Origin of the sequence: Pseudomonas ceruminis (assembly GCF_021602025.1) — a bacterium.
Taxonomy (GTDB): domain Bacteria; phylum Pseudomonadota; class Gammaproteobacteria; order Pseudomonadales; family Pseudomonadaceae; genus Aquipseudomonas; species Aquipseudomonas ceruminis.
On record NZ_BQHW01000035.1, the window covers coordinates 1 to 44,129 of the forward strand.

Sequence of the window (44,129 nt, forward strand, 5' to 3'; positions counted from 1 at the left end):
GCTCTCGGCGGGTTTGCTTGCGCTTGCCGGCGTACTCAAAGTCGGAAAAGCTCATCTGGCTCATGGGCGGCTCGGATCAGGTGTTGCGGGGATTCTCGCATAACTGAAGGCTTGTTCGGAGATTCCCAAAGCGATACCCACATCGACTTCACACTCAGAAAGCATCTGCGTTGTGCATTCTGAATGGATTTCCAGCTGCATTTCGGCATGATCACGCACGTAGGCGACTAGATCGCGGTTTACGATGTCGTTCAGCACTGGCTCTGTGATCGCGATGGTAAGCCTGGGGACTTCCTTTTCACCGGACTTGCCAAGGCCGTCTGGGCCGAAGAGCTGGCACAGGTAATGGCTGACCCTCTCGCCTGTGCGGGTCAGGGCAAGCTTGTTGTGTTTGTAGACAAACACGGGAGCACCAATGTGCTCTTCCAGTTTCTCCAAGCGTTTCCGCAGGCCTACCACTGGCACATTGAGCCCTCGGGCAGCCTGTTTGAAACTGGCACAACGTGCTGTTGCGAAAAACTCTACGGCCAGCTGATCATCAATTGGCAAATCATCCAATATGTCAGGGCTGTAAGGAACAACGCTGCTTGTATATGTTTCATTTTGTGTAACCATTAGGTCCCCCTTAATTCGGGGAATCTATCTCAATGCCACCCGGTGTTTCCTTATCTTGTCAACATTGTAATCCACGGGTCATGCATGCGTTATCGGAAGGCTTTTATTTCGAAAGCGTAATTTTCAGGCAATCCCTCTGATATTGTAGCGTGCTAGCCTAGTGCGCCGACTTGTTACTTACCATATATAGATTCGGCTAATTACGCATTTACATTTAGTTCACTATTTTTTCACCTTTGCCTCCATAGGCTTTGGGCATGGAAAATCAAACCCCACCTCTTACTACCTTACTGATTCGTTATCTGGGGATCGGCTTCATAGCAACGGGAGTCCATTATGCGGTGTTCCTATTGCTGGTTACGACAGAATTCGTTACTCCGTTACTGGCCAGTATCTGTGGCGGCATGGTTGGCGCAATCGCGAGCTTCATTGGAAATAGGGCGCTCTGTTTTGTGGCAGATGGCTCTCGTAAGTTTCAGCCTGTCAGGTTTGCACTGGTCGCGTTAACCACAAACTTCGGCAATGGCGTGGGTATGTGGTTCCTCATCAAGTCGAATCTGTCACCGCTCATCTCCCAAGTCGTAGTGACCTTAAGCCTCACTGCACTTGGATTCATTGCACATCGTTTTTGGACATTCAATCATGCAGACATTACATCGCTTTCCCGAGCGCCCTGATCCCTTGTTAACCATCGTGGTCCCTTGCTTCCAGGAAGAGGAAACCATCCCCGAGTTCCACCAGCGAATCACCCGCGTGGTGAAGCGCTTACCCGTCTCCTGCGAAATCCTCTATGTCGACGACGGCAGTAATGACCGGACGGCCGACATTCTTCGCCACTATCAGGATGGGTCATCTGTACGTTGCCTGTCCCTGAGTCGCAACTTCGGCAAAGAGGCTGCACTGAGCGCCGGGATAGACCATGCCCGTGGCAGTGCGCTGATCTTCATTGATGTCGACCTGCAGGATCCACCAGAGCTCATCGCGGCCATGGTGGACTACTGGCAACGCGGCTACGACGTGGTGAACATGCAGCGCAACCTGAGAATCGGTGATTCGTGGTTCAAGCGCATGAGTGCCCGGGCTTACTACTGGGTCATGCAGCGCCTGGTGGAGAAGGTGGACATGCCGGCCGATGTCAGCGATTTCCGATTGATTGGGCCTGCGCCGCTGGCAGCCCTGCGGGCCCTGGATGAACGCTCCAGGATTCTCAAAGGCATGATCGGCTGGGTAGGCTTTCGTACCATCGAACTCCCCTACAATCGCACTGTTCGCCATGCCGGGAGCACCAAATGGAATGCAGCTGGCCTGTTCAATCTGGCCATCGAGAGCATCGTCAGCTTCTCTCGCAAACCACTGCGCATTTTCAGCCTCATCAGTTTCGGTCTTTTCGTCTCCAGCATCTGCTACATGCTTGCGTCGCTTGTGGCAGGCAGTTTCGACATCCATCACCTGATCGTCGGAATGGCTTCATTCATGTGCGTCGGTGTCGCCATGGTGGGGGAGTACCTGGGCGTGACACTCGCGGAAGTGAAGCGCCGGCCTCTCTATTTCCTGAAGCACAGCAACAAGGCAGATCCCGTGTCACTCCACCCTTCGATGGCTTCGATCGAGGGTAAGAAATGCTGAACCTGAAGAACGAGAGGACGCTGTGGTGGGTCCTGGGTTCGATTTTGCTATTGCGTTTGGTGGGGCTGGGCATCTACCCGCTGATGGACACATCTGAGGCCCGTTACGCTGAAATGGCTCGCAAGATGGTCGAGTTGAATGACTGGATCACGCCCATGTTCGACTACGGGGTACCGTTCTGGGGCAAGCCTCCGTTGTCCTTCTGGACCCAGGCCGCGAGCATGACGGTCTTCGGCGTTAACGAGTTCGCTGCGCGCTTCCCAGCGTGGCTACTCCACCTGGCAAGCTGTTTCATCATCATCAAACTCGGCACGCAGCAGATTTCTCGTAACGCCGGCATCTGGGCTGCCATTATTTTTTCCAGCACCACACTTGGCCTGGTCTCCAGCGGTGTTGTGCTGACTGACCCTGTTTTGTCGTTCTCGATTCTGCTGGCCAGCTACGGTTTCTGGCGTTGGATGAAGTGCGCCAGCAAGGCGGATGCCTACCTGATGTTCGCAGGTCTCGGGCTGGGCTTGCTTGCCAAAGGGCCGCTGACCCTGGTGCTTATGGGGGCGCCGGCATTCGCCTGGTTCGTTATCTACAAGGAATGGGGACGGGTACTGAGGCTTCCCTGGATTAGCGGCCTTGTACTCATGTTCGGTATATCCGTGCCATGGTATGTCGCGGCCGAGATGAAAACGCCCGGCTTCATGGAGTACTTCTTCGTTGGTGAGCACTGGAGCCGCTACGTCGTCAGTAACTGGGCAGGGGACCTCTATGGTAGTGCTCATGCCAAGCCGTACGGCAGCATCTGGATCCAGCTCGGATTGTCGCTACTGCCATGGGCCTTGTTTCTACCACTGTTGATCCGCAAGCGTGGATCGATGCAGCGCTTCAAAGCCTACCTCTGGCTGTGGGCCTTGGCGACACCGGTCTTCTTCACATTTGCAGGCAACATTCTGTGGACCTACCTGCTACCCGCGCTGCCAGCGTGGGCATTGCTGCTGTCTGCACGGGTCAGCGAAGTTGGCCCGAAGACCACCTGGGCTGCCGCTGCGAGCGCATTGGTGTTGCCAATCATCGGTGCGGGCATCATCTACGCCGGGGTACTAGAGGAGCGCCCTCAGAATCAGCGGGATGTGGTTCAAGCCTGGCTCAATGTGCAGTCTGCTCATTCCGCTCCCCTGATCTATCCTGGCCGCCGCTCATACTCGTCGGAGTTTTACAGCAGCGGGAAGTCCGAGAACATCAAGGATCCTGCCAAGTGGCCGCGGGATGGCTCGTTCTATCTGTCCAGGCGCTTGCGAGACAGCAAGGATGGTCTGCCCGCTGATCTAGCTTGCACATCGATCACCGAAGCGAACGCCAGCCAGCTCCTGCTGTGCCATTGGAAACGCCCCGCACAAGGTGCCGAGGGTCTGGCCGGAGAAAGCAATGCGGAAACGCCTCGCAAGAACGAAGGCTAAATTCCAAGCACAAAAAAGCCAGGTTTTACCCTGGCTTTTTTGTCGATTTCTTTCGTCATTTGAAGTCCTATTTAACCGCCGATTAATTGTCGGCTTGTTCCTTACCATCCTTGCTTTCTTTCTTTTGCTCTTGAGCGACTTGTTGTTTGTTCTGGTCCGAAGAGTCATCGCTCCATAGGCGAGCCTGTTCGGTTCGGAAGTTCTCGTTGAACTGTTTCGTTCGCTCGAAGCCGCCTTCAGCGTAAGCGGTACCCATGAGACCCAGCAGCAGGCTGCCAATAGCGATAGATTTGACAAATTTCATTGTGAACCTCGGTTCATACTAGGCCAACCTGATTAGCGGCCTTTGTTGGTTTGTAGTTTAGGAACGCGAAGCTAACGACAAGGTGAGTCAATAATTACAATTCCGTAATTTTGGCTGCAGATAGGATGCGTTAAATCTTCAAATCTGGAAGGATCATGTCTATCTCGGCACTGTCGAGGGCGACTTCGAATTTTCTCTTAAATTACAATTTTGATATCTAGCGCGTTAATTCAGCGCGGCGTTGTTGGCCGCCCTAGGAGATAGCCATGAATGACATAGAGCCCTGGGCAGTTGCTATCGGTGACTTTCGCCGCTGCACTGAAAAACTCACTGTCCAGCTCGATGAGCTGACCTCGCAGACGCGCACCTCCAGCGCTGTTCTGGAGAGGTCGAACGAACTGGTGGAGCAGGTGGACGCTGTCGGCCGGCAGATTCAGGAGGAGGTGCGAAAGGCGGAGAAGGCTTGGTCGAACGCGGAGGAGGTTGCCTTGCGCGCCGCTGCATCAGCGTATTCAGCTGCATGCCGCGGAGTCGACACCGCCATCCAGCCACTGATCTCGGAGCTTACAGCAGCGACAAAGGCGGCGGACGCCTCTATCCAGGAGCTCAAGCGGGCACCGGTGCTGGCCAAGCGTTATGTGATGGTGGTCGCCACGGCGTTCTTCATTCTGGCGCTGATCTGTGTCTACTCGACCATGCGCCTGATCGATGCCGCCGGCAGCGTAAGTGCTCAAGAGAAAGTGAATGCTCAGTACTTCTCACACCTGTGGAAAAACGCCAATCCTGACGAACAGAAGATTATTAAGTCGGTGATTCTGCGGTCGCCCATGGACCCTGTGGTCCTTCGGCACTGATGCATTGAGGCAAACAAAAGGCCCGTCGATTGACGGGCCTAATCGTGTCTGCGCAATTTAAGCGGCGGTCATTGCCGGCTGCATTTGCTGGGCTTCCGGAAAGTGAAGGTGGAACCAGGTGAAGTTTTCTTCGGTCACCTCCACGCTCGCCGATCCCTGGTGCAGACTCATGATCGACTGCACAATGGCCAAGCCAAGACCGGTACCGCCTTCGCTCCGTGCTCGGCTCTTGTCCACACGGTAGAACCGCTCAAACAAGTGCGCGTGGTGTTCCTTGGCAATACCACGGCCGGGGTTGCCGACACTCAACGTCGTACCGCTCGCACTATGCTGCACCTTAACGTAGACCGTGCGGCCGCGAGGGCAGTAACGGATCGCGTTCGAGACCAGATTCGAGACGGCACGTTGAACCATCAGGCGATTCCCGCGCACCACGTCATCACTGCCGGAGATCTGCAGCTGAATCTCGCCTTCTTCTGCTGAAATGCTGAAGAGCTCGCACACTCGCTGAACCTCGTCGACCAAGGAGACGGATTCGAACTCCACCATTGATGCTGGATGACTGACCTGGGCCAAGAACAGCATGTCGGAAACCATGCGGCTCATGCGGTCCAGCTCTTCTGTGCACGACTCCAGAACCTCCCGGTACTCGGAAAGCGATCGTTCTCTGGTCAAGGCAACCTGGGCCTTGCCCATCAGGTTGGAAAGCGGTGCTCGAAGTTCGTGAGCAAGGTCGTCAGAAAACTGCGAGAGCTGCTGAACCCCATCATCCAGGCGAGCCAGCATGATGTTGATGCCGTCGGCGAGCATTTTGAGTTCTGCCGGCATCCCATCAGTTGGAAGGCGATGGTCGAGGCTCTCGGTTGAGATTTTCGAGGCGATCTTGAGGAACTTGGTCAGTGGTAGCAGGCCTCTGCGCACAGTCCACCAGCCAATGGCCAAGATCAGTGCGAGGATGACGGGGGACATCATCAAGGCCCAGGTCAGCAACGCATCGAGCAGCGCCTCACTGGATGACTGGTCCATGGTCATATAGACGCTGACCTCTGTTCCATCGCCCAAACGCATGATTCGAGAAGCACTCAGCAGAGGACGGTCCTGCGTATCACGCCATTCGTGCTCTTTGGGCTGGGCCGCCGGCTGAAACTTGTGCACCTCCAGATTGACCTGTTTCGAGCCAATCGAGAGCAGGGGAGTCTGATTCTGTGAGGTATCGAATATGCTCACATACAGGTTGTTGTGGCCCATGACCAAATCGACAAGCTGATGCGCATCCGCGTTGACGCCGGAGATGTCCGGGATGGTGGACAGGTTGTGAGCCATCCCCGCCATCTTTACTTCCAGGTCTGCTCTGGCATTTCTTTCCAGAGCCTTGCCTACCATCAGATAGCCAAAGGTGGCGAACAGAAGCAGCAACGCTGCGCTCATCAACCCAACTTTTAACCCCAGCTTTGCAGCCAGGCTGAATGGCCTCATGCGCGTTCCTCAAAAACGTACCCAACGCCACGAAGCGTGTGAATGAGCTTGGTTTCAAACGGGTCATCGATCTTCGAGCGCAAGCGCCGGATGGCTACATCGATGACATTGGTGTCGCAATCGAAATTCATATCCCAGACCAACGAGATGATCTGAGAGCGAGTCAGCGCTTCGCCCGTTCGGCTCATGAGCAGGTGCAGAAGCGCAAATTCCTTGGTGGTGAGATCGATGCGTGTGCCACCGCGGAAGACGCGATGGCGGACGGAGTCGAGTTCCAGATCGGCAATTTTCAGCGAGCTCTTCTCGACTAACTCATCACCACGGCGTTGCAGCGAACGGATGCGAGCAAGCAGCTCAGGGAATTCGAATGGCTTCACAAGGTAGTCATCCGCGCCGCCGTCCAAGCCCTTGAGCTTGTCATTGATGCGTCCGCGGGCGGTCAGCATGATGATGCGGACCCGGCTGGTCTTACGGATGGTTTCCAGCAGGTCCCAGCCGTCGATACCCGGGAGGTTCACGTCCAGGAGGACCAACGAATAGACATTAGTGTTGAACAAGTGCAGAGCATCTACACCGTTGTGCACGATATCTACGACATACCCGCTTTCGGATAGGCCCTGCTGAAGATATTCGGCAGTTTTAATTTCGTCTTCCACAACTAGAACGCGCATAACTTATCTCAAGGTGTGAGGAAGGAGTTGGCCTAATCCGCCAAGATTATGGTTGCAGGCTGTTCGAAAGTTTGGCTGAGGGTATGGCATGTGGTAGTCGCTACCTCTGTCCATACGCCGGGTCACCTGAGGACGCTTGAATCTTAACGCGAAGAAGCTGGCCGCGGCGAAATCCTACAAATTTGTAATGTAGCCGCAAGATTTCTGACAGTCATGCAGGCTCCACCCCTAAGCATAGCGGATTCTGGGGCCTGCGGCGGTGTATGACAGATTCGCCTGGCAGGTGGAATCGGCCAGGACAGGCAGCATTTCGGTCGTTAGCTTGCAAGGACTGGTACTGGCCTTGGATCGAGGGCGCCACGCAGGCAGACCCCATGCACGGCCGCAAACCGCAGCGCCTTTCTGCAAATTAGTTCACGTGGCGGCTCGATATTCTCTCGAATAATTATCTTACAATCTATTACATGTCCAAATTGTAATTGCCCGATCATCTTGGTGTTAGCCTCCTTTGCTAGTTTAAGGGCAGCGGAAGAGGCATCGCTGCTTTGGAAATTGTCTCATTTCAAAGCAGCTTGGCAAGAGCACCGAGCAGTTGTTCGCGCCAGTGCATTCACCTGTAAACCATACGCTCCTTTGGTAGGTGAATTTTAGCGCCCCCCTACGGGCGCTTTTTTATTAAGGGACTTCTTATGAACACTACTGTATCAGCGATCGCCGTGTTTTTGCTCTTTACATCACTAACAGCCAATGCCCAAAGCGGTATGGAGATCAATAAACGCATCGAGCGTACTGCTAGAGAGGCTACAGCGGATTATGCTCAACGCGTAAAAAAGCCCATGCCTCAACTAGAAGACTACGCCTATGGCATGGACCTGGACGTTGGTAAGTTGGTGTATGTATCACCCAGTGTGCGGTACTGCGGTAATGTAAGAAGCATGATGACCTACGAAGACTCGAAAGGCGAACTGCACATGGTTCGCTACCTGGTGAAGGGCGAGTGTGTTAATAGCCGTTAAGACTCATCAAGATGATCCCTGCGGCCACCGGATCATAGAAGCTCAATGCCGAACCGGCGCAGCAGTATGGCGAAGCCTCCGAAGCTGGCCATTGTGATGAGGATGCTGCTGATCAGTGTCGGCCAAAAGCCGAGCTTAGGTAGCAGCAATGGAAAAGCAATAAACATCGGTAGGGTCGGAAGCACGTACCAGAACGTGTACCAAGCATGGTTGGAGATCTTCTCCATGCTCTGGTTCTCTAAATAGAGCCAGACCAACGTCACGACCGTGACCAAGGGTAGGGCGGCGACCAAGCCGCCCAGCTTGTCGCTGCGTTTCGCCAGCTCTGACACGAGAATCACTATACCGGCAGTGAGTAGGTACTTCGTGATGATCCAGGCCATCGCTGAGCCTTCTGGAGGTTGTTGACGAGGGCAGGCGAAGCCATTCACCAACCCCCTTGAAGCGCTCCTGCCGTTTACGGCATCCCTCACCGCATTTTTTTTGCAACATCACCCTCAGCCAGGAGGGTGATGTGTTTGCATGGTGTTTACCGATCGGTCAGTGCGAGGGTGAGGGAACGCTCTCGTGGAAAGCTGCCCGCTCGATCTGGATGGTGCAGTGATGGATTTCGAATGCATCGCTGACAGCATCCACGACGGCCGCCAACACAGCATCCCCATCTGCAGAATCCCGAACCACTACGTGCGACGTCATCACGTTACTGCCACTGCTGACAGCCCACACGTGCAAGTCATGAACGTCCGTCACGCCATCTACTCCGAGGATGGTGGCCTCGATTGCCGTAACGTCGAGCCCCCTCGGGACACCCTCCATGAGGATCCCCAGGCTTTCGCGAAGCAACTGCCACGTCCGCGGCAGAACCCAAAGGCCGATCGCCACAGCGACAATCGTGTCGACCCAGGTCCAGCCGGTGAAGCGGATGATAAGTGCCGCGATGATTACGCCAAGCGAGCCGAGCATGTCGCTCCAAACTTCGAGGTAGGCTCCTTTGACGTTGAGGCTTTCGTTGCTCGCAGATGCCAGAAGGCGCATCGAAATTAGGTTGATGATCAGGCCGGCGATTGCGATCCACATCATCGCTCCGGTAGCGATCTCCGCCGGCATGAAGAAGCGCTGGTAGGCCTCATACAAGATGTACATCGCCACCAGGAAGAGCAGCACGGCGTTGAACGTCGAAGCCAGAATTTCCAGGCGCGCATAGCCGAAGGTTCTTTTCTGATCCGCCGGCCGCTTGGCTATCTGAAGTGCAATCAGTGAGATCGCCAAGGCGGCAGTATCTGTGAACATGTGAGATGCGTCCGACAGCAGCGCCAGGCTGCCGGTAATCCACGCACCGATCACTTCTGCAATCATGAAGCTGCCAGTCAAGCCGAGCGCCATGATTAGCTTCTTCTGATGCCCCTCGCGTACTGCAGCGCTGCCATGGTCATGATTTGAACCCACGTATTTCTCCTTGCGCAGGGTTGTGGTCTCGTTGGCCTTCCTGTCTACCTAGCCTTAGAGCGTCGCTTGGCCACAGTGACTGCAAAATCTTGCTCCTGCACTCAGCAGCGAGCCGCAGGCGGTGCAACCACTCGATAGCGGTGTTCCGCAGTTTAGACAAAAGCGTGCTGACGGATCGTTGGCCGTCCGGCACTGCCTGCAGCCCTGCAGATCTTTGATGGGGGCAGGAGTGGGAGGGCGCCCGCCGTCATACACCTGATTACCGCCGTCGCAGCCCTGCTGCCGGCCATGGCGATCATATTGCTCGGCCCCATGTCCCCCGCTGTGGTGCTTGCCTCCACCGTGGTTTCCACGGCCATGGTGCCCGCCCAGGATGTTTTTGAAAAAGCTCATGGTATTCGCCCCTCATTGATGGGTGACATATTAACGAGCAAAAGTTGAAAATAATATTCTGCTCGCGAGAAAGACTTGTAAGTTGAATTGAAAGTTCAAAATTAGCCTACGACAAAACGAAACCGTTTTGTTTGTGAAATTAAATTTATCTAGCTGAGCGGAGCATTGCTTTTGGTGGGTAGTATCCCCCTAATTTTGATCATAGCGTGATCAATGACAATCAAAACAGCAGTAATTGGATTTCTGTCAGCATTGTAATCCCGAGGTCATCGTGTCGTTATCAGGTCCCGGAAATAATGCGCTCAGCGAGATTCATTTCTCTTTTTATCCCTATGCCTCACACATACTAAGCGTCCCCAACGCCTAGGGGCCTAAGGCCTCTGACGCTCCGCACATTGCGCAATCGCTCAGCATCTGTCGACGGTTTGCCTTGTAGCTCCCGCTAACTCCATAGCTACCGCCATGGATAAGCAGCTTCCAGAGTTTGATAATGACACCTTCCAAATCCATTGTTCACACCCTGTTAAGCAAATGGATCTTTGCTATTCGCAATGCGCGGCAGAAAGGCATCAGTACTAATTTGCTAATCGGCCTGGTGACTTTTTGGTTACTGCTATTCGCGAACGCTGAGCTCTGGAACGTGCTCTGGAAGCTGGTATTCAAAACCGATGAAGTGAACTGGCAGCTAGCGGCTAGCCTCCCAGTCATAGTATTCGCATGGGTGTTTACCGTTCTGAGCTTGCTGTCATGGGGGCGGCTGGCCAAACCCATACTGTGCCTGGTACTGATCAGCGCGTCTTTTGCGAGTTACTTCATGAATGCCTACGGCATCGTGATCGATTACACAATGTTCACCAACGTTGTGGAGACCGACGTCGCTGAGGCAACCGAGCTGCTGAATTGGAAGCTCGGTCTTTGGGTCGCAATGGTTGGGGTGTTGCCCGTCTACCTGATTGCCCGGGTTCCCCTCCGGCGCAAGCCTTGGGCCAAAGCTTTGGTCAGCAGGTTCATTGCTCTGTCGCTCGCTCTGTTGACCTTATCTGGCATCGCGTTGAGTCAGTACCAGTCGTATGCCTCCTTGCTGCGCAACAATCGGGAGATCCGGCTGATTCTGGTACCTACCAACTTGTTTGCGGCTGGCCATGGGTACCTGAAGCGTCAGCTGGCCTCACCTAAAACGCTGACGGCCATTGGTACTGATGCGGTAGTTAATCGACAGGGTGCGGCTCGTAAACCCAGGCTGCTGGTACTGGCAGTAGGAGAGACCGCTCGCTCCGCCAACTTCTCCCTCAACGGCTACTCCCGTGAAACGAATCCGGAACTAGAAAAGCGAAATGTCATTAGCTTCACGAACGTGAGCTCCTGCGGTACCGCTACCGCGGTCTCGCTGCCATGCATGTTCCTGGACGTGGGTAAGGCCCAGTACAAAGATGGCTTGGCCAAGAGCCGAGAAGGGCTGCTCGACGTGCTTCAACGCGCTGGCATCAGTGTCATGTGGACTGACAACAACTCGGGGTGCAAAGGGGTCTGCGACAGGGTTCCCAACCACAAGGCTGCCTCTCACGCGGATTCCCAACTGTGCACCAGCGAGGAGTGTAAGGACGGGGTGCTGCTCACGGAGATGCAAGACTTCATCAAGCGCCAGGAAGGCGATGCTGTCCTGGTGCTCCACTACAAAGGCAGTCACGGCCCGGCCTACTACAAGCGCTACCCCTCGCAATTCAAGAAATTCGCACCGGTGTGCGAGACCAACGAGCTCGACAAATGTAAGCAGGAGGAGGTGGTCAATGCCTACGACAACTCAATCCTCTACACCGATTATGTGACTGCAAATCTCATCGATATCCTGGCGGCCAACACCAAGTTCGACACTGCGCTGATGTACGTTTCGGACCACGGCGAATCGCTGGGGGAGGGTGGGCTCTATCTACACGGGCTGCCTTACGCGATGGCTCCTGACGAGCAAACAAAGGTGCCGTTGGTACTTTGGATGTCTGACTCGCTCGCGAAGAGCGAAAAGGTCAACGTGGGTTGTTTGAAAGCTCAAACCACGTCACCGCTGAGCCACGACAACCTGTTCCACACCGTGCTCGGCATGATGAACGTCCAGACGTCTTCGTATCGCTCAGCGCTGGATTTCACTGCCCCTTGTAAGCCCTTTGTCGGAGGCTCTTATTCTGGCCTCTGAATGTTCGATGTGGACCGGATCATCGGCCAGGCGGTTCTGCACCAGCCTGCTTTGACAGCTGAGAGAAGCTGGACTAATTACATAGCTGCATTCAACAACCCAAGCGGAAAAGGAAGTTTTGCATGAGCATCAAGCCAGGCCCAAAGCGCACCAATGAAGATGGCACTCCGGACAAAAGGCAGCGAGTCACCCCTGAAAAGCAGAAGGACCATCCGGACCTGAAACCCCACAAGCACAAAAAGGGGGAGTAAGAAAAAAGCAGCTCTCGGGAGCTGCTTTTTTTTTGGGGCTGTGTGCAAACCCTCCCGACCGTCTCGCTGATCAATCGGACCGCGTCGTGAGTCTTCCGCTTGGCTTGATGGATTCTGAAGCTACCTCCGGATCGGTTATCCCTTCAGTGCGGACGACGAGACTGATATCCCAGAGCGTTGAGCTGATACTCGCTGACAGCCCGAAATTGTGATTCTGCGATTTGACGCAGGCGCTCAACCTCTTCGGCAGATGAGCCAGAAGCCTGCGCCTCGTGGTATTGCTTCATCGCATCCACTGCGTCGGTATACATGGGGTGGTCGGGGAGAAGAGCTGGTATCTTTTTCGTCATGTAGCGGCAGGTCCTCACTGGATAGTCGACGGTGGTTTACCTGCTTTGAGGAGCTGAAAATCAATGACCGCCTGATAGAGCGAATCTGCCAATAGGTGAAGACGCTGTACCTCAAGGTCTGGCAATCCAGCAGCCTCCGCTTCGTGGGCCTGTCGGATAGCTTCAAGCGCTTGCCTCATCAGTGGCTCACCAGCCTCGACCATTCCAATGAATGTGCGCTTCACAACATTTTGCTCCACTCAGCTGAAGATGAATTATAGGACACCGCGGCGTGGCAAGGCCCCGAGCAGCACAGGTGTTCGACGTCCGGCTGAACGAACCAATGAGGAGCGCGCTGGCCTGGGGAGTGGCCAGGGCGCGTGTCATAGCTACGTTGTAAACCACTTTTTTCACTGTAAACCACTGTGGTTTACAGTGAAAAAAAGTGGTTTACAGCAGGCCTCCTCAGGCCTGAGTCAGCTCCAGCAGATCGCCCAGTTCCTCCCGGGCCATCTTCACTCTATCCATTCTGCGATAAGGATGATCAACCGGCATCCGGATAAGAGATTCGAACCAAGCCGAATCGAATTTGATGACTTCCTTGTGAATGTGCTCAAGCTCACCTCCGCGAGGCTGTGACACTACAAACTCCATGCTTTCAACCAAGCCAGACGCTTCACTGTCTTTGACGATTCGATGGCGGATGAAACTCATTTTGAGATCAAAATATGCCGCCTTCGAACCAGGCACCTTCTTCGATTCCAGCCGACCAGTGCTGCTGATTTCCGCCCCCGGCACCTCAGCGGCAATAGCTTTCACCAGCTCAGCATTTCCACTGACCTTCTGGCCAAACAGGCGGGTGGCGTCCGACATGTAAGCAAAGATCCATGGCACATTGCGAAGCGTCGCGCCGGTATAGAGGTAGCCACGCTCTCCCTTGTAACGCTGCAGCATGCCTCTCAACGCGTTCTCGGAAAGGACCAGTTGGGTCTCTTTCTCCAGGATGTAAACCACGCGATCGAACTGTTCGATCAATAGCTTGAGAATCTTCCGCGGGACGCCGTCAAACCTGGTTTTTCGTTCTGTTTTCTTATGCTGGCGAGGCTTGAAGTACGGGCAATCGTTACGGGCCTCACTATCAAATGGAGCGATGCCGCGAATGCTCTTAGTAGCATGTTTCCCGAATGGGTTCTTCACGTTAGGCGGTAGCTCATACAGCCCAACCAGCTGGACAGGGTTGTCGCATGCCGGGCATACAGCAAACTGAGCTAGCTTGCCCGCACTTCCAGGCTGGTACCACGGATCTCTGCGGAAGGTCTCGGCCTCGAAACCTTCCTTGTCGATGATCTTGCTTTCTGTGTCTTCGATGCGGAGCTTATAGACATCCATCTTTGCTGAAACCGTATCAATAGAGGGTTTCTGGATGGTAACGAGCGAGGATAGGCAGCAGTAGGCCTAACTGACCCTTTTGGTGGTCACCCACTGGTTTGAGGCCAGCCCAAAGCATGCCTGATCGACCTGGGCGGGCCCTAGAAACAACTAACCCCCTGATGCGCAGTACAGGTCTGGGACCTGCCCGAGGCGTGGGGGCTATTCTTGGAGCGACAGTGACACCGGCTCCGGAGAAAATCAATTGGTTTGTAGAGCAGCCGGTCAGCTAAGGTCAAACCCAGATCCTAAAGGGGAGGCCGATAGCAGCTCAGTCAGCATCATCGGCACCTTCTTCATCTTCATCGGTATCCCCAACACTGAGCCAGTCGTGAAGGTTGTACCGCACGAAGTCTTCCGCATCGAGCATGGTAAAGTCTTGTAGCACCGTGACGTCTGCTCCACCGAAGTACAGCCCATCGTTGAGATTTCTGGCCACCCCGAGCACTTCATTCAGCTGGTCGTGCAGCTCATTTGCGCGCCTGGCGTGCTCTCGTTTGGTCAAAAACCGGAACACCACCTCGTAGGGCTCAGGGGTGGTATTACCCGCTTTGCTTCAAGCCGCAGGAGTTGCAGGTCCGTTGCAGCTTGATGGTTTTACTTAAGGAGCCAAGCCAGCTCTCCAATCCGCAGATGCTGTGCACATTTTTTTGCACATATCTCACGCCACGATACCCCAGTAGATTCAGGCTTTTCGCAGCCTTTGCATAGGTGAGTCGCGATGGATTTCTACACATCTCAATGAGGAAACCTAAGCTCCGTTTTCCACGTATTCCTCCGCTACAGAACGCTTTTCTGCGGTGTGTCCCCTGACATTCGCTTTTCAGGGCGAGCTATGGGGGCCACTCAAGACGGCTATCTTTTGCCTGGCACCAATGAAAAGGCCCTCAATATTGAGGGCCTTAAATTCAATGCGGATCCGTCACGCGGGCATTTTTTGCAGCTGTCGAACTCGATCATGGACCACAAATTTAATGATTCCTTTGACATCGTTGGTGCAGTTTTCAAAGGCAAGGCGCGATACCACCTGGCGACCCTCCTTCAGAATCAGCGCCCCGATCAACTCGTCGACGAAGGACTGAGTGACATCGTTCCCAGCGAAATCTATGACAACGCTCTCACCACTGCTGAGCGAGCGTTCGATTTCGGTACGGTAGGGGATCGCTGAAGCTCGCATTCCGTACGTTCGGATAGAACTATCCCTACTTAATCGAATTTGAGTTTGCATGTCGTAACCCCTTGTATTGCATAATCCTTTTTTGCAGCCCGAGAGTTTCAGTTGACGCTGAATCTCCCATTTACCGCTCCTTGCATGATCGACTCTAGCCCTCGAGCTATCAAAAAGCCAGAGCTAGCGGAAATTCAGATCTAGGTCGAGATCGTCGTCAACCTGTCCTGCATCGTCCTTCGGCAGCAAGTCACTGATCGAAATGGTGGGCAGCAGCTCACGGGTACAGCTAAACGCGATCGATACACCATTCCACAGCGCATCATGCAGCTCCTGAGACTGCCGACGCTTTGTGTCATGTATGCCATTGCCGCTCACGATGATCAAACCACCGCCCGCCGCGTCTGCAATTTTTGCGGTAGTTGTTAACCCGATACCTTGGTTCTCGCTACCCAGGATCTGGGCCATCGCACCCCGGTTGCAGCTCACTCGCGGTTTGAGTGCCGCCTCGATCGCGTGCAAATGCGTGCGGTCATGAAGCTCAGGGTGATTCCTCAGTGTCGCGAGAAACCCACACCCATTATCGACGATGGCCATGCGTACAAGGTTCAATTTTGGATAAAACTGACAGGTCAGCCAAACGGCGGCGTCACCACGTCCCTCTCTGCGGGCGTGAGTAAGCGAGTTTTCCAATAGCTCCTTGAGCGAATACTCCAGAGGGCCCCGGTAGGAGTCAAACTCATTCCGTCCCGTGTGCTCGTCGACTGGGGCATCCGGGTCCGATTGAGTCAACCTTCCCGTAATAGCTCTAGCGAGGCGAGAGGCTGCAGCCTCTGCTTGATGGTGTTCGCTGATTTTGGTGATTTCCACCAACGAGGTGCTTCGGTCGTTTCGACGTCCTACCCCCGATAGATCTACACCCTCTACATCAATGTCCTTGAAAAAATCCATCCTGGCCAGGTAGGAGGTCAGGTCTCTGCTCAAAAACTGCATCGAAACTCGCTTCTGGACCAACTGGTTTTCAAACAACGCTCGCAGCGTGGCCATCCCTAACGGATCGATATACGAGAGGTTGCTAGCGTCTAAAACGATGTCACCAGGGCAGTTAATGATTTCTGCGCACACAGAAAACAGGTCATGGGGCGATCTTGAGCCAAGCCCCCAAGGAAGAACGATCGCGTTTTCAATATCGATGGCCTGCATGCAATTCCCTGGCAACGGAGCTAACCCTTTCGGATAGATATAGGGCTCGATAGTAGCCCATTGCCTGCCGGGTAAGCACTCACCTATTTTTTGACGAGTAGTGCCGGCATAGAATTGGCGCGCGGCAGTAGCGGCCTGTGGATGGTGGATCGCGCTCGCCTTGGGCTCAACACGCACGAAGAAAACACGGCCAACGCCCTGCCACGGGTCAGCCATTCAAGCAAAGATGGCCAGATCAAAGCCTTGTGCGAGAGCACTGGAGCAGGTTTGTGAGTCCGCCGAGCAGTTTCATCTCCGACGTCTGCTGTGGGCAAAGGCAAAGCTGGAAGGGGAACAGCGAAGAGTGACCCGATCAGCGCTGTACCGCACCGCATGTATCAGGTCTGGGGCTTGAGCTGTTAGATCGCATAAGGCTACCTTGGCCGGCAACTGGAGAACGAACTGCTCCTCGTCTTCCAATGCGTTGGCGTGGAAGTAACTGAGGAAGTACTCGCTTTGACGGAACTGGTCAGAAGCGATCTCCTCCAGGCGTTACAGCCCACTGGGCAGGCCTTCCTGACAGGCCTGGTAGAAGGGGTCGAGCAAGTATAGGCCGTCCAGGCAGGAAAGCATGGACGGCGTTCCCCACCGGGAGCCGGCGTCGTACTCCTCCAGCGGCTTGGGCACTCCCTCGCCGGGGTACAAGGCAGCCAGCGCATTGTCGAAGGGCAACCACTGGTGCAGCAGCAGGATCAGCAACCTCCAGAAATGATCTATGCCATGACGCTACACCACAACAATAATCGACACGCTTACAGGAGCATTGATTGGCGTCACAGCTGTTCAAGGAGATGTTGTCTAGGCTGGACAATACGGCAGCGGCCGATATTTCCCACCCAGCTTGGGAGTTGATCATGATGGAGCCCATCGCCGTGGTACAGATCTGGCAATACCTTTTTGGCGGACTAAAGGCGGTATTGCACTGATCATGCTGGCCATATTTGGCCTGTTTTATGTGGCTCGTGCACTATGGCCACCTGTCACAGGCACTACAGTTATTTAATTTTGTTGCTCTGTCCGCTGACGCAACTCTTCGGGCACAACCATGGCGGGTATTCTCACCAGAAGGGTGAAAACTCGTCCAAACCGGACAACAAAGGGAACTACTTCATGCACACCGAATCGTGCCAGCATGACCATGACCATGACCACTCGCACCCGTATGAGCAACCGGATGGTAGTCAGCGCGATTTGGTATGCGGTATGACGGTGCCACCGGATAGTCGCTACTTCGAGCTATACGAGGGAAGGACATACCGCTTCTGCAGTGAAAAGTGCCTGACGAAATTCCGCGCAGCGCCTGTGCATTATCTTAGCCCTCCCCAGGACCAAGAACACGCGGGCCATCTCCACTCGGCTGCCCCGCAGCCAAGCAACGCGGCGGACGCCGAATACACTTGCCCGATGCATCCCCAAATCCGCCAGCGTGGGCCGGGCAGTTGCCCAATCTGTGGCATGGCCCTAGAGCCGGTAATACCGGAGCTTGAGGAAGACGAGAACCCGGAACTCAAGGACTTCTCCCGCCGCTTCTGGTGGACCTTGCCCCTGACGGTCATCGTGACCGTGTTGGCCATGACTGCCCACCAACTCCAATTGCTGCATGGTGCCACACAGAATTGGGTGGAGTTGATTCTGGCCACTCCCGTGACACTATGGGCTGGCTGGCCGTTTTTCGTGCGTGGGGTCGCATCGATTCGTAATCGCAGCCCGAATATGTGGACCCTGATAGGTTTGGGAACGGCTGCGGCGTACCTATACAGCGTTGCGGCCACAGTGTTCCCGCAGGTTTTCCCGACGACTTTCATGCAGGATGGCCGCATCGGTGTCTACTTCGAAGCGGCTGCAGTCATCATCTCATTAACGTTGCTCGGCCAAATGCTCGAGCTCAAGGCGCGCTCACAAACCTCCGCCGCCATCAAGTCGCTCCTGGGTCTTGCCCCCAAGACGGCCCGTCGCATCGGGGCCGATGGTCAGGAGGAAGATATTCCGCTCACCCACGTGCATACGGGCGACCACCTGCGCGTTCGCCCTGGCGAGAAGGTGCCGGTCGACGGGGTGGTCCTGGAAGGCGAAAGTGCTATCGATGAATCCATGCTGACAGGCGAGCCCGTGCCAGTGATGAAGAAAGCTGGGGATGCACTCATCGGTGCCACGCTGAATACCCACGGCAGCCTTGTGATGGCGGCGCAGAAGGTCGGCGCCGAGACAGTGCTCTCGCAAATCGTGCAGATGGTCGCGCGGGCTCAGCGCTCGAAAGCCCCGATGCAGCGGATGGCGGACACCGTGGCCGGCTATTTCGTCATGGGGGTGATTCTGGTCGCGCTGGTCACGCTCTTCGGCTGGGGGCTTTTCGGACCGGAGCCTGGCTGGGTCTTCGGCCTGATCAATGCGGTCGCGGTCCTGATCATTGCCTGCCCCTGCGCGCTCGGCCTAGCCACTCCCATGTCGATCATGGTCGCTACCGGGAAGGCTGCCAGCAGTGGCGTGCTCTTCCGAGACGCCAGTGCTATCGAGAACCTCTGCAAGATCGACACGCTGATCGTCGACAAGACCGGGACCCTCACCGAGGGCCGGCCAGTGTTTCATAGCGTGGTCGGTACCGGGCAGTTCATGCCACCCGAAGTCTTGCGCCTTGCCGCCAGCCTGGACCAAGGCAGCGAGCATCCGCTGGCACATGCGATTGTCGATCATGCGCGAGCGCATGGACACAGCTTGTCCAAGCCAGAGGCGTTTGAGTCGGGCTCTGGGATCGGTGTACGTGGCCAGGTGAACGGCAAACGGCTGCAGCTTGGCAACACGACCTTGATGGAAGAGGCTGGCCTCGACACCAGTCCGTTGCGAGACCGCGCCGAGCAGCTGCGTCTGGAAGGCATGAGTATCATGTACTTGGCCGTCGATGGCGTGCTCGCTGGCCTGCTAGCGGTGTCCGATCCGGTCAAACCCACCTCCAAGGAGGCGGTAACCCGGCTACAGGCAGAAGATGTGAAGGTCATCATGGCCACCGGCGACGGCCTGACTACGGCACGTGCGGTCGCGAAACAACTCGGCATCGAGGAAGTCCACGGAGAAGTGAAACCCGAGGACAAGGAGCAACTGGTGGCGCTCCTGCAGGGCGATAAGCGCCGGGTTGCCATGGCAGGAGATGGGATCAACGATGCCCCTGCGCTGGCCCGGGCTGATGTCGGGATCGCCATGGGAACTGGCACCGATGTTGCCATGAACAGCTCCCAGTTGACGCTGGTCAAGGGCGACCTGATGGGCATCCTGCGGGCCAGAACACTATCCGTGGCCACGGTGAAGAACATGCGTCAAAACTTGGGCTTCGCATTCTTCTACAACGCTATGGGCATACCGCTGGCGGCAGGTTTGTTCTACCCGCTTACCGGCCATCTATTGTCACCGATGATTGCGGCATTGGCCATGAGCGTAAGTTCGGCTTCCGTGGTATTCAACGCACTGCGGCTGAAGCGCGTAGTCACAGACTGAAATGGGCACACCGCAACCTATGAGAGGAAGTTCCGCCATCAGCGTTTCAACGCCTGATCCATATGACTGACTGTCTAGGGCTTTGGCCTTAGCGGGTATGTCCGCGAGTTCGGCGCCAATCTGGTCCTGATGGAGGACATCGGGCAACTGCGACGTCCGCCATCTTCTGCCAAGATCGTAAGGGACAATTGTGATGCAGCAGGGGCCGCCGCCAGAGGAGTTGGACAAGATTTCAGGGCGAAGATAAATCCTTTGACCGGGCCTTGACCTTGTCATCGTGTCAAGGTTGAAGCTGTAAATGCGGCGAGAAAAGCCGTACCAGCATGAGAGGCCCGCTATGTTCGTTTTGGAAGTTTCCGGTATGGGATGTGGCAGTTGTGTCAACAAGATCACCAAGGCCATCCAGGCTGCCGATGGCGACGCGAAGGTGATCGTTGATCGTGCTGCCGGTACAGTGAGTGTCCAAAGCAACATCGAGGCGGAACGCGTCGGTGCACTGGTCCAGGCGCTTGGTTACCCAACCAAAGTCAGTCGCTAAGTCTCGTTACCGCTCAGATGGCAAGCCGCCGTGCCATGTTTCATGGCGCGGTTTCTTCATATACAGCCTGATGTCGACTGACTCCGGGTCGGGATAGCCAGCAATACTCCCCAAGAAATGGACGGCCTTCGATCACCCAGTGCCGAGTCAAGCTGTGGACGTTGACGCTGATCAAGAAAATGCTTCGCGATTGGTGTTTATCTTGAGTAAATGTATAGGCCAGCCTGGCTCACATACCCCGGCCCCTCGTTGGAGCTCATTCACAATGATGACTGCCAAGCGGTTTAGTTCTATGGCCTTGGGGATATCCCTGCTCATCCCTCTGGGGCTGGTCATGGCAAACCCTACGGGTAACGTCTACACGGCCAATGAACGGTCCGCTTCCATTAGCCAGGTAAATCTTGCGACAGGTGATGTGAGCACGGTCGCCTTGCCGATCGCACCCCACAACCTACAGGTTTCGCCCGACGGCAGCTTGCTTCTGGTTGTTGGAGTGGCTGGACATGCGGGGCATTCGAGCGGTGAAAAGCCCGGTGGGCAGTTGCTGGTGTTCAGTACCAGCGCGCTGGACAGGCCACCGTTCAGCTTCCCGGCAGGCGATCACCCGGCTCATGTGGTCACCGACGTCACCGGGCTGCGAGCTTTTGTGACCGATTCCGCTGCCAACCAGGTGCGAGTATTTGACCTTGAGCAGCGAATCGAGTTGCCCGGTATTCCAACTGGGCGTTATCCCCATGGGCTGCGCTTGAGCCCTGATGGCCGGACACTCTATATCGCGAACATGAAGAGCGACAGCGTATCGCTTATCGATGTCGTCACACTCAAAGAAACCGCGCAGATTCCCGTGGGCAAAGGCCCTGTCCAGGTCGGCTTTGCCCCTGACGGTCGCCTGGCATTCGTCTCGCTCAGTGCGACAAATCAGCTTGGCATCATCGACACGGCCAGACGCAAGGTGATCAGCAAGGTTGATGTCGGCCGCACGCCAATCCAGATGATGGCCACCGTTGACGGTCGCCAGGTCTATGTCGCGAATCAGGGCAGTGGCCAGAATCCGGACGACCGAGTCTCCATCGTAGATCTCCAGACGCGTAGCAGCCTGGGCACCGTGACCACCGGCAAGGGTGCCCATGGTGTGGCCATCAGCAGCGACGGCGCTTATGTGTTTGTCAGCAATATTGAAGCGGGCACCGTATCTGTCATCGATACGAGCAGCCGAAAGGTCGTTGCTACCCATAAGGTTGGCGCCGGGCCAAACGGGATCAGCTTCGAGCCGCCGAGTGCCCAATAATAGCCCGTCGGTGTACAACCCGAGCACGACGCGAAAAATGAGCATTCACGCCGGCGCAGTAATTTGCTTGTCGTGCCAGGTGAGGCCTAGCGCCCAGACCAAGGCATCCGGCTTTAAAACAGTGCTAAGGAGATGATGATGAACAACGTTCGAAATTTACTGATCGGACTTTGTTTGGCCGCAGCGTCCGTGGGCGCCATGGCGCAAAACACCGATGAACACTCGACACATCACCCGGCCGATGCGCCAAGCGCGGCGGCTACCGAGAAGACGCCTTCTCAGCCAATGGACAAAGGGCAAATGGCGGCGATGGACCAGCAAATGAAGGCCATGCAAGCCATGCACGAAAAGATGGCTGCAGCCAAAACGCCGGAAGCCCGTCAGGCGTTGATGGCCGAGCATATGGCGCTGATGAAAAATGGCATGGCCATGATGAAGTCCATGGAGGGTGGCATGCCTGAAATGGGGGGCATGCATGGCGGCATGGGCGGGGATATGGCCGCCCGCCACCAGATGATGGAAAAGCGCATGGACATGATGGAGTCGATGATGCAGATGATGATGGACCGCATGCCATCTGCTGCATCGAAGTAACCCATCTCCTTTCCCAGGAGTCGCTATGAACCCTCACTTCGATGAAAACGGCTCACCACACAGTTTCTGGCGTTCACGCTATGCAATCGGCCTGGTGGTAATCGGTGGGATCGCCGTCTACTTCCTGCTCACCGAGCACCTTGCCCATGTCGTTGGAGCCCTGCCTTATCTGTTGTTGCTCGCCTGTCCGCTGATGCATGTCTTCATGCATCGAGGACATGGGGGACACCATCACCAGGGCCAGAGCAAACCGGCCCCCTCCGATAAGGCTGATATCCATAAGCCGGGAGATCCATCATGAATCATGGTGAAAGCGCGTATGGCCTCTGGTCGCTGGTTTTCATCAACTCCGCGATCTTCATCATGTTTGCCTTCAGTTTCTTCAAGCCGGCAACGGCGAGAGACTGGAGGAGCTTCGGTGCATTCTCGGCCTTCATCGTTGCCCTGTTTGTGGAAATGTATGGCTTCCCCCTGACGATCTATCTGTTGTCAGGCTGGTTGCAGGCCAGGTTCCCCAACCTCGATCTGCTTTCCCACGAATCCGGCCATCTGTGGTCGACGTTGCTCGGTGACCAGGGCAACCCACACTTCAGTGTTTTGCACATTGCCAGTTACCTATTCCTGGGTTTCGGCTTCTATTTGCTTTCTGCCGCCTGGAACGTGCTATATCACGCGCAACGCCGCCGTTCACTTGCAACGGTCGGGCCCTATGGCTGGATCAGACATCCGCAGTACGTGGCATTTGTGCTGATTCTTCTGGGCTTTCTCCTTCAGTGGCCGACGCTGCTGACGCTGGCAATGTTCCCGGTGTTGCTGGTGATGTACGGGCGTTTGGCGGTTTCCGAAGAGCGGGAAATGCACAAGCAGTTTGGCGCTGCCTACGAAGCTTATACCCGCGTTACGCCTAGGTTCGTTCCGCACCTGCGCGAAAGGTTGGGTGGGGGTCATAGAGGCTGAAGCGTAGGACGAAGGAGCTACATGCCAGGAGGGTTTCAGCGGCAGTGTTTCTAGCGGGAATAGGGTATCCAAAGTCTGTTTGCTCGGATAACACTCTGAGTTGTCGCGGGTTTTCTTGTCGACAAGCTCGGTGGAATCCTTGTTGGCGTTCGGATAACTCAGGCAGTTGGATGACTTTGCGATGCCCTGTCCGCTTTCGACCCATATAGATCGTGATGCACGAAGATCTCTGCTCAAACGTCAGCTACTACTCTGATCTGAATGCATCCCGGCTACAGAGCGCAAAGACCAACTAGCGTCCCGAGGCACAGAGCTGAAGGCGGCGCGGTCAGGAATTGCGGCAGCACTTTTTCCAAAGTTTGGCTAAATGACCCTGCCTATCAGCTCTAATAGGCAGGGTTAGAAGTCAATCCGTCACTGCTTGCGAATGCCTACGATCGTCGCTGTGCCCCCATTCATTCGGAAATCGAAGCTGACCTTGTCGCCTACCTTGAGTCCCTTGAGTTGCTGCTCGGTAGCGCTGAAGCCCATGGTCATTGCCGGCCATTTCAGGGCTGATACTGGTCCATGCGCCAAGGTAACTTTACCTGGTTCCAAAGCTTTGATGGTTCCCTCAGCCGATGCAGTCGGAGCCGCCTGGCTGCCTTGGGTCTCGTTGCCTTCCATGGGCATATTCTTCATATCCGTGCCATACATGTCTTGGGCCTGCACCGCCGCCGCAACGGCGAACACCAGGCCAGCGCTGATCAGTAGCTTCTTCATCGGGTTACTCCTGTTTGGGGGTTATCGTGTACAGCGAGTCCGCGGCGCCTGACGAGCCAGTAAGCCGCAGGGATTACAAATAGTGAGAGCAAAGGCGCGGTGAGCATGCCGCCGACCATGGGTACAGCGATCCGGCTCATGACTTCGCTGCCGGTACCGCTACTCCAGAGGATTGGCATCAAGCCTGCGACGATCACTGCTACGGTCATGGCTTTGGGGCGGATGCGCTGCACGGCCCCTTCGCGGATAGCATCCAGAAGCGCAGGTTGCCCCTGCGTACCGTTGCCGTTTCGTTCAGTCCAGGCATTGTTGAGGTAGATCAGCATGATGACTCCAAACTCTGCTGCGACCCCAGCCAAGGCGATAAAACCGACACCCGTGGCCACCGACAGGTTGTAGCCCATCATGTACAGCAGCCATACGCCGCCGGTTAGCGCAAATGGCAAGGTAGCCATGATCAGCAGCGCTTCACCGAGGCGGCCAAACGTGAGGTAGAGAAGGACGAAAATAATGGCCAGCGTCGCCGGTACTACCCATGCTAAGCGCGCATTGGCGCGCTCCAGGTATTCGAACTGCCCGGAATAGCTCAAGCTTATGCCAGGATCGAGCTTCACCTGCTGATCGACTAGCCGGCGCAGGTCGGCAACGACGGAGGACAGGTCCCGTCTCCGCACGTCGATATACACCCAGCCCGAGGGGCGCGCGTTTTCACTCTTGAGCATGGGTGGACCGTCCGCAATACGCACCCGTGCCACGGTTCCCAGTGTGATTCGCCCCCCTTGGCTGGTGTAAATCGGTAGCTGCCGCAGGGCATCAACAGAGTCACGCCACTCCCGTGGGTACCGAACACTGATGGGATATCGCGCCAGGCCTTCTACGGTTTCGCCGATGTTTTCGCCCCCAACGGCGCCGGCAACAATCGCTTGGACATCAGCAATGTTCAGGCCGTAACGCGCTGCGAATTGGCGGTCGATATCCAGATCGATGTAGCGTCCACCGGTTAATCGCTCGGCGAGGGCGGAAGTCACCCCTGGAACCGTTTTGGCCACCTTCTCGATAGCCAGAGTCACCCGGTCGATCTCATTCAAATTGCTGCCGGCAACCTTTACGCCGATCGGGCTTTTGATACCGGTTGCGAGCATGTCGATACGGTTTCGAATCGGTGGGATCCAGATATTGGTTAGCCCAGGTACCTGCACGGTACGGTCCAGCTCTTCGATCAGCTTCTCAGTGGTCATCCCTGCTCGCCACTGATCCTTCGGTTTAAGTCGGACAGTCGTCTCGAACATCTCCAGCGGGGCCGGGTCGGTCGCTGATTCAGCCCGGCCCGCTTTACCGAAGACACTGGCGACCTCCGGTACCGTTCGGATCAGCCGGTCCGTACGTTGCAAAAGCTCAGAGGCTTTCTGCGCCGAAAGACCTGGCAGGGCAGTCGGCATGTACAGCAAATCGCCTTCATCCAGTGGCGGCAAGAATTCGCCGCCGAGCTGGCTCAGGGGCCAGACACTGCTGAGCAAAATCAACAGTGCACCCGCCAACGTGAGCTTTGGCCGGCGTAGAACGATCTCCAATGCTGGGCGATAGAGCCGTATCAGGGTTCGATTGAGTGGGTTGCGCTCTTCTGCCGGTAAACGACCCCGAATCCAGTACCCCATCAGCACGGGTACCAGGGTAACCGAAAGGCCCGCTGCTGCTGCCATTGCATAAGTCTTGGTGAATGCGAGGGGCGCAAACAGCCTTCCCTCCTGAGCCTGCAAGGTGAATACCGGTATGAAGGACAGCGTAATGATCATGAGGCTGAAGAACAGCGCAGGCCCGACCTCGACTGCTGCCTCAGTCATCACTTTCCAATGATCTTCGCCACGCAACGACTTTCCAGGGTGCCACGTATGCCAAGCCTCAACCCGTTTGTGCGCGTTCTCAATCATCACCACAGCGGCGTCCACCATCGCACCGATTGCAATGGCTATGCCCCCAAGCGACATGATGTTGGCGTTGATGCCCTGGTGGCGCATGACGATCAGGGCAATGAGGACACCAACCGGAAGCGAGACGATGGCGACCAACGATGAGCGCAGATGCCAAAGAAATGCAGCGCACACCAGTGCGACCACGATGAACTCTTCAATCAGCTTCTGGCTCAGATTTTCCACAGCACGATCGATCAACTGGCTACGGTCGTAGGTAGTGACCAGCTCGACCCCGGCAGGCAGGCTTTTTTCCAGCGATTCAAGCTTGGATTTGACGTGAGCGATGGCATCTTTCGCATTCTTGCCACTGCGCAGAATTACTACGCCGCCCACCGCTTCGCCCTGTCCATCAAGCTCGCCGATGCCGCGACGTGCCTCAGGGCCCAGCTGTACAGTGGCTACATCGCCCAGTGTTACGGGTATACCCTTCGCAGCCAGGCGCAGGGGAATGGCTCGGAAATCATCGAGTGACTTCAGATAGCCGGAAGCCCTTACCATGAACTCAGCTTCGCCTTGTTCGAGCACGCCGCCACCGGTTTCCTGATTGGCCTTGGCGATGGCGTCCGAAACCTCAACTTGAGTGATTCCCAAGCTGGCCATGCGCAGCGGATCGAGCACTACCTGGTACTGCTTGACCATCCCGCCTATCGTCGCCACTTCGGCAACGTCCGGAAGAGTTTTCAACTCGAAGCGCAGGAACCAGTCCTGAAGGCTGCGCAGCTGTGCCAGGTCATGGGTACCACTGCGGTCCACCAGCGCATACTGGTAGATCCAGCCTACACCAGTGGCATCGGGTCCGAGCACTGGCTTAGCGGACGCCGGTAATCGAGACTGAACCTGGCTTAGGTATTCGAGCACCCTGGACCGCGCCCAATAGAGATCTGTGCCGTCCTCAAACAACACATATACGAAGCTGTCTCCAAATGCTGAAAAGCCCCGCACTGTCTTGGCTCCGGGTACGGAAAGCATTGTGGTGGTCAGGGGATATGTCACCTGATTTTCCACGATCTGCGGTGCCTGCCCTGGGTAGGAGGTGCGGATAATCACCTGCACATCTGACAGGTCAGGCAACGCGTCGATCGGCAAACTGCGCAGAGAGAAAACGCCCCAAGCTACGGCAAACAGTGTTGCCAGCAGGACCAGGACGCGGTTGCCAACCGACCAACGAATCAGGTTCGCGATCATGGCTGGTTCTCCTGCTGGGTTATTTGCTCGATGACCATGCCTTCATCGCGCTCGCGCACTCCAAACCGGATGCGTTCGCCAACCTTGAGTCCGGCAATCAAGCGGGGATCTGCCACAGGGAAAGTCATCGTCATACCAGGCATGCCCAGCGTCACGAACGGTCCATGAGCGATGGTCAGCTGATTACCTTCTATTTGAACGATGCGCCCATTGGCCTGATGTAGAGCCGGCTGTACAGGTTGCGCAAGTGGAGCATCGCCAGCAGTAACGGCCTCGATACCTTTCAAGCTCGCTTCGGAGTCCAGCAGAAACTGCCCGGACGCCACAACGCGCTGGCCCGCCTGAAGGCCTCGCAGCACGACCACCTGGCCAGCACTTTCCTGGCCGAGCACTACTTCCACCGGCCGGAATCGACCTCCGTCTTCTGACACCATTACGAGATCGCGTTTCCCCGTCCGAATGATCGCCTCGGCTGGCACCAGTAGGCTGTCATCCTGTTGCCCGGACGGATGGAGGGAAACCTGCGCGGTCATGCCTGGGCGCAACCGGCCGCCGGGGTTGGGCAGTTCTATACGAAGCCGCAAGGTGCGGCTTTGCAGATCCGCATCAGCCAGCAATGCGGTCAGCTTGCCGGGAACAGGTTCGCCTGGGAACGCTGCCAGATTCGCCTGCACTGCCTGTCCTTCCTGTAGGCCTTGGGCTTGCGCTTCAGGTACTGCGGCCTCAAGCCAGACGTTCGCGATACCATTGATCTTCGCCAACGTTGCACCCGGTGTCATTGTCATGCCTGGCCGCAATTCCAGAGCCTGAAGGACGCCTGCTGTTGGGGCCAAGAGCGTTACCGAATTCTGGACCCTTCCCGTACGGTCAATCCGGTTGATAAGATCGGCAGGCATACCCGCCAGCAGTAGTCGTTGCCGAGCTGCAGCGCGCAATTCATTGTCCCCAGATCGCTGAAGCGCCAGGTACTCTTCCTGCAAGCCCGCCCATTCAGGCGTCAACACATCTGCCAATGGGGCGCCCTTGGCAACCACGTCGCCTGTAGCGCGGCCATAGGTGCGTTCGACGTAGCCACCGGTACGAGCCTGCAGAACGCTAAAATCCCGCTCATCGAAGGTAAGCACGCCGCTCACCTGGAGGGTTCGAGCAAGCTGCCCTTTCGCTACGGTAGCCAGACGGACCCCCAGGTTTTGTTGGAGCCCCTGTGAAACTTGAACTGCGGGGCTCACCTCAGCAGCGGTGCTTTCCTGGTACTTCGGCACCAGTGGCATGTCCATGAAGGGCGACTTGCCCGGTGCTGGAAAGTGCTGCTGGGGGTACATCGGGTCATACCAATACAGCACCTTCTGTAGCGTTTCAGGGGAGGCAGTGGACACCTGCCCACGCTTTGCTAGCTGATAGCCAACGCCACCGCCGATAGCCAACGCGGCCAATACCACAAGGCTGATAGTTGAATTTCTCATGCGCGCACCTCTCCATACGCGAAGTGCAGCCGTGCAGCTGTCGCGGCCAACTGTCCTTGCAGATCGATGTCTTGCAGTCGTGTTTCAACCCGCTGACGTCGAGCGGTGAGAACCTCACTTAAGGGTGATTTACCGGCTCGATAGTCAGCAAGGGCGAGGCGGACTCGATCCTCCGCTAGCGGTAACAATGTTTCACGGCTGCGCTGCACTGCTCGCTGCAATCGCTGGTAATCCGCAAGATCTGTCTCCAGCTGCGCTTTATGCTCACGCAATGCCGCTTCCTGTTCGTCCTCCAGTTGCCGGACTTGTGCGCGACGTGCCGCGATCATCGGGTCCTGCCGTGAGCCAGCGAACAAGGGCAGTTGGAAACTTACCTGCAGGCTCACCATATTGCTGAATTCAGGCCCGCGCCGCTGGTAATCCACCTGCCACCCCCAGTCCGACTTCTTTTCTGCCAAGGCTTGGTGCACTTGAGCTTGTGCTTCCCGCGTAAGGGCGTTGTAGGTCGCCAATTCTGGATGTGCATGTATAGCGTGTAGATAGTCCGGCGCGCTCACTGGCCAGCGCGGAAATGCTTGAGCTTGCGGATCAGCATCCTCTCCAATCCATCGCTTGAGTGCAGCCCGTGCCTGAGCGGCCTGTGTGAGCAGAACATCTTTTTGCTCATCGAGTTGCGCAGCTTCCTGGTCAGGAGCAAGTGCGTCGGCCGTCGCGCCGGTACCGCCGGCCAGGCGTGCGCGGATTGCTGCGGCCAACAGACGGTTTTCTTTGTAGAAGTCCTCAAACTGCTGCAGTTTCCGTTGAACGGTGTACGCCGCGACCCAAGCTTGGGCTGTGGCAGCACGCACTTTTAAGCGCTCGAACACCGCCTCTGCATCGGCTCGCTCAACGCTCGCTCGTGCCGTCTCAACTCGTGCCTCCCGCTTGTCCCGGTTTGGTACTTCCTGGGAGAGGCCGACAACCTGCATCGTCATGAAATCGCGGTTCATGCTCCAACGATCACTGCCGTCAACAGGAAGGTTCTGCACTCCTAGGTTGAGACGTGGATCAGGCAGCTCGCCTGCTGGGATCACAGCGTGTCGAGCGGCCGTCATTTGCTCTTGCCTGGCCTGGAGGATGGGGGCATTGCGTTCGGCAAGTTGAAGCGCTTCCTCCAGAGACAACGGTGTAGCCTGAGCCGGTAACGTCGACAACAGGCTGATCAGAGCGGCCAGACATGCCATCCCTAATCGGTAACGTGGGGGAGTCATGGAAATGATTCCTCAAAAAATCAGCGCGCAAGCGCATGCCATCATCCGGCTGCAAAACAGGACGATGGGGTGAATTTAAGAGGTAATCAGGCGCGGGGTGGCCGCCAAGGGTCAGGAGGCGCCCTGTTTACGAGGCTCACCGCATAGGTATCTACTGGCCTAGGCGCAGAATAGGTGAGCGTGGGGTTAATTATTTCGACCTGAACTGTGCTCGCGGTTCTACACTCCTGGCCCACTTTGCAGGCTTTGGAGTGGTCGGCAGCTGATCCTGGATCAGTATCCTGGCAACAATCGTGATCCATCCCCGCCATCATCTCCATCCCCATGGTTTGCATGGGGCATGGTTCAATGGCTGAGTCGACTCCCGCCATGCCGTTGAGAGGAAGCGATGCGATTAGAAGCAGGATGGTGAACAGTCGTAGGAGCCGGTTCATGATGGCCGAGTATAGGTTACACGCATGAAATGAGCATTAAGCCGTTTGAGGCTTGGAAGTGGATTGTTTGGCGTGCGGCAGAGCGATGTGAAAACTCGTCACGCCGTCAGCGGAGGTACACCAAATTCGCCCACCATGAGCCTCGATGATCGAACGCGTTATGGCCAGACCCAAGCCGGCGTTGCTTGGGCTTCCTTCCCGCCTTGCAGGGTCAGCGCGATAGAACCGGTCGAAGATTTTGTTGATATGTTCCGGATCAATCGTGGCCCCATTGTTCTGGACGGACAGGTTCACTTGATCAGCCGCCTCGACAATCCGGACGGCGATATCGTGGCCTTCGGGGGTATAGCGCAAAGCGTTGGATAGAATGTTGGAAACCGCCCGGTCAATCATTAGCCGGTCACCACGGATCGTACCTTCGCCTTGAAGGGCAAGCCGAATGCTTCGGTCTTCGGCTGCAAGCTGGTAGTACTCAATCAGTCTGGACACTAGCCCGACCAGATCGATATCAACCTGCTCGGGGATGATCAAGCCGTTATCAGCTTTTGCCAGGAACAGCATGTCATCGATCATGCGCGACATGCGCTTGAGGTCTTCAAGATTGGAGTAGAGGTTGTCTTCGTAGGCATCGAGGTCGCGTTTTTTGGTCAGAACGACTTCGGTATGCGTCAGAAGATTACTTACCGGAGTCCGCAGCTCATGTGCGATGTCGGCTGAGAAGTTTGATAGCCGGACGAACGCGTCTTCCAGGCGTGCAAGCATTCCGTTGAAGGAGAGGATCAGCTCCTGCAATTCAAGCGGCACGGGCTCCAATGGAATTCGCTCGCGAAGGGACCGGGCAGACATGGATGTCGCCACCTTGGTGATCTGCCCAACCGGCCGAAGACCGCTCTTGGCCACGATCCACCCCAATCCTGCACTAACCAGAGCGCTGATGACCAAGCCAATGCCGAACCACCATTGCAGCGTCTTGAAAAAGTGGGCATGGCTGGTGACATCCAGCATCAACATGACTGTTACCGGCGCCTGCGCCTGCGCTATAGCCAGTTGAGAGGTAATCCCCCGGAAGTTCCGCGAGTCGATTTGCCAGTCCCAAACGGCGCCAGAAGAGGCCTGCTTAAAGCGCTCAGGGATGCGGGATGCCTTGGAGTCCGAGAACAGGACAGTACCGTCAGCATCAAGAATCTCCGCAGAAAGGTCCTGATGAGCCCCCAACAAAGCACGCAGTTGAGGCTCCTGATCCTCAAGTTCATCACGTGCTGCTGAAAGTGAAAGGATGTGCCGGGTGGATTCGAGTTTCTCGGCCAGGGCTTGCTCATCCAGCATCTGGAAATGGTGCTGACTGAGCATGTAGAAGCTCACGCCGGCAACGACCAATACGGCGATGACCGCGAACATGAACATGAGGGTAAGGCGTTTAACGAGCGACGATTGGGCGCGCATTACTCGGGAACATCCATCAGATAGCCCATGCCACGAACTGTATGTATGAGCTTGGGGGCGAAATCGTCATCAATCTTGGCCCGCAACCTACGAACAGCAACCTCGATCACGTTAGTGTCGCTGTCGAAGTTCATATCCCACACCTGCGATGCGATCAGGGACTTCGGCAGTACCTCGCCGCGTCGGCGCATGAGTAGTTCCAGTAAGGAGAACTCCTTGGCTGTGAGGTCGATCCGCTTGCCATTTCGGGTGGCCCGGCGCTTAAGCAGGTCTACCTCCAGGTCAGCCATCTTCATAGTGGTCTGAGCATAGCCACTGCTGCCTCTTCGCAGCAAAGTGCGCACACGCGCTAGCAGTTCCGAGAATGCAAAGGGTTTGACCAGGTAATCGTCAGCCCCGAGTTCTAACCCTTTCACGCGATCGTCCACGCCATCACGGGCCGTCAAAAACAAGACTGGGACCTCTTTCCCTGCCGCACGTACCATCCGCAGCACCTCCCAGCCGTCTAGCCCCGGCATCATTACATCAAGAATCAGCAGGTCATACGCCTCGCTCAAAGCGTATTGCAGCGCGTCGGTCCCTGTGACCACACGATCGACGGTAAAGCCTGCCTCCGTCAGCCCTTGCTGCAGGTAGGCCCCGATTTTTGGCTCATCTTCGGCTACGAGTAATTTCATCTGCTGCGCCCCCTTGGATGCCCTTCAGTGTGCAGCAAAAAAGGCACCCAACCAGAAGCTGACGGAAAAGTAATGTCGGGCTCAGCTTGCTGACAGTGCCGGGTAGCTAGCTTGAGCACTGTGAACGGCGCCAATCAGGCGAAACTGACCCTTAGAGGAAACGCAAATGAACATGATCAAAGCGATTGTGATGGTAGTCACCTTCGGCATGGCGAGCCTCGCCCTGGCTGAAGGCGGCGCGGATGGCACCTTCGCCAGGATGGAAGCTGCACGTGCATCTTCCATGCAGGCTTACCAGGTTGCTCAGGAGAAAAAAGCAGAGGCTCCTGTTACCGCCCAAAGCCAAAAGCACCCCGGCCACGAGAGCTGCTGAGCTTAGCTTACAGAAATGTAATCACCCCGGAATCTGAACTATGTCAGCTTTCGGGGTATTGCCTCCCGCAATCCTTGTGCTTTGGCGAAAGTCTACGAGGCTTGGGGGAGCTCAATTGAAACCAGATGGCTGCGGATCCCGCAGTCTGGATATCAGCGATCTACCTGATTGGACGCAACGGCATGCAAAGCAAAACCACGAGACGTTCATTCGTCAAAGGCCTGGCTGCTACCGGACTACTGGGTGGGCTGGGCATGTGGCGCGCGCCGGTCTGGGCCGTAACCAGCCCTGGCCAGCCTAACGTACTGACCGGCACCGATTTTGACCTGTACATCGGGGAGCTCCCGGTGAACATTACCGGGGCAGCTCGAACGGCGATGGCCATCAACGGTTCGCTGCCAGGACCAATACTCCGTTGGCGCGAAGGCGACACGGTCACGCTACGGGTTCGCAACCGCTTGAAGCAGGACACGTCCATCCACTGGCACGGCATCATCCTGCCGGCGAATATGGACGGCGTGCCGGGTCTAAGCTTCCATGGCATCGCTCCCGACGGCATGTACGAGTACAAGTTCAAGGTCCACCAGAACGGCACCTACTGGTACCACAGCCATTCGGGCTTCCAGGAGCAGGTCGGTGTTTACGGTGCGCTGGTGATTGATGCCAAGGATCCAGAGCCTTTCACCTACGATCGTGACTATGTCGTCATGCTGAGTGATTGGACCGACGAAGACCCGGCGCGGGTTATGTCCAAGCTCAAAAAACAGTCGGACTATTACAACTTCCACAAGCGCACCGTTGGCGACTTCGTCGACGACGTGAGCGAGAAAGGTTGGTCTGCTGCTGTGGCCGATCGAAAGATGTGGGCCGAGATGAAGATGAGCCCAACCGATCTCGCTGACGTGAGCGGGCACACCTACACCTACCTCATGAACGGCCAGGCGCCAAATGGGAACTGGACGGGAATCTTCAAGCCAGGGGAGAAAATCCGGCTTCGCTTTATCAATGGCTCGGCGATGACCTATTTCGACGTGCGGATCCCCGGCTTGAAAATGACGGTTGTCGCAGCCGACGGTCAGTACGTTAAGCCAGTGTCGATCGATGAATTCCGGATTGCCGTTGCTGAAACCTACGATGTCATTGTCGAGCCTGAAAACGAGCAGGCTTACACCATCTTTGCTCAATCCATGGATCGCACCGGCTATTCAAGGGGTACCTTGGCTGTCCGTGAGGGCCTGCAGGCACCGGTGCCGGCTGTAGATCCAAGGCCTCTCATCTCCATGAGTGATATGGGGATGGACCACGGCAGCATGGGTGGCATGGATCACGGCAGCATGGCCGGTATGGACCACAGCAAGATGGCTGGCATGGACCACGGCAGCATGGCCGGTATGGACCATAGCAAGATGGCTGGCATGGACCACGGCAGCATGGCCGGTATGGACCATAGCAAGATGGCTGGCATGGACCACGGCAGCATGGCCGGTATGGACCATAGCAAGATGGCTGGCATGGACCACGGCAACATGACCGGTATGGACCAAAGCAATATGGCCGCCAGCGGTGCCATGCAGAACCATCCCGCCTCCGAAACAAACAACCCTCTGGTCGATATGCAGACCATGACCCCTACGCCAAAGCTGAGCGATCCGGGGATCGGGCTTCGCGATAACGGGCGTCGGGTTCTCACGTATTCGGATTTGCGTAGCACCTTCATCGACCCTGACGGCCGGGAACCTGGCCGGACAATCGAACTGCACCTTACCGGGCATATGGAAAAGTTCGCTTGGTCCTTCGATGGGATCAAGTTTTCTGACGCAGAGCCGCTGCGGCTCAAGTACGGCGAGCGCCTGCGTATTACCTTGGTCAACGACACCATGATGACTCACCCCATCCATCTGCACGGCATGTGGAGTGACCTGGAGGATGAGGACGGCAATTTCATGGTGCGAAAACACACGATCGATATGCCGCCTGGCTCGAAACGAAGCTATCGCGTAACCGCAGATGCACTCGGGCGCTGGGCCTATCACTGTCACCTCATGTACCACATGGAGATGGGCATGTTCCGAGAAGTCCGCGTGGACGAATGAACTGGAGATACGAGATGAGCAAACCAATGAAACGAAGCGCCTTTTTCCTCTCTGCCGCGATGGTTGGCCTGCTCGCGGTGTACGCCCCGTCTTCCTGGTCCAGTGACAACCATGATCAGCACTCTCAAAAGTCGTCCAACGCGGCGCAATCGAACGGCTCGAAGAGCAAGCAAGCCCAGGGCATGAACCATGAAGGCATGGATCACGGCTCCATGAAAGGCATGGATCATGGCTCTATGGAGGGCATGGATCATGGTTCCATGGAAGGAATGGATCACAGCAAAATGATGGAATCGCATGGCAGCGACAAAGCTAAGGCAGGGAAAAATGGCCAATAGCGTTGCACGACCATCGCTGCTGGCATTCGCCGTTTCTTTAGGTGTGCTGGGCGTTTCGCCCAGCTTCGCCGCTGAAATGGATCATTCCGGAATGGACCACTCGGCAATGGGCCACGATGCCATGCAGATGGACCACGCCTCATCACAGGCTGCGATGCCGGGCATGGACCACAGCCAGATGGGCGCGAGCAAGCAACCCACGCAACCTGCACCCGTTGATCACAGCAAAATGGGCCATGGCCAGCCCAAAGCGAAACCCGCCTCGATGGACCACAGCAAGATGGACCATGGAAGCATGAAAGGCATGGATCACGGGTCCATGGAAGGCATGGATCATGGCGCGATGGGTCATTCCACGATGGGAAACGGGAACGCTGATTCGCCGACCCCGACCAGCCGTACGCCAATCCCGGTGCTGACTGATGCCGACCGGCAGGCTGCCTTCCCCCCGCTTGACGGGCACAAAATGGATGACAGCGGGTTCAACAGCTTTTTCTTGCTAGACCAACTGGAATACCAAGATGCCGATGAAGGTAGCACGCTTGCTTGGGATGCATCCGGCTGGGTGGGCGGCGATATCAATAGGCTCTGGATTCGCTCGGAAGGTGAACGAACCAATGGTGTGACTGAAGATGCTGAGCTGCAGCTCCTCTATGGCCGCTCGGTAAGCCCGTGGTGGGATGTTGTCGCCGGCGTCCGGCAGGATTTCAAACCGGAGGATCCGCAGACCTGGGCTGCGTTCGGTATTCAGGGCCTGGCCCTGTATGACTTCGAAGCTGAAGCCACCGCCTTTATCGGCGAGAACGGTCAAACCGCTGCCCGTCTGGAGGGCGAGTACGACATCTTGCTAACCAATCGTTTAATTCTTCAGCCAACCGCTGAGGCCAACTTTTATGGCAAGAACGACCCGGAACGCGGCGTCGGCTCTGGCCTGGCAAACACCGAAGTCGGGCTGCGGTTACGGTACGAGATTGTTCGCCAGTTCGCGCCATACATAGGTGTCACCTGGAGCCGTTCCTACGGCAAAACCGCCGATTTCATTCGGGATGAAGGCGGGGACGTGGACGAAGCTCGTTTTGTGGCCGGTATTCGGATGTGGTTTTGAGAACTCAACATGAAAAAAACAATTACAACGCTGGTGGCGGCAGGTGCTGTTACTAGCGCAGCAGTGCTAGGTGCTGCTTACTTCGGTCTCGTGAACGTTGGTGCGGACGACCCACACTTCCCCGCTGTGCATGCGTTTTTGGCCATGGCGCGGGATCGCTCGATTGAAGTCCGAGCAAGCGACATTGAGGTGCCAAACCTTAAAGATCCTGCTCTCATCCAAGCAGGGGCAGGCAACTACAACGCCATGTGTATCGGTTGCCACCTCGCGCCAGGGGTGGAGAAAACTGAACTCAGCCAAGCCCTATACCCATCCCCACCAAACCTCACCGAGATAGGTGTAAGCGGTGACCCTGCTGCTGCGTTTTGGACCATCAAGCACGGTATCAAAGCGACAGGCATGCCAGCCTGGGGTAAGAGCATGGACGACCAGTACATCTGGGGAATCGTCGCGTTCCTGGACCAGCTACCGCAACTCAATGCTGAGCAGTACCAGATGATGGTCGCTTCCAGTGGTGGTCACCAACATGGCGGTGGCGAAAGCGATATGCATAACCATGAAGGCCAACACGGTGGTGCGAAATCAGGTCATGGAAATCATGATGATTCCGCAGCAAACGGCGTGGCTGAGGAAAGTCATGATCATGGCAGTTCGCATTCGGAGTCTTCATCAGTAGCGGAGCACCACGGTGAACACGAGTCCGGCGAGGCGCACTCGGACCACCACACAGGTTCTACTCCCAAAACCCATGTGCACAAAGACGGGAAGGAGCACACTCATGACAAGTAAGCGCCGCTTCCTCGGTTTAAGTACCGCAGCGTCACTTCTAATCGCCTCAGCCGCCTTTGCTGCGGAGCCCCTGACTATCGATGTGCACCGGGACGCTAATTGCGGTTGCTGTAAGAAATGGATAGCGCACTTGGAGGCAAACGGCTTCAAGGTCGTCGACCACGTTGAAACGGACATGAGGGCGGTGAAGCAAGAGCTAGGAGTAGCTCCGAGGCTGGCTTCGTGTCACACCGCGGTTATCGATGGCAAGTTTGTGGAAGGTCACGTCCCCGCAGCCCAGGTGCAGGAGCTCATAAAGCGCAACGACCTGGCAGGCGTCGCGGTACCTGGCATGCCCGCTGGCTCACCAGGTATGGAGGTTGATGGCATGAAACACGCCTATCAAGTCATCGGCCTCACCAAGAGTGGGGACGATCAAGTAGTTGCCAGTTATCCTGACACGTAATGCAAGATGCCCCGGGGGAAGGGCTTCTGCCGGCCAGCCGACCAGCTGCAGCGCTGGTCGTGGTCAGCTTACTCCAAGACTTACCCTGTCCCTTCGGTCAGTTTTGACCTCTACAGTTAATTCCAGCAGAGCGATATTCGAGGATTTTCAACTCACCTGTTGAGTCCTCGTAATTCATCTGTGTCGGCATCACGTCGCAGCTACCTTTGAGCGAAGTCATACTGATAACTCTCGCCACATCCAGTTTCATTCCGTAGCGATAATGGATCACTTCAGGTGGTTTTTTTCCATTGGCAGCGGCGTAGGCACGCATTGCTTGCTCATTTGCCTGAATCATCTTTCCGTGTAAGCGATCAGATCCTCCTTCAGCTAAAGCGGATGAGGAGGCGATTACGAGCATGAGGGCGGCAATGCTTTTAGCGGTGTTCATTTCTGTTACTCCATGAAGACATGAGTGAAGCTTACCGACTGGGAGCTGTCATCCACGTGATCCAGGAATTACATGTTTGTAAGCAGGCTATCGATAATGATGGCTCTGAATACACGTGAAAGCCGCGTCGTTTCAGGCTGCGACAGTTTTAATTCTCTAGCGAATCAGTCTGAACCGGCGTTTTGGGTGATTGCGACAGTTTTGCGTTTCCTCTCCAAATGGCTGCAGGCCGCGAAAGACGGGACCCTCTAGCGACAGTTTTAATTCTCTAAATCCACCACCCGCAGAAAATTTCGTCACGCCCCAGAATGGGAATTTGCATTCGGGGCGCACCACGATTCATCTCGTGCCAGAAGCCGCCTGCAGTGCAATCAATTGGCGAGCCAAGACTCGACTACCTCAGCGCCATACTCGTTTTTCCAGGCCTTAAGCGTACGCTGATTACCACCCTTGGTCTCAACAACCTCTCCGCTGTGTGGATTCTTGTAGACCTTCACTTCGCGTGGTTTCCGAGAGGTTTTTGGGGCCATATCAGTGGAAGCCACCGCTTGCGGATCGAGGATCAGCACCACTTGGCGCAGGCCGTAGCCATACTCGTTGAGCAAACTGCGCAGCTTCGTTTCAAATTCCATTTCCTGCTTCAGGGCAGAGTCATTTTTCAGCGCTTCCAGCTCCGCCAGTTGGGCTGCGAGCTGTTGTTCGAGCAGGCGGAATTCAGCGAGACGGGACATAAGATTCTCCAAAATGGGTTCGATGATTTTAGCAATCAAGAAAGAAAGCGTGCTAACTATCTTGATCCCACATGCCTGAATCGGCAATCACGAGGCTGAGCGATCGGTGTGGATAAAAACGTGATGGCTTCAGGATCGTCGATCTGGGCGGCTTCACTTGCGAGGTAATCGATCAGCTTTTTGCTTCTTACCCAAACGTACTGCCGGCAAGCCGCGTTTGGAATGGATGGCCCCGCAACGGGGCGAAACCTGGCCTCCCAAAGGTGCTTGAACGCCTCCCTGGTCGACTTCCCCAAATACACCGCAATCTCCGGTCCCAAGATATAGCCACGCCTGAATCTGTCGATGGCTTGAGGCTTAACCATCAATTGCGTACGCCGGCCTCGTTCGACAGCAGTGCTCCATAGCAGACCCAGTCGAACGAACGCGTATGCGCATTGTTCTTTGACGCCTAACAGCGCAGCAGCCTTGACTACCGACAGGCCGGGAAAGACCGGACTCTTGTTCTCAGCTCGGGCTTGTTGCCACGCTGCAAAATCTTGCGGCTTGAGTAACCACGCCCCTACCGCAACCGAGCCATTCTCAGCTGGGCCGTAAGCGCGAAGTTCACCTGCACGTATTGCCTGAACCAACTCGACCAACCCACCCCCCTTGGGCAGAGAATGCTTGGCCAAGTAGTTGATCGACACCAGGCTCTGGTCAGAGCTGGTAGGCAGCTTCTCATCAATCAATTCGTTGATCGAGCGGCAGTCAATCAGCCACCTTTCGCCTGGGCGCGGTTCTCCACCAAAGAACTGGAGGGTACCACCAGCTAGCAGCTGCCTAACCCGATTGCGACAGAGGCTTAGCAAAGTCGAGGTTTCTTTCATATCAGCCACGCCCTGGAGATGCTGCGAGATTGCCTTCAAATGATCCAGGTCCACGACCGTAAAGACTCGATCTTCATGGACCTTCTCCCGATAGGCGATTTGTCCCTCCTGATGAAGGCGTTTTATGACTGATACCCCGAGACCACAAGCTTCAGCAGCAGAATCGAACGACACCCAACGATGTCTCTCAATCGTCTCCTCACTCAAATTGCGATTTCGCTTCGCTAACGGTGCTTCCCACGCATGCTGCAGAAATGATTCGAACTCTCGACGAAGAAAGTCAAAACAAGAGTCATCCAGATCACGGTGGATGTCGTGGTATATCGGGCCGAACGATCTGCTGAGCGTCCAATGTTCGTTATCGGAATGGACTGCCTTGAGGCCACTCAGCAGTTCTCTGAATGCGAGAGGCCAGTTCATGAGAACCACGCCCGCCGCGTTTGCCATAAGCCGCGATATCTCTAGCGAACCCGAATCAGCAACCTTCAGCGGCTGGGTTCTTTCCGTAGGCAAACTTCTGACAGCGAGACGCGATGACAACTCGTGAAACTGTTCGTAGGTGAGGGCCGCCAATCCCGCGTCAGCTGGCAACGAGTCGGCGTAAAACCTATCTTCAAAGCCAGAGGTGAGCCAGGCGGCCGTATCACTCGCCGGCGCGATCTCAAAATTGGTCCCACTCAATGAGGTGCCACACGCTTGGCAACTATTCGCACTCATTGCGCTTGGATCGGTTTCCTTCAGACAGTTGGGGCACCGCCCGTGGAGTTCAGTGCCGTGGACAGAACACGTCGTAACCAGGGTCAAGCCCCAGCTTTCTCTCCAATAACCGGCTTCGCCCAAACAGATCGGACAGTAACGAGCGTGATGAGTCGTCCATAACTTGACCCCCTTGGGCCTTGGATCACGAAACTCAGCAGATACCGCAGGCCAGCTCAGTGGTCCTTCCATCATCTGCAGCCAGTCCGCAACATCGGTCTCGTCGGCTCGTGCAAAGGCGGTGAGCAGTTCCTTTCTGGGTAATCCGTTGGCTTTCGCCAGGCGCTGCAGGTACCCCAAAAGACTTTCGTCTTGGTGTGGTCGTGGGTTGATTAAAAGACCAAACATTCCTACACATCCATGAAATCGAAGACATAAAAATCAGGGGAGTAGAGCCGGGCCGATAAGCCCGGCCCTTGGCCGTCAGGTACTGCTCTCTTCGAACGTCTCAAACGGCTCCCGCTTCCCGAACAGAGGCTGGAAATTGAAGCTCGCACTGAAGGGGTTTCGATCCTCGGTGGCGTAGCTCCAAACCTCGTCTTCAAAAGCCTGGGCCAGCACAGGAAGTTCAATCCCGACAAGGTCCTGGACTTGAACCAGCCAAACAGCCCTGTCCACAATCTTGATGAGGTAGTCGATCAATCCATAGGAAGCCAGGTAGAAGCGTTTAATCATCGCTGGCTCTACAAAACTGATGGTTTGAACAGGCAGTTCGCCCTCGATTGCCTGCAACAACATCACGAAATGAAGAGACGTATTAGCGGAGAAGGTGAAGCGATCGTATGCCACCGTGGCCGAAAACCTGCGTCGCAGTTGCTCGTTTGCTAGCAGGAGATTTTCGGTGCGCTTCAGCCCAATCAGAACAAACGCGATACTGGTTTCATTCATCAGACTCTTGATCCAGTCTGCTGCCTCATACGCACCATTACGACGATAATCGACCAGGTGCTGCGCCTCATCGAGGACCAACATCTCCACGCCAAGGTTCTTCAGCAGCAGGACTACTCGCGCAAATTTAACCTCTGCCGAATGTCCTCGTGCCTCTGCGAAGGGATCCTTCAGCTCTGCCAAAATGGCTGCTGCCAGGTTCTTTTTGGTTGGAGACGAAGGCATCTCGACGAACAGAACTGTCCGCTTCTGTGGGTCATGGCTCTCCAATTCCTCCAATGACCGAATGTACTCCTTGACCAATGTGCTCTTGCCCACTCCGCTTGGACCTTGGATCAGCAACCCTTTACTTGCTCTGGTACGCCGACTATCGCCGTGGATATCGCCTAGTCGCGTCAACGCTCGCTCGACTTGAGGGCTGTGAATAAAACGATCGCGGAGCGTAAAGCTGTATTCACCATGCTCGTAGCATTCGTACAGATTGATGGCGTTCATGGCTTAGAACTCCCAGCAGGGCGACGAACCGAGACCTTGAAGGCTGCTGGCGGAATGTTAGGAATAGAGTCACCGGTCCATTCCAGTTCAGCGAGTACCTTGGGTGGAGGCGTGCTTTCGGTCACTCGACCCTCCTTGTCGATTTTCGCTATGGCAGCTGCGCGTCGTTTTCTGAGCGTCTGCGAACGGCGGGCCTCGTCTGCATCTTCCATAATTTCCTGGTAGCACCTGTGCGTAGCCTCGAAGCTAGGCTGCTCATTATATTTTTCTCGCAGCGCTTTCTCGGCAGCCTTCCACACCTCCCTGCTCTTACCGGCCATTCGCTCATCTTTGGCGGGCACTTTGAAGAACAAGTTTCTGAAGCGGTCGTGAACCCAAACGTGCCCGGCTTCGTCTCGATAGCGGACGTTTACCTTTTCTCCGTCTGCCAAACGCATACGGAGCTCAGCAAGTTCCGTAGAGTGGTAGCCCACTTTGGCAACCTCGATGCCGTAATGGTGAACCTTCACCGAGGCCCGCTTGGCCAGAATGCACTCCAACGAGTCCAGGTCGACGGGAAGGCTGATGACATGGTTCGCCTCGCTAGTCCCCCAGACTTGAGCCGGTGTTCTGTTGTCCAGCCCCCGATGAGGAGTCTGGTGGTAACCATCGACGATCCATTTCACTACCACCGCCTCCAATTGAGGGAGCGTGAAACATGCATTCTTCTCCGAGTCGTAATCGCCACGCTGCTGGATATTCGAGAAGGTGGTACCCGGGAGGTTGTGGATAAGCCCCAGGTTCTGTGTGCTGAAAAAGCGTTCGACGGCACCTTTCCTTTGAGGGGCCCTTGAAGCGGGATACATGATCTCGATACCCAACTCGTTGAATCCCATGATGAGATCGCCCGCGTGAAATTCCGCTGCGTTGTCTGGGACTATTCGAGCCGGCAGCCCACGTGCCCACCATTCATTTCTCACTTTCGGAAAGCGCTTCAGCAATTCGGCTTTTGGACGGATTGAGCGTTCGATCACACGAAGCACGGTTTCCGTATTTGGCGCCGACAGGTGGAGCAAATATCCCATCACCATTCGAGAGAAGCGGTCGAGGACGATCGTCAGATAGGGGCGCCCAATGCACAGCCCCGAGGTTTCATCCACAAGCTGGACGTCCAACAAGGTGTGATCAATTTCCCAACGTTCCAAAATCTCATGGACACGTAGGACACCCGCCGCAACACGGTGCTTCTTGTCTGCTGCGTGTTTTCCGAGCCTCTCCTTATCCACAAGGTACGGATCCAGCTTGGCGATGTACCTTCGGACAGTCATTCCGCTTGGGATCTTGAGCTGATCCGAAGGCAAACGACTTTTGTTCCTCTCTTTTATCTGATCCTCGAATTCTGAAACGACCACGCTGACCGCTGGAATCGTATCCTGCAGGTAGGTTTTATTAATCACCCCTTCAAGAATAACTTCGAGCTCTCCCTGTATCGCGGCAGCCCGACCCTTTTTGGCATGCTGAGGGATAAGCTTTACTACGTTCTGGCCAATGTATTTGGCTGCCCAACGTCGAATAGTGGAAACCGAGGGTGCGCACGCATCCCCAATCTTTTTGGCGATATCTCTAAGCTTCTTGATCATGTCTTCGTCACCCGGTAGCTTGTATTTACCGCGCTTAGTTAGGTCGTCCAGATACTTGCGTCGACGCAATGCCTCATCTCCATGTTTTTTGGGGAAGCATGAAATATCTGGAGGGACGTTCCGCACATACGGAACCCTCCCAAGGTATGGCTGATCAGCGGAGATCTCGATCTCGCGCTTCTCGTAGGCCTCATAGAACTCCTTCTCGGATAGCTTCGTGGGCTCACCAAGCTCATCGAAAAAGAGCAGCTTCCGGTCAATAAGCCTCTTCTCAAGCACCATCAGTACGCCACGAACGATGACGACCAATTTCACCCTAAGGGAAAAGGTTTGCATGACGGTGCCCCCCTTGCAGGAAGACCGGGGAGTCAGTGTCAATTGACCTATCAAGGTCAATGCCCACCACCCCAAGGCCTAACAAGCGCCAGGCTTTCCCCTCACCAACCACGTAGAGCAGATCTGCAACGGTCATAGGCGGCCATTCGTTGAAGGTCGCCATTACCTCCTCCAACGCCTGATGCGAAAGCTCTGGACCGCGCCGGTGATACATCAGCCTTCTAAGATTGGTAGTATGCGTACGGCCAAGTCATCTACCCAGCCCTGCAAAGCCAAGACATGGTGTGCACTTACATTTAAGTGGGCACCAGTTCTAGCCTTTTAAGCGGGTATTTCATGCAGCCAACACGCCGTTCCTAT

The 44,129-nt window shown here is 55.8% G+C and carries 44 protein-coding genes and 1 pseudogene; 20 read left to right on the forward strand and 25 right to left on the reverse strand.

Annotated elements, in window-relative coordinates:
* Positions 1-60: 60 nt before the first annotated feature.
* On the reverse strand, positions 61-615 hold the full coding sequence (locus L6D80_RS26825) for a LysR family transcriptional regulator (RefSeq protein ID WP_236183084.1): 555 nt from the start codon (positions 613-615) through the stop codon (positions 61-63).
* A 257-nt stretch (positions 616-872) separates the two neighbouring features.
* Here L6D80_RS26825 and L6D80_RS26830 point away from each other — a divergent pair, with 257 nt between their 5' ends.
* From L6D80_RS26830 to L6D80_RS26840, 3 genes are read left to right on the forward strand one after another with little or no spacing between them, the layout of a single operon-like run.
* Positions 873-1,292, forward strand: a complete 420-nt coding sequence (locus tag L6D80_RS26830; protein ID WP_010951446.1) for a GtrA family protein — start codon at positions 873-875, stop codon at positions 1,290-1,292.
* On the forward strand, positions 1,258-2,241 hold the full coding sequence (locus L6D80_RS26835) for a glycosyltransferase family 2 protein (RefSeq protein WP_010951445.1): 984 nt from the start codon (positions 1,258-1,260) through the stop codon (positions 2,239-2,241). Before L6D80_RS26830 ends, L6D80_RS26835 begins: the two co-directional genes overlap by 35 nt.
* On the forward strand, positions 2,235-3,689 hold the full coding sequence (locus tag L6D80_RS26840; protein ID WP_010951444.1) for a phospholipid carrier-dependent glycosyltransferase: 1,455 nt from the start codon (positions 2,235-2,237) through the stop codon (positions 3,687-3,689). The genes L6D80_RS26835 and L6D80_RS26840 overlap by 7 nt, the downstream gene beginning before the upstream one ends.
* A gap of 82 nt (positions 3,690-3,771) precedes the next feature.
* Here the strand turns inward: L6D80_RS26840 and L6D80_RS26845 are convergent, their stop codons facing one another.
* Entirely contained in the window at positions 3,772-3,993 is a 222-nt protein-coding gene (locus L6D80_RS26845) for a hypothetical protein (RefSeq protein WP_010951443.1), read from the reverse strand.
* Between the two features lie 266 nt (positions 3,994-4,259).
* On the opposite strand from L6D80_RS26845, the gene L6D80_RS26850 reads away from it, so the two are divergent.
* Positions 4,260-4,847: a hypothetical protein gene (locus L6D80_RS26850; protein WP_010951442.1), complete on the forward strand. Its 588-nt coding sequence runs from the start codon at positions 4,260-4,262 to the stop codon at positions 4,845-4,847.
* A 57-nt stretch (positions 4,848-4,904) separates the two neighbouring features.
* Here L6D80_RS26850 and L6D80_RS26855 read toward each other — a convergent pair whose 3' ends face one another.
* Positions 4,905-6,323 carry a heavy metal sensor histidine kinase gene (locus L6D80_RS26855; RefSeq protein ID WP_011953107.1) on the reverse strand — a complete coding sequence of 473 codons (1,419 nt, stop codon included), beginning with the start codon at positions 6,321-6,323 and terminating at the stop codon, positions 4,905-4,907.
* Entirely contained in the window at positions 6,320-6,994 is a 675-nt protein-coding gene (locus L6D80_RS26860) for a heavy metal response regulator transcription factor (protein ID WP_003253457.1), read from the reverse strand. The genes L6D80_RS26855 and L6D80_RS26860 overlap by 4 nt, the downstream gene beginning before the upstream one ends.
* 689 nt (positions 6,995-7,683) lie before the next feature.
* Between L6D80_RS26860 and L6D80_RS26865 the strand changes: the two genes are divergently transcribed.
* On the forward strand, positions 7,684-8,010 hold the full coding sequence (locus tag L6D80_RS26865; RefSeq protein ID WP_011953106.1) for a DUF2790 domain-containing protein: 327 nt from the start codon (positions 7,684-7,686) through the stop codon (positions 8,008-8,010).
* Between the two features lie 32 nt (positions 8,011-8,042).
* Here the strand turns inward: L6D80_RS26865 and L6D80_RS26870 are convergent, their stop codons facing one another.
* The 3 genes from L6D80_RS26870 to L6D80_RS26880 all read right to left on the reverse strand — a co-directional run bounded on the left by L6D80_RS26870 (position 8,043) and on the right by L6D80_RS26880 (position 9,849).
* Positions 8,043-8,393, reverse strand: coding sequence for a DUF3147 family protein (locus L6D80_RS26870; RefSeq protein ID WP_011953105.1), 351 nt, complete (start codon positions 8,391-8,393; stop codon positions 8,043-8,045).
* A gap of 157 nt (positions 8,394-8,550) precedes the next feature.
* Positions 8,551-9,456 (reverse strand): cation diffusion facilitator family transporter, encoded by a 906-nt coding sequence (locus L6D80_RS26875; protein WP_010951438.1) that lies wholly within the window; start codon positions 9,454-9,456, stop codon positions 8,551-8,553.
* 54 nt (positions 9,457-9,510) lie between these two features.
* Positions 9,511-9,849: a zinc ribbon domain-containing protein gene (locus L6D80_RS26880; protein ID WP_071890582.1), complete on the reverse strand. Its 339-nt coding sequence runs from the start codon at positions 9,847-9,849 to the stop codon at positions 9,511-9,513.
* 490 nt (positions 9,850-10,339) lie between these two features.
* Here L6D80_RS26880 and L6D80_RS26885 point away from each other — a divergent pair, with 490 nt between their 5' ends.
* Positions 10,340-12,037 (forward strand): phosphoethanolamine transferase, encoded by a 1,698-nt coding sequence (locus tag L6D80_RS26885; protein WP_003298414.1) that lies wholly within the window; start codon positions 10,340-10,342, stop codon positions 12,035-12,037.
* Positions 12,038-12,159: 122 nt separating this feature from the next.
* The gene (locus tag L6D80_RS30140; RefSeq protein ID WP_003253468.1) at positions 12,160-12,288 is read left to right on the forward strand and encodes a hypothetical protein; all 129 of its coding nucleotides are present in this window, start codon (positions 12,160-12,162) and stop codon (positions 12,286-12,288) included.
* A gap of 143 nt (positions 12,289-12,431) precedes the next feature.
* On the opposite strand, the gene L6D80_RS26890 is transcribed toward L6D80_RS30140, so the two are convergent.
* The 7 genes and pseudogenes from L6D80_RS26890 to L6D80_RS26920 form a co-directional block, all read right to left on the reverse strand.
* Entirely contained in the window at positions 12,432-12,638 is a 207-nt protein-coding gene (locus L6D80_RS26890; protein WP_011953104.1) for a hypothetical protein, read from the reverse strand.
* A 14-nt stretch (positions 12,639-12,652) separates the two neighbouring features.
* Positions 12,653-12,862, reverse strand: a complete 210-nt coding sequence (locus L6D80_RS26895; RefSeq protein WP_015268418.1) for a hypothetical protein — start codon at positions 12,860-12,862, stop codon at positions 12,653-12,655.
* A gap of 220 nt (positions 12,863-13,082) precedes the next feature.
* Positions 13,083-14,006, reverse strand: a complete 924-nt coding sequence (locus tag L6D80_RS26900) for a hypothetical protein (RefSeq protein WP_011953102.1) — start codon at positions 14,004-14,006, stop codon at positions 13,083-13,085.
* Positions 14,007-14,316: 310 nt separating this feature from the next.
* The gene (locus L6D80_RS26905; protein WP_156867445.1) at positions 14,317-14,550 is read right to left on the reverse strand and encodes a hypothetical protein; all 234 of its coding nucleotides are present in this window, start codon (positions 14,548-14,550) and stop codon (positions 14,317-14,319) included.
* A gap of 417 nt (positions 14,551-14,967) precedes the next feature.
* Positions 14,968-15,273: an STAS-like domain-containing protein gene (locus L6D80_RS30415; RefSeq protein ID WP_080516231.1), complete on the reverse strand. Its 306-nt coding sequence runs from the start codon at positions 15,271-15,273 to the stop codon at positions 14,968-14,970.
* 123 nt (positions 15,274-15,396) lie between these two features.
* A complete protein-coding gene (locus L6D80_RS26915) occupies positions 15,397-16,416 on the reverse strand; it encodes an ATP-binding protein (RefSeq protein WP_015268415.1) in 1,020 nt (339 codons plus the stop codon).
* A gap of 423 nt (positions 16,417-16,839) precedes the next feature.
* A pseudogene (locus tag L6D80_RS26920) lies at positions 16,840-17,175 on the reverse strand (helix-turn-helix transcriptional regulator); the annotation flags it as partial.
* 47 nt (positions 17,176-17,222) lie between these two features.
* On the opposite strand from L6D80_RS26920, the gene L6D80_RS26925 reads away from it, so the two are divergent.
* The 7 genes from L6D80_RS26925 to L6D80_RS26960 all read left to right on the forward strand — a co-directional run bounded on the left by L6D80_RS26925 (position 17,223) and on the right by L6D80_RS26960 (position 23,318).
* Positions 17,223-17,381 (forward strand): hypothetical protein, encoded by a 159-nt coding sequence (locus L6D80_RS26925; protein WP_011953098.1) that lies wholly within the window; start codon positions 17,223-17,225, stop codon positions 17,379-17,381.
* A 43-nt stretch (positions 17,382-17,424) separates the two neighbouring features.
* On the forward strand, positions 17,425-19,941 hold the full coding sequence (locus L6D80_RS26935) for a heavy metal translocating P-type ATPase (protein ID WP_012269848.1): 2,517 nt from the start codon (positions 17,425-17,427) through the stop codon (positions 19,939-19,941).
* 337 nt (positions 19,942-20,278) lie between these two features.
* The gene (locus L6D80_RS26940) at positions 20,279-20,479 is read left to right on the forward strand and encodes a heavy-metal-associated domain-containing protein (protein WP_004575963.1); all 201 of its coding nucleotides are present in this window, start codon (positions 20,279-20,281) and stop codon (positions 20,477-20,479) included.
* Positions 20,480-20,744: 265 nt separating this feature from the next.
* Complete coding sequence (locus tag L6D80_RS26945; protein ID WP_011953096.1) at positions 20,745-21,767, forward strand: YncE family protein; 1,023 nt, start codon at positions 20,745-20,747, stop codon at positions 21,765-21,767.
* Between the two features lie 138 nt (positions 21,768-21,905).
* Complete coding sequence (locus L6D80_RS26950; protein WP_011953095.1) at positions 21,906-22,361, forward strand: hypothetical protein; 456 nt, start codon at positions 21,906-21,908, stop codon at positions 22,359-22,361.
* A gap of 25 nt (positions 22,362-22,386) precedes the next feature.
* Complete coding sequence (locus L6D80_RS26955; protein ID WP_011953094.1) at positions 22,387-22,662, forward strand: DUF2933 domain-containing protein; 276 nt, start codon at positions 22,387-22,389, stop codon at positions 22,660-22,662.
* Positions 22,659-23,318 carry a methyltransferase family protein gene (locus L6D80_RS26960; protein WP_011953093.1) on the forward strand — a complete coding sequence of 220 codons (660 nt, stop codon included), beginning with the start codon at positions 22,659-22,661 and terminating at the stop codon, positions 23,316-23,318. Before L6D80_RS26955 ends, L6D80_RS26960 begins: the two co-directional genes overlap by 4 nt.
* Positions 23,319-23,732: 414 nt before the next feature.
* Here L6D80_RS26960 and L6D80_RS26970 read toward each other — a convergent pair whose 3' ends face one another.
* The 6 genes from L6D80_RS26970 to L6D80_RS27000 form a co-directional block, all read right to left on the reverse strand.
* Positions 23,733-24,080, reverse strand: coding sequence for a copper-binding protein (locus L6D80_RS26970; protein WP_011953092.1), 348 nt, complete (start codon positions 24,078-24,080; stop codon positions 23,733-23,735).
* Positions 24,077-27,235: an efflux RND transporter permease subunit gene (locus L6D80_RS26975; protein WP_011953091.1), complete on the reverse strand. Its 3,159-nt coding sequence runs from the start codon at positions 27,233-27,235 to the stop codon at positions 24,077-24,079. The genes L6D80_RS26970 and L6D80_RS26975 overlap by 4 nt, the downstream gene beginning before the upstream one ends.
* Complete coding sequence (locus tag L6D80_RS26980; RefSeq protein ID WP_011953090.1) at positions 27,232-28,698, reverse strand: efflux RND transporter periplasmic adaptor subunit; 1,467 nt, start codon at positions 28,696-28,698, stop codon at positions 27,232-27,234. Before L6D80_RS26980 ends, L6D80_RS26975 begins: the two co-directional genes overlap by 4 nt.
* Positions 28,695-29,948 carry a TolC family protein gene (locus L6D80_RS26985; RefSeq protein WP_011953089.1) on the reverse strand — a complete coding sequence of 418 codons (1,254 nt, stop codon included), beginning with the start codon at positions 29,946-29,948 and terminating at the stop codon, positions 28,695-28,697. The genes L6D80_RS26980 and L6D80_RS26985 overlap by 4 nt, the downstream gene beginning before the upstream one ends.
* 470 nt (positions 29,949-30,418) lie before the next feature.
* Entirely contained in the window at positions 30,419-31,825 is a 1,407-nt protein-coding gene (locus L6D80_RS26995) for a heavy metal sensor histidine kinase (protein WP_011953087.1), read from the reverse strand.
* Positions 31,825-32,502 (reverse strand): heavy metal response regulator transcription factor, encoded by a 678-nt coding sequence (locus tag L6D80_RS27000; protein WP_011953086.1) that lies wholly within the window; start codon positions 32,500-32,502, stop codon positions 31,825-31,827. The genes L6D80_RS26995 and L6D80_RS27000 overlap by 1 nt, the downstream gene beginning before the upstream one ends.
* 166 nt (positions 32,503-32,668) lie before the next feature.
* Between L6D80_RS27000 and L6D80_RS27005 the strand changes: the two genes are divergently transcribed.
* From L6D80_RS27005 to L6D80_RS27030, 6 genes are all read left to right on the forward strand, one after another.
* Entirely contained in the window at positions 32,669-32,875 is a 207-nt protein-coding gene (locus tag L6D80_RS27005) for a co-regulatory protein PtrA N-terminal domain-containing protein (RefSeq protein WP_176516448.1), read from the forward strand.
* A 182-nt stretch (positions 32,876-33,057) separates the two neighbouring features.
* Entirely contained in the window at positions 33,058-34,968 is a 1,911-nt protein-coding gene (locus L6D80_RS27010; RefSeq protein WP_023377932.1) for a copper resistance system multicopper oxidase, read from the forward strand.
* A gap of 14 nt (positions 34,969-34,982) precedes the next feature.
* Positions 34,983-35,306 (forward strand): hypothetical protein, encoded by a 324-nt coding sequence (locus L6D80_RS27015; RefSeq protein ID WP_012269845.1) that lies wholly within the window; start codon positions 34,983-34,985, stop codon positions 35,304-35,306.
* Positions 35,296-36,411 carry a copper resistance protein B gene (locus tag L6D80_RS27020; protein WP_070091301.1) on the forward strand — a complete coding sequence of 372 codons (1,116 nt, stop codon included), beginning with the start codon at positions 35,296-35,298 and terminating at the stop codon, positions 36,409-36,411. Before L6D80_RS27015 ends, L6D80_RS27020 begins: the two co-directional genes overlap by 11 nt.
* A 9-nt stretch (positions 36,412-36,420) precedes the next feature.
* Positions 36,421-37,200 (forward strand): c-type cytochrome, encoded by a 780-nt coding sequence (locus L6D80_RS27025; RefSeq protein ID WP_011953081.1) that lies wholly within the window; start codon positions 36,421-36,423, stop codon positions 37,198-37,200.
* On the forward strand, positions 37,190-37,645 hold the full coding sequence (locus L6D80_RS27030; protein WP_011953080.1) for a DUF411 domain-containing protein: 456 nt from the start codon (positions 37,190-37,192) through the stop codon (positions 37,643-37,645). The genes L6D80_RS27025 and L6D80_RS27030 overlap by 11 nt, the downstream gene beginning before the upstream one ends.
* Before the next feature lie 97 nt (positions 37,646-37,742).
* Here the strand turns inward: L6D80_RS27030 and L6D80_RS27035 are convergent, their stop codons facing one another.
* The 5 genes from L6D80_RS27035 to L6D80_RS27055 form a co-directional block, all read right to left on the reverse strand.
* Positions 37,743-38,075, reverse strand: coding sequence for a DUF2790 domain-containing protein (locus L6D80_RS27035; protein ID WP_011953079.1), 333 nt, complete (start codon positions 38,073-38,075; stop codon positions 37,743-37,745).
* Between the two features lie 371 nt (positions 38,076-38,446).
* Entirely contained in the window at positions 38,447-38,806 is a 360-nt protein-coding gene (locus L6D80_RS27040; protein ID WP_010951431.1) for a histone-like nucleoid-structuring protein, MvaT/MvaU family, read from the reverse strand.
* A 56-nt stretch (positions 38,807-38,862) separates the two neighbouring features.
* Positions 38,863-40,779, reverse strand: coding sequence for a TniQ family protein (locus tag L6D80_RS27045; protein WP_010951430.1), 1,917 nt, complete (start codon positions 40,777-40,779; stop codon positions 38,863-38,865).
* A gap of 75 nt (positions 40,780-40,854) precedes the next feature.
* Complete coding sequence (locus L6D80_RS27050) at positions 40,855-41,814, reverse strand: TniB family NTP-binding protein (protein ID WP_010951429.1); 960 nt, start codon at positions 41,812-41,814, stop codon at positions 40,855-40,857.
* Entirely contained in the window at positions 41,811-43,769 is a 1,959-nt protein-coding gene (locus L6D80_RS27055; RefSeq protein ID WP_176516981.1) for a DDE-type integrase/transposase/recombinase, read from the reverse strand. Before L6D80_RS27055 ends, L6D80_RS27050 begins: the two co-directional genes overlap by 4 nt.
* Positions 43,770-44,129: the final 360 nt, after the last annotated feature.

Bases quoted from the DNA above. Each gene is read 5' to 3' on its own strand.
- L6D80_RS26880 (WP_071890582.1), bottom strand. From the start codon at position 9,849: ATGAGCTTTTTCAAAAACATCCTGGGCGGGCACCATGGCCGTGGAAAC.
- L6D80_RS26840 (WP_010951444.1), top strand. From the start codon at position 2,235: ATGCTGAACCTGAAGAACGAGAGGACGCTGTGGTGGGTCCTGGGTTCG.
- L6D80_RS26940 (WP_004575963.1), top strand. From the start codon at position 20,279: ATGTTCGTTTTGGAAGTTTCCGGTATGGGATGTGGCAGTTGTGTCAAC.
- L6D80_RS26845 (WP_010951443.1), bottom strand. From the start codon at position 3,993: ATGAAATTTGTCAAATCTATCGCTATTGGCAGCCTGCTGCTGGGTCTC.
- L6D80_RS26835 (WP_010951445.1), top strand. From the start codon at position 1,258: ATGCAGACATTACATCGCTTTCCCGAGCGCCCTGATCCCTTGTTAACC.
- L6D80_RS26870 (WP_011953105.1), bottom strand. From the start codon at position 8,393: ATGGCCTGGATCATCACGAAGTACCTACTCACTGCCGGTATAGTGATT.
- L6D80_RS26855 (WP_011953107.1), bottom strand. From the start codon at position 6,323: ATGAGGCCATTCAGCCTGGCTGCAAAGCTGGGGTTAAAAGTTGGGTTG.
- L6D80_RS27055 (WP_176516981.1), bottom strand. From the start codon at position 43,769: ATGCAAACCTTTTCCCTTAGGGTGAAATTGGTCGTCATCGTTCGTGGC.
- L6D80_RS26960 (WP_011953093.1), top strand. From the start codon at position 22,659: ATGAATCATGGTGAAAGCGCGTATGGCCTCTGGTCGCTGGTTTTCATC.
- L6D80_RS27000 (WP_011953086.1), bottom strand. From the start codon at position 32,502: ATGAAATTACTCGTAGCCGAAGATGAGCCAAAAATCGGGGCCTACCTG.
- L6D80_RS27020 (WP_070091301.1), top strand. From the start codon at position 35,296: ATGGCCAATAGCGTTGCACGACCATCGCTGCTGGCATTCGCCGTTTCT.
- L6D80_RS27010 (WP_023377932.1), top strand. From the start codon at position 33,058: ATGCAAAGCAAAACCACGAGACGTTCATTCGTCAAAGGCCTGGCTGCT.
- L6D80_RS30415 (WP_080516231.1), bottom strand. From the start codon at position 15,273: ATGCAAACTCAAATTCGATTAAGTAGGGATAGTTCTATCCGAACGTAC.
- L6D80_RS26890 (WP_011953104.1), bottom strand. From the start codon at position 12,638: ATGACGAAAAAGATACCAGCTCTTCTCCCCGACCACCCCATGTATACC.
- L6D80_RS26900 (WP_011953102.1), bottom strand. From the start codon at position 14,006: ATGGATGTCTATAAGCTCCGCATCGAAGACACAGAAAGCAAGATCATC.
- L6D80_RS27015 (WP_012269845.1), top strand. From the start codon at position 34,983: ATGAGCAAACCAATGAAACGAAGCGCCTTTTTCCTCTCTGCCGCGATG.
- L6D80_RS27030 (WP_011953080.1), top strand. From the start codon at position 37,190: ATGACAAGTAAGCGCCGCTTCCTCGGTTTAAGTACCGCAGCGTCACTT.
- L6D80_RS26860 (WP_003253457.1), bottom strand. From the start codon at position 6,994: ATGCGCGTTCTAGTTGTGGAAGACGAAATTAAAACTGCCGAATATCTT.
- L6D80_RS26945 (WP_011953096.1), top strand. From the start codon at position 20,745: ATGATGACTGCCAAGCGGTTTAGTTCTATGGCCTTGGGGATATCCCTG.
- L6D80_RS26830 (WP_010951446.1), top strand. From the start codon at position 873: ATGGAAAATCAAACCCCACCTCTTACTACCTTACTGATTCGTTATCTG.
- L6D80_RS26885 (WP_003298414.1), top strand. From the start codon at position 10,340: ATGACACCTTCCAAATCCATTGTTCACACCCTGTTAAGCAAATGGATC.
- L6D80_RS30140 (WP_003253468.1), top strand. From the start codon at position 12,160: ATGAGCATCAAGCCAGGCCCAAAGCGCACCAATGAAGATGGCACTCCG.
- L6D80_RS26955 (WP_011953094.1), top strand. From the start codon at position 22,387: ATGAACCCTCACTTCGATGAAAACGGCTCACCACACAGTTTCTGGCGT.
- L6D80_RS26865 (WP_011953106.1), top strand. From the start codon at position 7,684: ATGAACACTACTGTATCAGCGATCGCCGTGTTTTTGCTCTTTACATCA.
- L6D80_RS27005 (WP_176516448.1), top strand. From the start codon at position 32,669: ATGAACATGATCAAAGCGATTGTGATGGTAGTCACCTTCGGCATGGCG.
- L6D80_RS26850 (WP_010951442.1), top strand. From the start codon at position 4,260: ATGAATGACATAGAGCCCTGGGCAGTTGCTATCGGTGACTTTCGCCGC.
- L6D80_RS27035 (WP_011953079.1), bottom strand. From the start codon at position 38,075: ATGAACACCGCTAAAAGCATTGCCGCCCTCATGCTCGTAATCGCCTCC.
- L6D80_RS26980 (WP_011953090.1), bottom strand. From the start codon at position 28,698: ATGAGAAATTCAACTATCAGCCTTGTGGTATTGGCCGCGTTGGCTATC.
- L6D80_RS26935 (WP_012269848.1), top strand. From the start codon at position 17,425: ATGGCCACCTGTCACAGGCACTACAGTTATTTAATTTTGTTGCTCTGT.
- L6D80_RS27050 (WP_010951429.1), bottom strand. From the start codon at position 41,814: ATGAACGCCATCAATCTGTACGAATGCTACGAGCATGGTGAATACAGC.
- L6D80_RS26825 (WP_236183084.1), bottom strand. From the start codon at position 615: ATGGTTACACAAAATGAAACATATACAAGCAGCGTTGTTCCTTACAGC.
- L6D80_RS26975 (WP_011953091.1), bottom strand. From the start codon at position 27,235: ATGATCGCGAACCTGATTCGTTGGTCGGTTGGCAACCGCGTCCTGGTC.
- L6D80_RS26995 (WP_011953087.1), bottom strand. From the start codon at position 31,825: ATGCGCGCCCAATCGTCGCTCGTTAAACGCCTTACCCTCATGTTCATG.
- L6D80_RS26970 (WP_011953092.1), bottom strand. From the start codon at position 24,080: ATGAAGAAGCTACTGATCAGCGCTGGCCTGGTGTTCGCCGTTGCGGCG.
- L6D80_RS26915 (WP_015268415.1), bottom strand. From the start codon at position 16,416: ATGCAGGCCATCGATATTGAAAACGCGATCGTTCTTCCTTGGGGGCTT.
- L6D80_RS27025 (WP_011953081.1), top strand. From the start codon at position 36,421: ATGAAAAAAACAATTACAACGCTGGTGGCGGCAGGTGCTGTTACTAGC.
- L6D80_RS27045 (WP_010951430.1), bottom strand. From the start codon at position 40,779: ATGTTTGGTCTTTTAATCAACCCACGACCACACCAAGACGAAAGTCTT.
- L6D80_RS27040 (WP_010951431.1), bottom strand. From the start codon at position 38,806: ATGTCCCGTCTCGCTGAATTCCGCCTGCTCGAACAACAGCTCGCAGCC.
- L6D80_RS26950 (WP_011953095.1), top strand. From the start codon at position 21,906: ATGAACAACGTTCGAAATTTACTGATCGGACTTTGTTTGGCCGCAGCG.
- L6D80_RS26985 (WP_011953089.1), bottom strand. From the start codon at position 29,948: ATGACTCCCCCACGTTACCGATTAGGGATGGCATGTCTGGCCGCTCTG.